This is a genomic window from Serratia proteamaculans, assembly GCF_946227095.1.
In the GTDB taxonomy this organism is placed as follows: domain Bacteria; phylum Pseudomonadota; class Gammaproteobacteria; order Enterobacterales; family Enterobacteriaceae; genus Serratia; species Serratia proteamaculans_E.
Map to the genome: position 1 here is coordinate 1 of NZ_CAMISV010000015.1, position 57,516 is coordinate 57,516.

Annotated in this window: 53 protein-coding genes; 32 read left to right on the forward strand and 21 right to left on the reverse strand. The window is 56.9% G+C overall.

The features are described 5' to 3' along the window. Positions 1 to 110: 110 nt before the first annotated feature. Positions 111 to 2,246 carry a thioester reductase domain-containing protein gene (locus tag OC597_RS22690; RefSeq protein ID WP_262210576.1) on the forward strand — a complete coding sequence of 712 codons (2,136 nt, stop codon included), beginning with the start codon at positions 111 to 113 and terminating at the stop codon, positions 2,244 to 2,246. 77 nt (positions 2,247 to 2,323) lie between these two features. Here OC597_RS22690 and OC597_RS22695 read toward each other — a convergent pair whose 3' ends face one another. Next, entirely contained in the window at positions 2,324 to 2,590 is a 267-nt protein-coding gene (locus tag OC597_RS22695) for a hypothetical protein (RefSeq protein WP_099065066.1), read from the reverse strand. A 40-nt stretch (positions 2,591 to 2,630) separates the two neighbouring features. Then, positions 2,631 to 2,909, reverse strand: coding sequence for a hypothetical protein (locus OC597_RS22700; RefSeq protein ID WP_262210578.1), 279 nt, complete (start codon positions 2,907 to 2,909; stop codon positions 2,631 to 2,633). Positions 2,910 to 3,191: 282 nt separating this feature from the next. Here OC597_RS22700 and OC597_RS22705 point away from each other — a divergent pair, with 282 nt between their 5' ends. From OC597_RS22705 to OC597_RS22720, 4 genes are all read left to right on the forward strand, one after another. Beyond that, a complete protein-coding gene (locus tag OC597_RS22705) occupies positions 3,192 to 4,628 on the forward strand; it encodes a circularly permuted type 2 ATP-grasp protein (RefSeq protein WP_261257533.1) in 1,437 nt (478 codons plus the stop codon). Further along, a complete protein-coding gene (locus tag OC597_RS22710) occupies positions 4,622 to 5,551 on the forward strand; it encodes an alpha-E domain-containing protein (protein WP_099065067.1) in 930 nt (309 codons plus the stop codon). Before OC597_RS22705 ends, OC597_RS22710 begins: the two co-directional genes overlap by 7 nt. Then, entirely contained in the window at positions 5,548 to 6,342 is a 795-nt protein-coding gene (locus OC597_RS22715; RefSeq protein WP_262210581.1) for a transglutaminase family protein, read from the forward strand. The genes OC597_RS22710 and OC597_RS22715 overlap by 4 nt, the downstream gene beginning before the upstream one ends. A 75-nt stretch (positions 6,343 to 6,417) precedes the next feature. Further along, complete coding sequence (locus OC597_RS22720; protein WP_261463174.1) at positions 6,418 to 7,146, forward strand: proteasome-type protease; 729 nt, start codon at positions 6,418 to 6,420, stop codon at positions 7,144 to 7,146. Positions 7,147 to 7,203: 57 nt separating this feature from the next. Here the strand turns inward: OC597_RS22720 and OC597_RS22725 are convergent, their stop codons facing one another. Then, positions 7,204 to 9,597 (reverse strand): beta-N-acetylhexosaminidase, encoded by a 2,394-nt coding sequence (locus OC597_RS22725; RefSeq protein ID WP_262210582.1) that lies wholly within the window; start codon positions 9,595 to 9,597, stop codon positions 7,204 to 7,206. Between the two features lie 155 nt (positions 9,598 to 9,752). After that, complete coding sequence (mgtA, locus tag OC597_RS22730) at positions 9,753 to 12,461, reverse strand: magnesium-translocating P-type ATPase (RefSeq protein ID WP_262210585.1); 2,709 nt, start codon at positions 12,459 to 12,461, stop codon at positions 9,753 to 9,755. Positions 12,462 to 12,881: 420 nt separating this feature from the next. Between mgtA and treR the strand changes: the two genes are divergently transcribed. The 4 genes from treR to OC597_RS22750 all read left to right on the forward strand — a co-directional run bounded on the left by treR (position 12,882) and on the right by OC597_RS22750 (position 17,662). Continuing rightward, entirely contained in the window at positions 12,882 to 13,829 is a 948-nt protein-coding gene (gene treR / locus OC597_RS22735) for a trehalose operon repressor TreR (protein ID WP_261256971.1), read from the forward strand. Between the two features lie 296 nt (positions 13,830 to 14,125). Continuing rightward, the gene (locus OC597_RS22740; RefSeq protein ID WP_262210587.1) at positions 14,126 to 15,265 is read left to right on the forward strand and encodes a tail fiber domain-containing protein; all 1,140 of its coding nucleotides are present in this window, start codon (positions 14,126 to 14,128) and stop codon (positions 15,263 to 15,265) included. Positions 15,266 to 15,323: 58 nt separating this feature from the next. Then, positions 15,324 to 17,393 carry an S-type pyocin domain-containing protein gene (locus OC597_RS22745; protein WP_262210589.1) on the forward strand — a complete coding sequence of 690 codons (2,070 nt, stop codon included), beginning with the start codon at positions 15,324 to 15,326 and terminating at the stop codon, positions 17,391 to 17,393. Next, a complete protein-coding gene (locus tag OC597_RS22750; RefSeq protein ID WP_261256962.1) occupies positions 17,390 to 17,662 on the forward strand; it encodes a hypothetical protein in 273 nt (90 codons plus the stop codon). The genes OC597_RS22745 and OC597_RS22750 overlap by 4 nt, the downstream gene beginning before the upstream one ends. A gap of 94 nt (positions 17,663 to 17,756) precedes the next feature. Here OC597_RS22750 and OC597_RS22755 read toward each other — a convergent pair whose 3' ends face one another. Beyond that, complete coding sequence (locus OC597_RS22755; protein WP_262210591.1) at positions 17,757 to 18,170, reverse strand: Exc2 family lipoprotein; 414 nt, start codon at positions 18,168 to 18,170, stop codon at positions 17,757 to 17,759. Between the two features lie 321 nt (positions 18,171 to 18,491). Between OC597_RS22755 and treB the strand changes: the two genes are divergently transcribed. Together treB and treC are read left to right on the forward strand one after the other, a co-directional pair. Beyond that, entirely contained in the window at positions 18,492 to 19,907 is a 1,416-nt protein-coding gene (gene treB / locus OC597_RS22760; RefSeq protein WP_176979884.1) for a PTS trehalose transporter subunit IIBC, read from the forward strand. Between the two features lie 56 nt (positions 19,908 to 19,963). Then, the gene (gene treC, locus OC597_RS22765) at positions 19,964 to 21,628 is read left to right on the forward strand and encodes an alpha,alpha-phosphotrehalase (RefSeq protein ID WP_262210594.1); all 1,665 of its coding nucleotides are present in this window, start codon (positions 19,964 to 19,966) and stop codon (positions 21,626 to 21,628) included. A 27-nt stretch (positions 21,629 to 21,655) separates the two neighbouring features. On the opposite strand, the gene OC597_RS22770 is transcribed toward treC, so the two are convergent. Beyond that, the gene (locus tag OC597_RS22770; RefSeq protein WP_261285478.1) at positions 21,656 to 22,180 is read right to left on the reverse strand and encodes an NAD(P)H-dependent oxidoreductase; all 525 of its coding nucleotides are present in this window, start codon (positions 22,178 to 22,180) and stop codon (positions 21,656 to 21,658) included. A gap of 104 nt (positions 22,181 to 22,284) precedes the next feature. Here OC597_RS22770 and OC597_RS22775 point away from each other — a divergent pair, with 104 nt between their 5' ends. The 3 genes from OC597_RS22775 (at position 22,285) to nrdG (ending at position 26,129) form a co-directional block, all read left to right on the forward strand. After that, a complete protein-coding gene (locus OC597_RS22775) occupies positions 22,285 to 23,193 on the forward strand; it encodes a LysR family transcriptional regulator (protein ID WP_262210663.1) in 909 nt (302 codons plus the stop codon). A 272-nt stretch (positions 23,194 to 23,465) separates the two neighbouring features. After that, entirely contained in the window at positions 23,466 to 25,604 is a 2,139-nt protein-coding gene (gene nrdD / locus OC597_RS22780; protein WP_262210596.1) for an anaerobic ribonucleoside-triphosphate reductase, read from the forward strand. 60 nt (positions 25,605 to 25,664) lie between these two features. Beyond that, positions 25,665 to 26,129: an anaerobic ribonucleoside-triphosphate reductase-activating protein gene (gene nrdG, locus OC597_RS22785; RefSeq protein ID WP_262210598.1), complete on the forward strand. Its 465-nt coding sequence runs from the start codon at positions 25,665 to 25,667 to the stop codon at positions 26,127 to 26,129. A 53-nt stretch (positions 26,130 to 26,182) separates the two neighbouring features. Here nrdG and OC597_RS22790 read toward each other — a convergent pair whose 3' ends face one another. Then, a complete protein-coding gene (locus OC597_RS22790) occupies positions 26,183 to 27,241 on the reverse strand; it encodes a permease (protein ID WP_261285472.1) in 1,059 nt (352 codons plus the stop codon). A 236-nt stretch (positions 27,242 to 27,477) separates the two neighbouring features. On the opposite strand from OC597_RS22790, the gene phnF reads away from it, so the two are divergent. Genes phnF through phnP form a run of 11 tightly spaced genes read left to right on the forward strand, consistent with a single transcriptional unit; the run spans position 27,478 to position 35,780 of the window. After that, on the forward strand, positions 27,478 to 28,203 hold the full coding sequence (phnF, locus tag OC597_RS22795; protein ID WP_261285652.1) for a phosphonate metabolism transcriptional regulator PhnF: 726 nt from the start codon (positions 27,478 to 27,480) through the stop codon (positions 28,201 to 28,203). Beyond that, a complete protein-coding gene (gene phnG, locus OC597_RS22800) occupies positions 28,204 to 28,647 on the forward strand; it encodes a phosphonate C-P lyase system protein PhnG (RefSeq protein ID WP_262210600.1) in 444 nt (147 codons plus the stop codon). It begins immediately after the preceding gene. A gap of 3 nt (positions 28,648 to 28,650) precedes the next feature. Beyond that, entirely contained in the window at positions 28,651 to 29,232 is a 582-nt protein-coding gene (gene phnH / locus OC597_RS22805) for a phosphonate C-P lyase system protein PhnH (RefSeq protein ID WP_262210602.1), read from the forward strand. Further along, positions 29,232 to 30,317: a carbon-phosphorus lyase complex subunit gene (locus OC597_RS22810; protein ID WP_262210603.1), complete on the forward strand. Its 1,086-nt coding sequence runs from the start codon at positions 29,232 to 29,234 to the stop codon at positions 30,315 to 30,317. The genes phnH and OC597_RS22810 overlap by 1 nt, the downstream gene beginning before the upstream one ends. Continuing rightward, positions 30,310 to 31,170, forward strand: coding sequence for an alpha-D-ribose 1-methylphosphonate 5-phosphate C-P-lyase PhnJ (locus tag OC597_RS22815; RefSeq protein WP_017891399.1), 861 nt, complete (start codon positions 30,310 to 30,312; stop codon positions 31,168 to 31,170). Before OC597_RS22810 ends, OC597_RS22815 begins: the two co-directional genes overlap by 8 nt. Further along, the gene (phnK, locus tag OC597_RS22820; protein WP_261256941.1) at positions 31,170 to 31,958 is read left to right on the forward strand and encodes a phosphonate C-P lyase system protein PhnK; all 789 of its coding nucleotides are present in this window, start codon (positions 31,170 to 31,172) and stop codon (positions 31,956 to 31,958) included. Before OC597_RS22815 ends, phnK begins: the two co-directional genes overlap by 1 nt. A gap of 16 nt (positions 31,959 to 31,974) precedes the next feature. Next, positions 31,975 to 32,679 (forward strand): phosphonate C-P lyase system protein PhnL, encoded by a 705-nt coding sequence (gene phnL, locus OC597_RS22825; RefSeq protein WP_037426035.1) that lies wholly within the window; start codon positions 31,975 to 31,977, stop codon positions 32,677 to 32,679. Next, entirely contained in the window at positions 32,679 to 33,815 is a 1,137-nt protein-coding gene (gene phnM / locus OC597_RS22830; RefSeq protein WP_262210607.1) for an alpha-D-ribose 1-methylphosphonate 5-triphosphate diphosphatase, read from the forward strand. The genes phnL and phnM overlap by 1 nt, the downstream gene beginning before the upstream one ends. Then, positions 33,815 to 34,384, forward strand: a complete 570-nt coding sequence (gene phnN, locus OC597_RS22835) for a ribose 1,5-bisphosphokinase (RefSeq protein WP_261424967.1) — start codon at positions 33,815 to 33,817, stop codon at positions 34,382 to 34,384. The genes phnM and phnN overlap by 1 nt, the downstream gene beginning before the upstream one ends. Next, positions 34,381 to 34,983, forward strand: coding sequence for a DapH/DapD/GlmU-related protein (locus OC597_RS22840; RefSeq protein ID WP_012004971.1), 603 nt, complete (start codon positions 34,381 to 34,383; stop codon positions 34,981 to 34,983). Before phnN ends, OC597_RS22840 begins: the two co-directional genes overlap by 4 nt. Positions 34,984 to 34,997: 14 nt before the next feature. Continuing rightward, on the forward strand, positions 34,998 to 35,780 hold the full coding sequence (phnP, locus tag OC597_RS22845; RefSeq protein ID WP_262210609.1) for a phosphonate metabolism protein PhnP: 783 nt from the start codon (positions 34,998 to 35,000) through the stop codon (positions 35,778 to 35,780). Here the strand turns inward: phnP and OC597_RS22850 are convergent. Next, positions 35,731 to 36,369, reverse strand: a complete 639-nt coding sequence (locus tag OC597_RS22850) for an NAD(P)H-binding protein (RefSeq protein ID WP_261285467.1) — start codon at positions 36,367 to 36,369, stop codon at positions 35,731 to 35,733. The two genes, phnP and OC597_RS22850, sit on opposite strands and share 50 nt — an antisense overlap. Before the next feature lie 46 nt (positions 36,370 to 36,415). Further along, a complete protein-coding gene (locus OC597_RS22855; protein WP_207978088.1) occupies positions 36,416 to 36,850 on the reverse strand; it encodes a YhbP family protein in 435 nt (144 codons plus the stop codon). A 434-nt stretch (positions 36,851 to 37,284) separates the two neighbouring features. Here OC597_RS22855 and speFL point away from each other — a divergent pair, with 434 nt between their 5' ends. From speFL to OC597_RS22875, 4 genes are all read left to right on the forward strand, one after another. Beyond that, positions 37,285 to 37,389 (forward strand): leader peptide SpeFL, encoded by a 105-nt coding sequence (gene speFL / locus OC597_RS22860; protein WP_112347931.1) that lies wholly within the window; start codon positions 37,285 to 37,287, stop codon positions 37,387 to 37,389. A gap of 277 nt (positions 37,390 to 37,666) precedes the next feature. After that, positions 37,667 to 39,829, forward strand: a complete 2,163-nt coding sequence (gene speF / locus OC597_RS22865) for an ornithine decarboxylase SpeF (RefSeq protein WP_262210611.1) — start codon at positions 37,667 to 37,669, stop codon at positions 39,827 to 39,829. Positions 39,830 to 39,892: 63 nt separating this feature from the next. Beyond that, positions 39,893 to 41,218 (forward strand): putrescine-ornithine antiporter, encoded by a 1,326-nt coding sequence (potE, locus tag OC597_RS22870; protein WP_099064511.1) that lies wholly within the window; start codon positions 39,893 to 39,895, stop codon positions 41,216 to 41,218. 82 nt (positions 41,219 to 41,300) lie between these two features. Further along, entirely contained in the window at positions 41,301 to 41,609 is a 309-nt protein-coding gene (locus OC597_RS22875; RefSeq protein WP_261463162.1) for a GIY-YIG nuclease family protein, read from the forward strand. Here the strand turns inward: OC597_RS22875 and OC597_RS22880 are convergent. Both OC597_RS22880 and ubiT read right to left on the reverse strand, forming a co-directional pair. Further along, entirely contained in the window at positions 41,596 to 42,099 is a 504-nt protein-coding gene (locus OC597_RS22880; protein WP_207978090.1) for a GNAT family N-acetyltransferase, read from the reverse strand. The two genes, OC597_RS22875 and OC597_RS22880, sit on opposite strands and share 14 nt — an antisense overlap. After that, complete coding sequence (gene ubiT / locus OC597_RS22885; protein WP_085119498.1) at positions 42,093 to 42,614, reverse strand: ubiquinone anaerobic biosynthesis accessory factor UbiT; 522 nt, start codon at positions 42,612 to 42,614, stop codon at positions 42,093 to 42,095. Before ubiT ends, OC597_RS22880 begins: the two co-directional genes overlap by 7 nt. A gap of 255 nt (positions 42,615 to 42,869) precedes the next feature. Between ubiT and ubiU the strand changes: the two genes are divergently transcribed. Together ubiU and OC597_RS22895 are read left to right on the forward strand one after the other, a co-directional pair. Further along, entirely contained in the window at positions 42,870 to 43,865 is a 996-nt protein-coding gene (gene ubiU / locus OC597_RS22890; RefSeq protein WP_262210615.1) for a ubiquinone anaerobic biosynthesis protein UbiU, read from the forward strand. An 11-nt stretch (positions 43,866 to 43,876) separates the two neighbouring features. Then, positions 43,877 to 44,755 carry a U32 family peptidase gene (locus tag OC597_RS22895; protein ID WP_262210617.1) on the forward strand — a complete coding sequence of 293 codons (879 nt, stop codon included), beginning with the start codon at positions 43,877 to 43,879 and terminating at the stop codon, positions 44,753 to 44,755. 90 nt (positions 44,756 to 44,845) lie between these two features. Here the strand turns inward: OC597_RS22895 and OC597_RS22900 are convergent, their stop codons facing one another. The 4 genes from OC597_RS22900 to OC597_RS22915 form a co-directional block, all read right to left on the reverse strand. After that, positions 44,846 to 45,967: a ribosomal protein uL16 3-hydroxylase gene (locus tag OC597_RS22900; RefSeq protein ID WP_262210619.1), complete on the reverse strand. Its 1,122-nt coding sequence runs from the start codon at positions 45,965 to 45,967 to the stop codon at positions 44,846 to 44,848. Positions 45,968 to 46,055: 88 nt separating this feature from the next. Continuing rightward, positions 46,056 to 47,219, reverse strand: coding sequence for an ABC transporter permease (locus OC597_RS22905; protein WP_261256924.1), 1,164 nt, complete (start codon positions 47,217 to 47,219; stop codon positions 46,056 to 46,058). Beyond that, a complete protein-coding gene (locus OC597_RS22910) occupies positions 47,216 to 48,370 on the reverse strand; it encodes an ABC transporter permease (protein WP_085119493.1) in 1,155 nt (384 codons plus the stop codon). The genes OC597_RS22905 and OC597_RS22910 overlap by 4 nt, the downstream gene beginning before the upstream one ends. Further along, a complete protein-coding gene (locus OC597_RS22915) occupies positions 48,352 to 49,323 on the reverse strand; it encodes an HlyD family secretion protein (protein WP_085119492.1) in 972 nt (323 codons plus the stop codon). Before OC597_RS22915 ends, OC597_RS22910 begins: the two co-directional genes overlap by 19 nt. A gap of 224 nt (positions 49,324 to 49,547) precedes the next feature. On the opposite strand from OC597_RS22915, the gene OC597_RS22920 reads away from it, so the two are divergent. Then, positions 49,548 to 50,561: a luciferase-like monooxygenase gene (locus OC597_RS22920; RefSeq protein WP_261285462.1), complete on the forward strand. Its 1,014-nt coding sequence runs from the start codon at positions 49,548 to 49,550 to the stop codon at positions 50,559 to 50,561. 67 nt (positions 50,562 to 50,628) lie between these two features. Here OC597_RS22920 and yedF read toward each other — a convergent pair whose 3' ends face one another. From yedF to pnp, 6 genes are all read right to left on the reverse strand, one after another. Then, positions 50,629 to 50,868 (reverse strand): sulfurtransferase-like selenium metabolism protein YedF, encoded by a 240-nt coding sequence (yedF, locus tag OC597_RS22925; protein ID WP_004952879.1) that lies wholly within the window; start codon positions 50,866 to 50,868, stop codon positions 50,629 to 50,631. Next, positions 50,865 to 52,079 carry a selenium metabolism membrane protein YedE/FdhT gene (gene yedE, locus OC597_RS22930; protein ID WP_261256921.1) on the reverse strand — a complete coding sequence of 405 codons (1,215 nt, stop codon included), beginning with the start codon at positions 52,077 to 52,079 and terminating at the stop codon, positions 50,865 to 50,867. The genes yedF and yedE overlap by 4 nt, the downstream gene beginning before the upstream one ends. A 144-nt stretch (positions 52,080 to 52,223) precedes the next feature. After that, a complete protein-coding gene (locus tag OC597_RS22935; protein WP_261256919.1) occupies positions 52,224 to 54,185 on the reverse strand; it encodes a DEAD/DEAH family ATP-dependent RNA helicase in 1,962 nt (653 codons plus the stop codon). After that, a complete protein-coding gene (gene yrbN / locus OC597_RS26670; RefSeq protein WP_096335046.1) occupies positions 54,175 to 54,255 on the reverse strand; it encodes a protein YrbN in 81 nt (26 codons plus the stop codon). The genes OC597_RS22935 and yrbN overlap by 11 nt, the downstream gene beginning before the upstream one ends. 116 nt (positions 54,256 to 54,371) lie before the next feature. Beyond that, positions 54,372 to 55,256, reverse strand: coding sequence for a lipoprotein NlpI (gene nlpI / locus OC597_RS22940; protein WP_012004952.1), 885 nt, complete (start codon positions 55,254 to 55,256; stop codon positions 54,372 to 54,374). Positions 55,257 to 55,384: 128 nt separating this feature from the next. Further along, positions 55,385 to 57,502 carry a polyribonucleotide nucleotidyltransferase gene (gene pnp / locus OC597_RS22945; protein ID WP_085119483.1) on the reverse strand — a complete coding sequence of 706 codons (2,118 nt, stop codon included), beginning with the start codon at positions 57,500 to 57,502 and terminating at the stop codon, positions 55,385 to 55,387. Between the last annotated feature and the right edge of the window lie 14 nt (positions 57,503 to 57,516).

Consider the following 57,516-nt stretch of genomic DNA (forward strand, 5'->3'; position numbering starts at 1 on the left):
GACCTCATCAATATAATGGTGGTTTGACGCCGAATGAATCAGAACGATTGTTCTGGAAAAACTCTAAAGCCGTGGCCAGTTTTGCTTGACCACTACAGAATTACCCGTTGGTGGATTACTACGGTCCGACGGAAGCGACCATCTTCGCCAGCTGGAATCCGGTCAGCTGTGCGACACAAGGCGCGCCCTCCACCATCGGCCGACCGGTGGCGGATACCGAGATCTTCATTCTCGACGATGAGCTGCAACCGGTCAGTGACCAGCAACCCGGCGAGCTTTACATCAGCGGCAGTTGCCTGGCGCGTGGCTACCTGAATAACCTGCAGCTCACTGCTGAAAAATTTATTACACCGCCACATTTCGCCGGTAAACGTCTCTATCGCAGTGGCGATCGGGCACGCTGGCTGCCGGACCAGCGTATCCAGTTTCTCGGCCGCATCGACGACCAGATCAAAATACGCGGCAATCGGGTGGAGTTGGGGGAAATAGAAAGCATTATGGCGCAGGTTGCAGGCGTGAAGGCGGCCGTCGCCATTGTCACCCAGCCGCAGGATCCGGCCAACAAACAGATTGTGGCCTTTCTGGTGGCCGACAAAAATGCCCCTGAGTTGCTTGAACGCGTGAAGCAACGGCTGAAAGAAACATTGCCATCTTACTTCCTGCCCGCCGATTACCTGCTGCTGGAACGTCTGCCGATCAATGCCAACGGCAAAACCGATAAGGCCGCCCTGCTGGCCCTCTCCCGCCCGGCTCAATCGACGGTAACAGAAACGCTAACCGGCCGTCGGCAAGCCATTGCCACCCTTTGGCGCAACCTGTTGGGGATAGCCTCTATCCATGCCGATGACAACTTTTTCGACGTCGGCGGCCATTCACTGCTGGCGGCAAAGCTGGTCACCGCCATCGACCAGCAGCTTGGGATTAAAGTCTATGTACGCGATATTTATGAGTACCCAACGATCAACCGTCTGGCACAAGCGCTGGATGAACGCAGCGGCCATGCTCTGCCAACGGTAGACAGCGAACCGGTGCGTGCTCTGCAGGACGATGTCTGGCTACCCGAGGGTGTCACCTTCAACCCGGATTATGATCTGCGGCAGATAAACTCACCCAAAGCCATTTTACTCACCGGTGCCACCGGATTTGTCGGCGCGCATTTGCTGGCGGAGCTACTGACCACCACCCGTGCCGAACTGCATTGTCTGGTACGGGATCGCCACCAGCAATCCCCTCAGCGCCGACTCGACGAGATACTCGCCCGTTATCAGATTGCTTTATCCGCCGAACAGCGCGCACGGATCCATCTGATCCCCGGTGACGTGGCGGAGCAGGATTTCGCCCTGCCACCCGAGCGCTATGCTGCGCTAAGCCAGCAGGTCGATATCATTTATCACTCGGCGAGCGCGGTGAACTTTATCCAACCCTATTCTTATATGAAACGCGACAACGTGCAGGGCCTGCGTGAAATTATTCGCTTTGCCGCCCACCAGCGCACCAAGCCGCTGATGTTGTTGTCGACGATTTCGGTTTACAGCTGGGGACATCTGCACACCGGCAAACGGGTGATGCGAGAAAGCGACGATATCGATCAGAACCTGCCGGCGGTGATCACCGACATCGGCTACGTACGCAGCAAATGGGTGATGGAGAAAATAGCCGACCTGGCGGCATCGCAAGGTTTGCCGCTGATGACCTTCCGTCTGGGGTACGCCACCTGCCACAGCCGAACCGGCGTCAGCGCCAGTTATCAATGGTGGGGACGGCTGGTGAAAACCTGCATTGCCAGCGGTACGCTACCGGCATTACAGGATCTGCGCGAAGGCCTGACGACGGTGGACTATATGACCCAGGCCATTGCCCATGTCAGCCGCAATCCGCAGGCGCTGGGGAAGAAATTCAACCTGATCCACCAGCACCAGAATAACCTGACGTTGCAGGGCTTCTTCAACCTGCTGGAGCGCGAATTCGGCTACCGTTTCCGGCCGCTGCCCTTCGAACAGTGGCGGGCGCAGTGGGAACATAACGGCGATGCGCCGCTCTATCCGTTGCTCAGCCTGTTCAGGGACAATATGGTGAATGGTCAATCGACGGTGCAGCTCTACCAAAATACCTACCAATGGGATTGCAGCAACCTGAAGTATTTTCTGCAGCACAGCGGGATCGAAGAACCGCGCTTTACCCGACAAATGCTGCTGAATTATCTGCGGCAGTCTATCGGCACTTCACAGCAATCATTGCAGGTATAAAGACCAGGGCGCCCGGAAATGTGAAAGGTGATTATTGAACTGAATAATCTAATGGCCGCTATTGCGGCCATTGCTGATTACTTATGGGTTCGGTTTCGACGGATACCACCGGCAGCTTCGATAATCGGATCATTTTGAGGTTTAATGTGCTTGGCTGCTTGTTTCAAAACCGCTATCACATCCTCAGGTGAGGCGGTAATTGCCCTCCCACGTGGCGTCAGGCTGTTAATCTCCTCAGAGCTATAGGTTTTGACCATTGTCAGCCCTTCCCCTTCGGCTTTATACACTTCCAGCTCATAGAAAGCAGTTTCCGCTACAATCCGACCTGTAGTTTTAATGACCATATCACCCCCTATAATCCCGTCAGCAGGTCATCATTGTCGCTCAAATATTGTGCAGCATCAACCGAGGCCGATGAATCTGGACGGATTGAGTCTTCGATAAACCATTGGAATAAAGCCTGTGCATCACGATAGAGAATGCCATTATCACCCAAGGGATACGCTGATTTTCAGGCTGTTGGCGCGTCTGCACAATGCACCATTCCAAATCCTCGGCGGTTAACATTTGCACCCGAATGTTATGTTCACCGGCAGCAAAGATTTCATTGGTTGTTGCTAATACCCTTTGTCCCAGCTCCTGAACATTAAAATCATGCGGCATTATCAGTCCCTTGAATGCTTTTATAAATTAAGGCGTTAGAAATACGGCTTCAATTTTATAACGCACTTTTCATTCTGTCTTCGAGGCATCCACTGCTGGGTTTAGAGTCTGAGGCACGCGCCGCAGTTTTGCCCCGTTTTAAGGCGGTGGACGGGTCGACTGCACCGAAAGCGGGCTGTTTCCCACCGCAACCCGGCGTTTTCGCGCCATTTACGCCCCTTTATCACCTTGGCACATTTTATGCTGGATCGGTTTACAGCCTGCAATGTCGACGAGGTGACGATGCTGAATATCGATCTGTCCGCTTCACCGTTTTTTGATGAGATGCTTCTGGCTGAGGGTAAACACCGGGGCCACTACGAAGCTTACTGGCATTGGCTGCAACAGGCCGATCAAAAGGCCATTCAGCGCAAAAGGGAAGAGGCTGCACTGCTGTTTCACCGGGTGGGGATTACCTTTAACGTTTATGGTGAGGATGATGGCGCAGAACGGCTGATCCCGTTCGACAGCGTGCCGCGCATCATTCCTGCCGACGAATGGGCGATGCTCGATCGCGGTATCCGCCAACGCGTTCAGGCGCTCAACGCCTTTCTGCACGATATTTACCATCAACAACATATTCTGAAAGCCGGGATCATTCCGGCAGAACAGGTGCTGGCCAACGATCAGTACCAGCCCTGCATGCAAGGGGTCGACCTGCACCGCAATATTTACGCGCACATCGTTGGCGTAGATATGGTGCGCAGCGGCGACGGCCAGTATTACGTGCTGGAAGACAACCTGCGCACCCCGTCCGGCGTGTCCTACATGCTGGAAAACCGCAAGATGATGATGCGTCTGTACCCGGAACTGTTTGCCCAGCAGCGCATCGCACCGGTAGAACGCTACCCGTCGCACTTGCTGCAAACCCTGCGTGAAAGCTCGCCGATTAACGATCCCACCGTGGTGGTGCTGACGCCGGGCCGCTTTAACAGCGCCTATTTCGAACACAGCTTCCTGGCGCAGCAGATGGGGGTTGAACTGGTGGAAAGCGCCGATCTGTTCGTCAAGGACGGCGCGGTCTTTATGCGCACCACCGCCGGGCCCTGCAAGGTGGACGTGATCTACCGTCGGGTCGATGACGCCTTCCTCGATCCGCTGGCATTCCGCCCGGACTCGATGCTCGGCGTACCGGGGCTGCTGTCGGTATACCGCACCGGCAACGTGGTGCTGGCCAATGCCATAGGTACCGGCGTGGCCGACGACAAGTCGATCTATCCGTACGTGCCGGACATGGTGCGTTTCTATCTGCAGGAAGAGCCGATCCTCAATAACGTGCCGACCTGGCAATGCCGTCACAAAAATGAGCTGTCCTACGTGCTGGCGAATCTGGAACAGATGGTGGTGAAAGAGGTCCACGGTGCCGGTGGTTACGGCATGCTGATCGGCCCGGCGGCGACCAAAGACGAAATCGCCCACTTCCGCACCCTGCTGCTGGCCAAGCCACACAACTACATTGCGCAAAACACGCTGGCGCTGTCGACCTGTCCGACCTTCGTCAACGACGGCCTGGCACCACGGCATATCGATTTGCGGCCGTTTGCTCTCAGTGGCGCGGAAATTCGTCTGGTGCCCGGTGGCCTGACGCGCGTGGCGCTGGCGCAAGGCTCACTGGTGGTCAACTCGTCGCAAGGCGGGGGAACCAAGGATACCTGGGTGTTGGAGGACGACGCATGCTGAGCCGAACTGCCAGTGAACTCTATTGGATGGCCCGCTATCTGGAGCGGGCAGAAAGCATCGCCCGGGTGCTCGACGTCACCAACAAGCTGTCGATGATGCCGATCCGCGACAGCGAAGATCAGGATCTGCAGGTACCGCTCAACCTGACCAGCACCGGCCAGTTGTACGCCGCCGCCTATCCTGACCTGACCATGGCCAATCTGGTGAGCTTTTTTGCGCTCGACAGCCGCAACCACAGCAGTATTTACAGCTGTCTGCAGATGGGCTGGAACAATGCCCATGCGGTGCGTGGCAGCCTGTCTTCCGAGGTTTGGGAGTGCATTAACGCCACCTGGATCGAGATGAAGCTGATCCGCCGTCAGGGCATCGGCTCGGTGGGGGCAGATGCCTTCTTCGACTGGGTGAAGGAGCGTTCGCACCTGTTTCGCGGCGCGATGTTCGGCACCCTGTTACGCAGCGATGCGATGTGCTTTATCCGCCTCGGCACCCTGCTGGAGCGGGCCGACAGCACCGCCCGCCTGCTGGGGGTGAAGAACGCGTTGATGGACAGCGACGGCGATCCGGTGCGCGAGTATTACCGCATGGACACGCTGCTGCGGGCAGTCAGCGCGCGCGAGGCCTATCACAGCATCTACAAGCAGCAGCTCAGCCGCGACACCATTGCCGAACTGATGATCCTGCGTAATGAAATCCCGCGCTCCCTGCTGGCCTGCGTCGGCGATATGGTGCAGCAACTGGAACAGATTGGCGGCAACCGTTCGAATCAGCCACGCCGACTGGCACACACGCTGCACGCCGAACTGCGCTTCAGCAGCATGAAGGATCTGAACCAGGTCGGTCTGAACGACTGGCTGGACGCGTTTCTCGGGCAGATTGGCGGCATTGCGGAGAGCATCCATCACACTTATCTGGAGGCACAATGAAACTCAACATTGAGCACAATACCCATTATACCTACGCCCAGCAGGTGCAGCGCAGCACCCAGTATCTGCGCCTGACGCCACAAAATTCACAGCACCAGCGCATTATCTCCTGGCAACTGACGCTGCCGGAAGACGCGGTATGTACCACCGACGCCTTCGGCAACGTGCTGCACGTGCTGACGCTGGATCATCCGCATCAGGCGATCACCATTCGGGCCAACGGCGTGGTGGAAATAGAAGACGGCGCGGAAGATCAGGTGATGGGGCATCTGTCACCGCTGGTGTTCCTGCGCCACAGCCCGCTGACCCAGCCCGACAGTGCGATCCAGGCGTTCGCCCTGCGCTACTACCAGCCGCAGGCGGTGCTGGAAGGGTTGGAAAATCTGATGGGCGAACTGCTGCTGAAAATGCCTTACACCCCGGGCTCTACCAGCGTCACCGACAGCGCGGCCCAGGCGTTCGCGACCGGTACCGGCGTTTGTCAGGATCATACTCACGTGTTCCTGGCCTGCTGCCGTAGCCTGAATATTCCGGCGCGCTATGTCAGCGGTTACCTCTACAGCGAGGACTCAACGCACGTCGCCACCCACGCCTGGGCAGAAGCCTGGGTGGACGAACGCTGGCACAGTTTTGACGTCACCAATAACACTCGCCTGCCGAATCAACACCTTAAGCTGGCGGTGGGCATCGACTATCTGGACGCCTGCCCGGTGCGCGGCATGCGACTCGGCGGCGGCTGCGAGAATATGCAGACCATGGCCGAAGTGCAGATGATGCCCAGCGGACAATAGCCTCTTGCCGAAGTTGAAGGTTTACGGCACGCTGGCATTTGGCGGCGTGCCAGTCTTGTTTTGAGGGATTGTGGAATGACCTATTGTGTGGCCATGCGCTTGGCATCCGGGCTGGTCTTTGCTTCCGATTCACGCACCAATGCCGGAGTGGACCATATCTCCACCTTCCGCAAACTGCACGTGTTCCAGCAGGATGGCGAACGCATGCTGGTGCTGCAAAGCGCCGGTAATCTGGCGACTACCCAAAGCATCATCAGCCTGCTGCAGCGCCGCTGCAAGGACGCCGAGCGCCCCAACCTGCTGAATGCCCCCAGTATGTACGAAGCCGCCACGCTGGTGGGCGAAACGGTGCGAGAAGTGATCCAACGCGACAGCGAAGCCCAGCAAAGCGGCAGCACCACTGACTTCAGTTGCAGCCTGCTGCTCGGCGGTCAGATCCAAGGCGAAGAGATGCAGTTATTCCATATCTACCCGCAGGGCAACTTTATCGAAGCCACCCGCGATACGCCCTATTTCCAGATTGGCGAAAGCAAATACGGCAAACCGATTATCGATCGGGTGCTGAATTACCACACCCCGCTGGAACAGGCGATGCAGTGCGCGCTGATCTCTCTCGACTCCACGCTGCGCAGTAACCTGTCAGTCGGCCTGCCGCTCGACGTGATGATTTACCCACGCGACAGCTTCAGCAGTGCACAACAGTACCGCATCACCGAAGATCATCCGCATTTCAGCGCCATCCGCAAAGGCTGGGGCGAAGGACTAGTCAGCATTTTCAAACAGTTGCCACCGTTGCAACTGTAGCTTTTTAGGGCTCAGCATGCGGAGCCCCTACGCATGCTGAGCCCAACGATACCGACCTCATTGGATTGCGCTGGCGCGTAGCAGTGCCTCCAGCGGGTAAACCGCCGCAATCACCACTTCGTCGCGTATTTGCGCCGCCGCGTCCAGTTGCTGCTGTATCTGCCCGGCTTCGGCCTGGCTCAACGGCTTGCCCTGCTGATAACGTTCCAACAGCATCAGCCCCAGTGCGGACAACGAACCGACATCCTGCGCCACCGGTGCCAGATCCTGCATCACCCGGTTACCGGCAATCACCGTTTTCACCGGCGCGGTATTCAACTGCCAGCGTTGCAAACGCTCGCGCAGCGCCTGTGCCGCCGCCCGGTCATTGCGATCTTTCACCAACGCCGCAACCTGCTGTCCCATCTCTCGCACCGCATTACTCTCCGGTGGCAACGCGTCGGCAAAGCGATTCAGCGGTTCGAACTGGTGGTAATTGCCGGCCCTGAATTTCAGGTGCTGGCGGGTGTAGTACTGGCCCGGCTCCACCGCCTCGGCCAGGGTTTGCAACGGCGCGATCGCCACGCTGTTCGCCAACCGGGTAAACTCGCGGGCAGTCTCTGCATGCTGCTGCAGGCCCACCGACACCACCGACCAGGCGTCAACCGCCGCCAGCCGCCGGTACATATTGTTTTCATCGGTCACATCCTGTGCCGACCACAAACGCTCCGCCACCGCAAAACCACGCGGCCACAGCTTGAGATCGAGGATCGGTGCCCTGATGTTTTCCGCCCACAGTGCCGCCTCACCACCGAGAATATTGGCCTGCTGCTTCGCATCCGGCACCACCGGCATCTTGCCCGCCGGGATCGCCGCAAGCCGGCTGCCGTTGGTCGGGTAACGCACATTGCCCACCAGCGTATACCCATTGAGCTGGTCCTGCGCCAGCGTGAACACCGGACGCATCTCCCCCATCCAGGTATCGACGCGGAAGCTCACCTGCTGCGGTGAACGCCAGACAATATCCTGCAAGGCGCGGCGAGATTTACCTTTGAAATCGATAAAGCCGCGCCAACCCTGCTTCCCTTCAATCAGGGTAAAACTGCCTTCCACTGCGCTGCCCTTCAACCGTGGCATGCTGAACTGCCAGCTCTGCGCTTTTTCACCGGGCTGCACCTGGGTGTCTACTCCCAGCGGCTGCGGCAGGATCTCATTGCGATAGTGGTAGGCCGTGTTCTGCGGTTGATCGAGGTAGAAGCCGGTGGACAGAATGCCCTGATAGCCGTCCTGTGCACTGGCCCCGAGTGAGTCCTGCCCCTGCCAGGACTGAATGACAATGCTGCGCGGCAGCGACGGATGATAAATCTCATCCCAGCCGACCATCTGCCGTTGATGCTGCTCGAGGATTTTTTCCAGCTTCTGGTTGAAGTAGGCCTGCAGCGCGTGGGTATCCGTCAACTGATGCTGCTGCATAAAGGCCTGAATGGTTTTTGATTGCTTCCACTGGCTGGCGTCGACCTCATCACCGCCGATATGCAGGTAAGGATCGGGGAAGATCGCCGCCAGTTCGCCAATGATGGCGTCTACAAATTGATAAACTTCCTCACGGGTGGGATCGAGCGTCGGTTGGTGCACGCCCCACTTGCGCTCCATGGCGTACGGCCCCGGCGCGCTCATCAACTCCGGGTAAGCCACGGCGATGCTGGAAGCATGGCCCGGCAGATCGATTTCCGGCACCACCCGGATGCCGCGCGCCGTGGCGTAGGCCACCACCTGCTGCATCTGTTCACGGGTGTAGAACTGGCCATCGCTGGCCTGCTGTTGCAGTTTGGGGTAATGCTCAGAGGCAAAGCGCCAGCCCTGATCGTCGGTCAGGTGCCAGTGAAACACGTTGAGCTTGGCTGCCGCCATGCCGTCGAGCTGACGCAGGATGTCCGCCAGCGGCAGGAAATGACGCGCTGAATCCAGCAGTACACCGCGCCACGGGAAGCGCGGCACGTCGGTGATGCTCACCAGTGGCAGGAAGGTGTTCTGCCCGTCGGTCTGCACCAGCTGCAGCAAGGTTTCCATGCCACGTAGTGCACCAAAACGGGTATTGGCGGTCAGCGTAACACCCTGTGGCGTCACCGTTAATTTATAGCTTTCATCGCTGCCCGGCAGCGGCTGCGCCGCCACCTTGTCTTTAATATTCACGCTGATCACCACACCTGCAGCTTTTGCTGCCTGTGGTGCCAGCGTCCAGCCGGTTTGCAGCTCAATACGTTGCCGCCAGCGCTGCAGCGCATCGGCCAGATCGTCGCCCTGCAGGTTAATCGACAGGCGGTGATCCAGCACCAGCTTGCCCGCCGGCTGGGTCATTTCAACCTGCTGCGGCCAGGGCATCAGCGGTAAATCACCGGCCGGCTGCGCCAGCGCGCCCAGGGAAAGCAATAACGATGAAGCCAGTAGCGTATAACGCAGGGATCTGTGCATCAGAAATTCCTCAGAGGAAAAAAATCAATAAAAACAGCAAACGATAATGAAGCTGTAAATAAAGACTGAGCACAGTGCAGATGTCCAACGGCGAGGATGAAAAGCCGGGTTGGATCACAAATGCCCCTCCTGCGGACGCAAGAGGGGCGTGGGAATTACTGCCAGCCGTAGCGGCGCACAAACCAGCCTTTCACACACTGGGTCAGCACCATATAACCGCACAGGATCAGCACCAGCCACGGGAAGTAACCGAGCGGCAGCGCCTGCAACTGCAGGAAACCGGCCAGCGGCGAGAAGGTCAGGCCGATACCGGTGGCAATCACCACCAGGGTCATGATGCACAGCGGCCACGAAGGACGGCTCTGGATAAACGGAATTTTGCGCGTGCGGATCATATGCACAATCAGCGTTTGCGACAGCAGCCCTTCAACGAACCAGCCGGACTGGAACAGCGTCTGCATTTCCGGCGTATTAGCTTTAAACACCCACCACATCAGGCTAAAGGTCAACACGTCAAAGATCGAACTGATCGGCCCAAAGAACACCATAAAGCGCCCAATATCGCCGGAATTCCAGCGCTGTGGCTGGGTGATCTGATCGTCATCAACGTTATCGAACGGAATGGCGATCTGCGAAATGTCATACATCAGGTTCTGGATCAGCAGGTGCAATGGCAACATCGGCAGGAACGGCAAAAAGGCGCTGGCAATCAGCACGCTGAAGACGTTACCGAAGTTGGAGCTGGCGGTCATCTTGATGTACTTGAGCATGTTGGCGAAAGTGCGACGGCCTTCGATCACCCCCTGCTCCAGCACCATCAGGCTTTTTTCCAGCAGGATAATGTCCGCCGCTTCCTTGGCGATATCCACCGCGGAATCAACAGAAATGCCGATATCCGCCGCGCGCAGCGCCGGAGCATCGTTGATGCCGTCGCCCATAAAGCCCACCACGTGGCCCTGCTGACGCAGCAGCTTGACGATCCGTTCCTTATGCAGCGGTGTCAGCTTGGCGAACACCGTGGTACGCGCCGCCGCCTGCGCCAGCTGCTCATCGTTCATCTGTTCGATTTCACTGCCGCGCAGCACGTGATCCGCCGCCAGCCCGACGTCTTTGCACACCTTGGCCGCCACCAGCTCATTGTCGCCAGTGAGGATCTTCACGGTTACGCCGCTGTTTTTCAGCGCCGCCAACGCCGGCGCCGTACTCTCTTTTGGCGGATCGAGGAAGGCCACATAGCCTTCGAGGATCAGATCGGATTCGTCGGCCACACCATATTCATAAGCCTGCGCCGGCAAGATCTTGTTGGCCACCGCCACCACCCGCAGCCCCTGCTGGTTAAGATCGTCGGTAACGCGCCGGATGCGTGCCAGCAACGCCTCGGTCAACGGGATCACTTCATCTTCCTGCCGCACGTGGCTGCAAATCGCCAGCATCTCTTCCAGCGCACCCTTGCAGATCAGCTCGTGGTATTGCGCGTCTTTGGCCACCACTACCGACATCCGACGGCGTTCGAAATCAAACGGGATCTCATCCACCTTGTGGTAATGCTGCAGCGCATCCGGCTGCTGGCTTTGTTCCGCGCAGCTCAGCACCGCCACATCGAGCAGGTTTTTCAACCCGGTTTGGTAGAAGCTGTTCAGCCAGGCGTAATGCAACACCCGGTCGCTGGCGACGCCAAACACGTCGGTGTGGCGCTCCAGCACGATTTTGTCCTGAGTCAGGGTACCGGTTTTGTCAGTGCACAAAATGTCCATGGCGCCAAAGTTCTGAATGGCGTCCAGACGCTTGACGATCACTTTCTGTTTGGACAGTTTCACTGCCCCTTTGGCCAGAGTAGAAGTGACAATCATCGGCAGCATTTCCGGGGTCAGCCCCACCGCCACCGACAGCGCGAACAGCGCCGCTTCCCACCAGTCGCCCTTGGTGTAGCCGTTGATCAACAGCACAATTGGCGTCATCACCAGCATGAAACGTATCAACAACCAACTGACTTTACTGATCCCGCTCTGGAAGGCATTGGGTTGCTGATCCTGACTGATAACGCGCTGCGCCAACTGGCCGAAGTAGGTGTCGCCGCCGGTGCCAATCACCATCGCCAGCGCGGTACCACTCACTACGTTGGTGCCCATAAAGCACAGGTTTTGGCATTCCAGCGGATCCTCCACCTGCCCGCGCAGCTCGGCGACTTTCTCGACCGGCAGCGACTCGCCGGTCAGCGCCGCCTGGCTGATAAACAGATCCTTGGCCGACAACACGCGCAGATCCGCCGGGATCATGTCGCCTGCCGACAACTTGATGATGTCGCCCGGCACCAGTTGCGAGATCGGCAGTTCCAGGTGTTCGCTTTTACCGGTCAATGCGTCGCTGCGGATCACCGTCGCGGTATTGCTGACCATCGCCTTCAGCGCGTCTGCCGCCTTGTTGGATCGCGCTTCCTGAATGAAGTTCAGCAGCGTGGAGATCACCACCATCAGGGCGATCACCAGTGCACCGGTCAGATCCTCAGTAGCATAAGAGATCATGCCAAGCGCGGTCAGCAGCAGGTTGAACGGGTTGCGATAGCAGTGCCACAGGTGCTGCCACCAGGCCTCTTGCTGTTGATCATCAATAACGTTCTCACCGCAGCGTTCACGCACCCGTTCCGCCTCATGGGCAGTAATACCCTCTGGGTGGCTGTGGAAACGCAGGTAAAGCTCGGTGGTATTGGCCGCAGCACATTCCAGCCGCTGCTGTGCCAGACCGGCAGGCAACCCCTGCGCTTTGCCGCCCAGGCTATCCAACAGGCTGTCACGGTGCACCAAACGGCGCGGTAAATTGCGGCTGAGCAGGCCCAGCAGCTGACGGGGGATGTTTTTTAGTTTCATTTTTTTGCACCTCGTCGCCCATTGCCTCACGGCAGCGGGTGAACGCGGGATCGCCCCAAGCCAGGCTTTCGGACACGCCAAAAAGCCTCTGCCTGGGCAGATCCTTGTCTTTTTTATAGCAGCAGGAGCGAACGACGGGCGCGCGCTACCGGTTACCGTTATTACTTCACCGGTAAAACAGCAGCGCAAAGCGGGCAGGTTTTACCGGATCACCGAATCGGTGTCTGACGGGGTCGGATCGGGATCCATATGGGTGATAACCTCCGGTAAATGAAAAGATCAAACGACAAGAGCGGCCGTTCAGCGCAGTACGCAAATCCCTGCACAGCGCCAAGATCCGTTGCGGAAAATAGGCTATGCTGACGGGCATTCAGCGTAGGCCGCCAGTTTACGCCTTTTAACCTCAACGAAAAGTAAACCATGCAAAACCGGCTGACCATCAAGGACATCGCACGCCTGAGCGGCGTAGGTAAATCCACCGTATCACGCGTGTTGAACAACGAAGGCAGCGTGAGCCCGCAGACCCGCGAACGGGTGGAAGCGGTGATCCGTCAGCAGGGGTTTACCCCGTCCAAATCGGCACGTGCCATGCGCGGCCAGAGCGACAAAGTGGTGGGCATTATCGTTTCTCGCCTCGATTCGCCGTCCGAAAATCAGGCCGTACGCACCATGTTGCCGCTGCTGTATCAGCACGGTTTCGACCCGATCGTGATGGAAAGCCAGTTCGAAACCCGGCTGGTGGAAGAGCATTTGCACGTCTTACAGCAGCGTAACGTCGACGGGGTGATCCTGTTCGGCTTCACCGGCCTGACGGCGGCCATGCTCAGCCCATGGCAGGATAAAATGGTGGTGCTGGCGCGCGAATATGAGGGGTTTTCTTCGGTTTGCTACGACGACGACGGCGCGGTACGGCTGCTGATGGATCGCCTGCAACAGCAGGGCCACCGACATATCAGCTACCTGGGGGTGCAACTGTCGGACGCCACCACCGGTATGCGCCGCCACCAGGCCTACCTCGACGCCTGTCGCCAGCAGCAGATTACCCCAAGCGTGGCCTTGGGCGAACTGAGCTATCAGAGTGGCTTCCAGTTGGCCGCCTCGGCCATCGATGCCCAGACCACCGCGCTGGTGTGTGCCTCCGATACCATCGCCCTCGGCGCGATTAAATACCTGCAACAGCAACAGATTGCCCCGCTGCAGGTGTGCGGTATCGGTAACACTCCGCTGCTTAACTTCCTGTTCCCCGAGACGTTTTCAGTTGATCTGGGCTACGGCACTGCCGGGCTGCAGGCCGCCCAACAGTTGCTGGGCCAGCTCAGCGGCGAACAGGGCATCCGCCAGATCATCGTGCCAAGCCAACTCGCCTGATAACGGGTAGTTGTTTACCTCTCTATATCCTTCAGCCTGAAATCCTCTGTTGATGCTCACACCCAGTGAGCGTCACTTCATCGCTATTTTGTACCAGCCACCACACAACAACCGCCAATCGACCTTCTTCACCCAGCCAAGTAAATTACTGTTTATACACACAGTGCTATCTGTGTGTTTTAGCGGTTTTTCAGCACACGGAATGTGTACCTCCCCAGACCTGCCATTCAGGAGCAACGGAGGGTACCGGACGCTGTTAACCATCAGGAAACAGAGAGTCGAAAAGGAAAATAATCATGGCTGAAGAAAAGAAAAATGCTCAGGTGACTAACGGCGTTAATGACGATGTGACTGAGCTGAAATCCCTGACCACCCTACGTAAACGCATCATCAGTGACGATGAAATTGTGACCAAGGCAGCAAACGGTTTCCGCCTGGCAAACGGCAATACCGGCGTGATGCTGCGTAACGACGGTAAGGATTTTTACGCCCTGACCACGCCAAGCGGCCAGGCACAGGACGGACTGTGGAACACCCTGCGCCCCTTCTCTTTTAACCTCTCAAGTGGCCGGGTAGCACTTCGTAACGGCGTCGATATCTCCGGCGGCGCTATGGTGTCACACAATGCAGGCATCGGCGCCGAGACCACCGGCCCTGATCCCCTCATCCTCGGGCAGACTTATAACGCAGCCAGTATCCAAACCAATTTCACCAGTGGCAATGTGACCACCTCCATGATGATTGGCACACGCCTGACGCCCGGAAAAGAAGAGGTAGGGTTAATTTCCTACCGTGACTGGCAGGGAAACTGGAATGAAATTCAGGTTAAAGGCAGCAGCGAGGTTTCGGTAGGGCAATTGGTTAAACGTAATACCAATGGATGGATTTTGGCTGAAGGGAACAAGAACGTTAATAACAATGCAGACCGAACCACCTACGGATTACGCCTTCAGGGTCAGGGCGACCTGTTTGCAGAGCTTTGCCATTATGAACGTATTGGCAAGCACCATTTAATGGCACTTCGCGTTGCCAATGGCGGCGGCGATGGCTGGTATGAATTCCGGGACAAAGGCAATGCCTACACCAACGGGAGTTGGAACAGCAGCTCCGATGCCCGTATGAAAACTGATATCGAGAAAATTGGCGGTGCGCTGGATAAGCTGGGGAAAATTGGCGGTTATACCTACCTGAAACAGGGCGTTCCGGAAGCCGGGGTAATAGCCCAAGAAGTGGAGAGCGTATTACCTCAATCCGTCACCACCACCGAACTGAAATTAAATGACGGCAGCGTTTTGAAAGACGCCCGCGGAATTAATATCAATGGCGTGGTCGCCCTTCTGGTCGAGGCGTTAAAGGAAGAGAAGGAAGCCAGGCAGGCACTTGAAGTCCGGTTGACCAATTTAGTTAACGATATTTCCACATCACGAAATCCTTGAGTTTTTAAAGCTTAACCAAGTGTATTAAAAATAATTATTTAATCTAAGGGGATGATGTATGAGTGGTGGAGACGGAAAAGACAGTCGTGGCCCAACTGGCGGCGTGAATGGCGGGCCAACCGGTATTGGTGGTGGCGGACACAGTGGTTCAAACAATGATCCGTATATTCGCGATGGCAATGGCACGGCGGTGGGAATTAAGCCAGGTTATCATGCTGAACCGAGTAAGGAGAAGCCAGGGTCAGATGGATCGCATGGCGATCATATTGAGATTAATGGTGGTGTGAATGCTGTACCTGATAATCCTTCGCCTAATGATAAAGGAAATGGGGGAAAAGGAAATGGCGGCAGCGGTCCTAATGGTGGGAAAGGGTTTAATGGGATCCCAGGTCATCCCAACGTTGCGGATGGAGGACAATTAGAAGGCGATAACCGTGACAAGCACCAATATTATTCTCGGGTAGGGAATAATACTTATGCCGTTGTTGTCGATAATAACGGTGAAGTGAAAGGGACGTTCTTTAAATCCGGGAAAGAGAGTGGTAATACCTCCGCACGGAATGCTGATAAAAATAAAGCCGGGCAGCAAGTCTGGGTGTATCTGAATGATAAAAAAAAGGCTGAAGAGGCGCGCAAGGCCGAGGAAGCCCGCAAGGCCGAAGAAGCCCGCAAGGCCGAAGAAGCCCGCAAGGCCGAAGAAGCCCGCAAGGCCGAGGAAGCCCGCAAGGCCGAGGAAGCCCGCAAGGCCGAAGAAGCCCGCAGGGCCGAAGAAGCCCGCAAGGCCGAAGAAGCCCGCAAGGCCGAAGAAGCCCGTAAGGCCGAGGAAGCCCGTAAGGCCGAAGAAACCCGAAAAGTTGAAGAGGCGAGGAAAGCGCTGTTTGCCAAAGCGGGTATTTTGGACGCGCCGGCTTACCCACCCGAAAAGCTGAAAGCAGCCAATGCCGCGCTAGCTACCGCAGGCGCAATGGTACTCAACCGTGCGCCCGCCATGCTGCAGATGTCGACGGTGGCACAAGGTGTTATAACCACCTCCAGCGAACTGGCCGGTTCCGTAGCGGGCGCGCTGTGGCGTGGGGCAACGGAAGTCGGCAGCATACGTGCCGGTACCGCTGTCGCCGCAGGATCGGTACTGGGGGCTCTTGCCCTCGGGTTTATTCCGACAGCAGCCGGAACGGGCAGTGACCAGGTTCCCGGTCGTGACATCAATATGTTTGCCTTCCAGGCAAGTCTGGCGGCCGTTGGAACAACGACGATCCAGCCGGGGATGACCTCGATCGATTTGCCGGTGCGCGGTTTTATATCGAGGGACAGGGACGGAAGGCAGAGTGTAAACTTTGTCAGAACGGGTGTCGGCGGTGTATCTGCCAGCGTACCGGTGTTCAGACCGGTCCGTGATGAGGCAACCGGGCTGGATAAAATCACATTGCCTGCAATGGGAGGCGTGCCTGCCCGGACCATACTGATCAACCCGGTTCCCTCGGGGCCAGCAGCACCGTCACATACAGGCAATGGTTCACCGGCACCCAAATCACCAGTACATACCGGCACCAATGTCAGGCAGGCGGACAGCATAGTCGTCACGACCTTCCCTGCAGATGTCGTCCAGGATTTGCAAGATTTCATCCTGTGGCAGCCGGATGCGACGGAAGTCGGCGTTGAAGCTATCTATGTGATGGTCAGTAAGCCTTATGGGGAAACTAACGCCAGAGGCGAACACAGCGGCCGTGATTACAATACCGAGAAAGCCGGCGGGCCTATCCAGAATCTGGACTGGAAAACCGCTAGGATTGACCGTGCCGGTGTAGACAAGGTAAAACTGCATATAGGGCGGTTTACAGAGTCGGATGCCAATAAAGTAATGATCGGTCGCCTGGATAAAATTCTGAGAGGTGAACTCGTAGCTACCGATACTGACAAGCGGTTTTATACCCATGAGATTAGAGAACTGGAAAGGTATCGTAATCTTGATGTTAAAGATGGTGCACTCCCTAATAACCCCGGAGAAACATGGAATAATACCCACACCGCAACATTAGAGGATTATAGATTAGGTAATGCCGAGTCGCTTTTATATACGCCTGAGGCTATAAAAGCTGAGGAAGAACAAGAATTGAGGATGTTAAAATGATTGATTTTGATCGGTTGGCAAAGGAAGAAAAAGTCGCTGATGTGATTGCCTTTCTAGCGGGGAGAGGAACAGGATTTGGCTATCCTCAGATGGATAGATTATTTAGCCGTTACAAATTTTCAGTAATTGAGAGCGGTGAGTTCATGCGAGTATTTGAGGAGTTACGCCAAAGTGGCATCGTAGAATGGGGGGATAAAATGCTTGTTAAAAAAGGCCCTAACTGGAAAACTCCAAAATTCGTGCTAGAGAAAAAATACGGTATCGAATAACTATCTAAGTTTCACAAACAATTTATTTTAAACAAAGCCCAACAAACACTAGTTTGCTGGGCTTTTAATTAACGCCATCGTTTTACTCTATCCCTCAAGGCCGTCCGTCATAGCCATCCCAGTAGGTAGCCACGGCGGAATCCAGCAGGATCTGCCGTTGTTTTTGCGGGTTATCCACTGAATATTCCTGATTGATAAATTTCCCTTTCTTCCCCACGTCGCTGAGGAATTCGGGGCTGCGGAAATAGGCTTCCCGCTGCTGTGCCTGCTGGCGCGTTAATCCCTTGGCCCGATCGGCCTTCCCCATTTGATAGAACTGGTCAAAGAACGGAATAGAGGCTTTTATCGAGTCCGGAATTTGGGTTCGTATTTCTGGGGAAAAATCCTCTCGCGCCATTTGATAAATCGCCTGCTTGGCATGGCGTTCCGGGCTGCTTTTTTGGCTGGTACAGGCGCTCAGCAACAGCGCGGTGAAGACAATAAGCAGTCGAGGCAGTGTCAAAGTCATCATTCTTCCTTGAAAAAAGTGCGTGGTAGCGGCACTCGCTTAACGCCTTGAAGTAATAGGTGCCACTAATTTCAATCAACTTATTGATTGTTAAGGGTGACAGTATAGCCAGCATTGCCGCTGTTCAAGAGAATATTGCTGAATGTTTCGGCTGGCTCTCAAATTCCCCCGCCGCATAAATGGTCATTTTTTTATCGTTTTGTGATCCTCGCCCCAAACCGGGAACGTTCCCATTTCATAAAAAAAGCGGAGTGACTAAGCTTTGATCATTACTCCGACAACACCTCTGCGGCAGTCCCATACCAAGAAAGGTATCTAATAATGAGCAAAGTAAAACAGCAGGATATCGATCGCCTGATTGTGCTGGTGGGCGGGCGCGAAAACATCGCGACCGTCAGCCACTGCATTACCAGGCTGCGTTTTGTTCTCAATGACCCAGCTCTGGCCAAACCGAAAGAAATCGAAGAATTGCCGATGGTCAAAGGCTGCTTCACCAACGCCGGGCAATTCCAGGTGGTGATCGGCCCCGAGGTTGGGGATTACTACCAGGCCCTGATCGCCACCACCGGCGTCAACGAAGCCGATAAAGAACAGGCCAAGGTGGCGGCGCGCCAGAACATGACCTGGAGCGAACGCGCTATCTCGCACTTCGCCGAAATCTTCTTCCCGCTGCTGCCGGCGCTGATCAGCGGCGGTTTGATCCTCGGTTTCCGCAACGTGATCGGCGACATCCCGATGTCCGGCGGTCAAACGTTGGCGCAGATGCACCCGGCGTGGAAAACCATCTACGACTTCCTGTGGCTGCTCGGTGAAGCCATCTTCATGTTCCTGCCGGTCGCCATCTGCTGGTCGACGGTGAAAAAAATGGGCGGCACGCCGGTGCTGGGTATCGTGCTGGGCATCACGCTGGTGTCCCCGCAGTTGATGAACTCCTATCAGCTTGGTCAGCAGATCCCGGAAGTGTGGAACTTCGGCTGGTTCACCATTCAGAAAGTCGGCTATCAGGCGCAGGTGATCCCTTCCATGCTAGCCGGTATGGCGCTGGGCTGGATTGAAACCCGGCTGAAAAAGATCGTGCCGGATTACCTGTACCTGGTAGTGGTACCGGTGGTTTCACTGCTGCTGGCAGTGTTCCTGGCGCACGCATTTATCGGGCCATTCGGCCGCATGATTGGCGATGGCGTAGCCTGGGCGGTAAAAGCCGTAATGACCGGCAGCTTCGCACCAATTGGCGCCGCGCTGTTTGGCTTCCTGTACGCACCGCTGGTGATCACCGGCGTGCATCAGACCACGCTGGCCATCGATATGCAGATGATCCAAAGCATGGGCGGTACCCCGGTCTGGCCGCTGATTGCACTGTCCAACATTGCGCAGGCTTCGGCGGTGCTGGGCATTATCATTGTCAGCCGCAAGGCCAACGAACGTGAAATCTCGGTGCCGGCGGCAATTTCGGCCTACCTCGGCGTTACCGAACCGGCGATGTACGGGATCAACCTGAAGTACCGCTTCCCTATGCTGTGCGCAATGATCGGTTCCGCCTTTGCCGGGCTGATCTGCGGCCTGGATGGCGTGATGGCTAACGGCATCGGTGTCGGTGGTTTGCCGGGTATCCTGTCGATCAAACCGCAGTTCTGGATGATTTACACGGTGGCGATCGTGGTTGCTGTGGTGATCCCGCTGGTGCTGACCATCATGGTCTACAAACGCAAAGCCAGCCGCGGTGAGCTGCCGGTCTGATTGAAATGTAGGGGCCCGCTAAGCCGGGCCCGTTGTCACAAGTCAAAGGTATTACTATGAGCAATCCAATCCCCTGGTGGCAAAACGGTGTCATCTACCAAATCTACCCGAAGAGTTTTCAGGACAGCACCGGTAACGGCTACGGCGATTTGGCCGGTGTGACGGAGCGGCTGGACTATCTGCAGGAGCTGGGTATCGATGCCATCTGGCTGACGCCGGTGTATGTCTCCCCGCAGGTAGACAACGGTTATGACGTGGCGGACTACTGCGCCATCGACCCGGCCTACGGCACCATGGAGGATTTCGATCGTCTGATTGCCGCCGCCCACCAGCGCAGCATCCGCATCGTGATGGACATGGTGTTCAACCACACCTCGACCGAGCACCCATGGTTCCAAGCCTCGCAGGATCCTGACAGCCCATTCCGTCAGTTTTATGTCTGGCGCGACGGCGAAGGCGACGCCCTGCCGAACAACTGGCGCTCCAAGTTTGGCGGTAATGCCTGGCAGTGGCACGCCGACAGCGGCCAGTATTATCTGCATCTGTTCGCCACCGAACAGGCGGATCTCAACTGGGAGCACCCACCGGTGCGCGAAGAACTGAAGAAAGTGTGTCAGTTCTGGGCCGACAAAGGCGTCGACGGCCTGCGTCTCGACGTGATCAACCTGGTCTCCAAGCAGCAGGATTTCCCGTCCGATAGTCAGGGTGATGGCCGCCGTTTCTACACCGACGGGCCACGTATTCATGAGTTTTTGCAGGAAATGAGCCGCGATGTGTTCCAGCCGCGTGGCCTGATGACCGTAGGGGAAATGTCTTCCACCACCCTGGAGCATTGCCGACAATACGCGGCACAGAGCGGTGAAGAGCTGTCGATGACCTTCAACTTCCACCACCTGAAGGTGGACTATGCCGGTGGCGAAAAATGGACCCTGGCGGCACCGGATTACGTCGAACTCAAGCAGATTTTCCGCCACTGGCAGCAGGGCATGCACAATCAGGCCTGGAACGCGCTGTTTTGGTGTAACCACGATCAGCCGCGCATCGTTTCACGCTTCGGCGATGAAGGCGAACTGCGGGTACCGGCCGCCAAAATGCTGGCGATGGTGCTGCATGGCATGCAGGGCACGCCTTATATCTATCAGGGTGAAGAGATCGGCATGACCAACCCGGGCTTTGGCCGCATCGGGCAGTATCGCGATGTGGAAAGCCTGAACATGTACGCCGAACTCAGCGCACAGGGTAAAAGTGACGCCGAGCTGCTGGCGATCCTGGCCAGCAAATCACGCGATAACGGCCGTACGCCGATGCAGTGGAGCGCCGCACCGAACGCCGGTTTCACCCAGGGTACGCCGTGGATTGGCTGTGCGGAAAACTACCCGCAGATCAACGCCGAAGCGGCGCTGGCCGATCTGGATTCGGTGTTTTACGCCTATCGCCAGTTAATCACCCTGCGCAAGCAGTATCCGCTGCTGACCCACGGCGACTATCACGATCTGGCCCCTTCGCACCCGGCGTTGTGGTGCTATCAACGGAGCTGGAATGGCCAACGCCTGCTGGTGGTGGCCAACCTCAGCCGCGAGCCGCTGGCCTGGCAGGCAGAAGGCGTGGAACCGTCCGATTTGTGGCGTCCGCTGATGAGCAACTACGCCGACGCTCCTGCCCAGCCGCAGGCTACCACCCTGCGACCGTTCGAAGCGGTATGGTGGTTGCTGGAAGACTGATGCTGTCGGGGCGTGGCTTGCCTCGCCCTACAGTTTTTTCAGCAGTTCCACCACGCCGGCAGCCTCTTGCGCCAGGCGTTCATCGCTCATATCAAACACCCCCTGCACCAGATGCGGCGGCAGGTAATCCATGCCGGTCAGGTTGGCCATCGCATGGAACGGGCGCAGCAGATCTGTCACCGGATAGCGGTTATAGCCTTCTGGCGTATAGGCCTGTTGATTGCCGCCGGTAGTGACAACCAGTTGCAAAGGTTTCCCCTGCAGTTGGGTGCCTTCGCTGCCGTAAGCGAAACCGTGGGTTAATACCGCGTCCTGCCATTCGCTGAGGATCGCCGGTGAACTGTACCAGTAGAACGGGAACAACATCACCACCACCTCATGGCCCTGTAGCAACTCCTGCTCACGCGCCACGTCAATTTGATAGTCCGGGTAAGCGCGCATCAGTTCGTGAACTGTCACATTCGGCAGAGAACGTAGCGCGTCGATCAGGGCTTTGTTGATCCGTGAGTCATCGGGAAAACGGTGGGCGGTTAACACTAAAATGCGCGACATAGGAGATCCTTGATTAAAATTTGATATCGCATTTTTCCATTTCCTGCGCGTCGGGTGTAGGCTGTGGGTTGTCACTTCAATTTCAACTGAAAGTATCAACCATTATGTCACTGCCCTTTGACGTGCATCGCCTGCTGCCAGCATTCCTCGCCGCCGCCCAGGCACAGAACTTTTCCGCTGCCGCACGCCAACTGGGCGTCACGCCAGCGGCCATCAGCAAAAATATCCGCGTGCTGGAAGAAAAGCTGGCGCTGCGGCTGTTCCAACGCAACACCCACAACGTGGTGCTGACCGACGAAGGCAAGGCGCTGTTGCAGCAAGTGGCCCCCTTGTGGCAGGCACTGTCCGCCACGCTGGAAACCGCCGGCAGCGCACAGCAGGCGCCGTCCGGCACGGTACGCGTCAGCATGATCCCGGGCTTCGGCCGCCAGATGCTGATGCCGTTGATCCCGCAGTTCCTCGAGCGTTACCCGCAGATCGACCTCGATCTTTCATTGGATGCGCGAGTGGTCAACCTGGTGGGGGAAGGCTTTGATGTGGGGATCGGCAGCCGGGTCGATCCCGACAGCCGGTTGGTGGCGCGGCCGCTGTATCCGATGCAGATGGTGCTGGCAGCCTCGCCCGGCTATCTGGCGCAACACGGTATGCCGCAAGATCCGCAGGATCTGTTGCGGCATAACTGTCTGCTGCACCGTAATCCGGCCACCGGCCGCAGCGTAAAATGGCCGTTGCAACAACATGGCGAAGCCAAAACGCTGGAGCTGCATGGCCGCCTGGTCGCCAGCCGACCAGAGATGCTGCTGGATGCGGCGTTAGCCGGGCTGGGGATCGTCTGTCTGGCGCGCTGGTATGCGGAACCTCATTTTGCACAAGGCACGCTACAGACCGTGCTGGCGGACTGCTGGCCGCAGCCAACCCAGCTGTGGTTGTACTATGCCTCCGCCGATTTGCCGCCACGGGTACGCGTCTGGGTTGAGTTCCTGCTCGAGCATTTTCGTCACCGCCCGGCCTGAGTTTTCAGGCCAAAAATAATCGGTTGTACAGCTAACGCCCGCTCTTTCCATTTCCTTGTCCTATGTCAAAAGAATTCCGCCAATATCTATATATAGTGCGTTAAGAAACACCAGTACCTATATGTAGTAGTTATCAACAAAACTATCCACACGTCGCCTCAGCCCTTGTGCGCTGCGGCATTGCCCTGTGGATAAGCCGAAATCATACCGATACCCAACAGCTTTTAGCCTGCCGGGCATCAGCGCTCCCTCGGGGAACAAGGAGTAACAACGTGAAACCAGTAGTGATTAAACGGGACGGTTGTCAGGTACCTTTTGACGAGGCACGTATTGGGCAAGCTATCGAGCGCGCCGCGCTGGCCGCCGGTATTGTCGATGCCGACTACTGCGCAACCGTCGCCCGCGTAGTCGCTCAGCGGATGTCACAGCAACAGCGCGTTGATATCCATGAAATCCAGCAGGCGGTAGAAAATCAGCTGATGGCCGGCGAATACAAACAGCTGGCGCGCGCCTATATTGAATATCGCCACGATCGCGACGTCGCACGTGAGCTGCGCGGCCGGCTGAACCAGGAGATCCGCGGCCTGGTGGAGCAAAGCAACATGGCGCTGCTGAACGAGAACGCCAATAAGGACAGCAAGGTGATCCCCACCCAGCGCGATCTGCTGGCCGGGATCGTTGCCAAACATTATGCCAAGCAACACATCCTGCCACGTGACGTAGTGCTAGCCCACGAGCGTGGCGAGATCCACTACCACGATCTCGATTACTCGCCTTTCTTCCCCATGTTCAACTGCATGCTGATCGATCTGAAAGGCATGCTGACCAACGGCTTCAAGATGGGTAACGCCGAGATCGAACCCCCGAAGTCGATCTCCACCGCCACCGCGGTCACCGCGCAGATCATCGCGCAGGTCGCCAGCCATATTTATGGCGGCACCACCATTAACCGCATCGATGAGATCCTGGCGCCGTTCGTCAGCGAAAGCTTCCAAAAGCATCAGCAGGTCGCCGAACAGTGGCAAATCCCGGACGCGCAGAGCTATGCCATGGCGCGCACCGAAAAAGAGTGTTACGACGCCTTCCAGTCGCTGGAATATGAGGTCAACACCCTGCACACCGCCAACGGCCAGACGCCGTTCGTCACCTTTGGTTTCGGCCTGGGTACCTGTTGGGAATCCCGCTTGATCCAACGTTCGATCCTGAAAAATCGCATCGCCGGGCTGGGCAAGAACCGCAAGACGGCAGTCTTCCCTAAACTGGTGTTCGCCATCCGTGACGGTCTCAATCACCAGTACGGTGACCCTAACTACGACATCAAACAGTTAGCACTGGAATGCGCCAGCAAGCGCATGTATCCGGACATCCTCAATTACGATCAGGTGGTGAAAGTCACCGGTTCGTTCAAAACCCCAATGGGCTGCCGCAGCTTCCTCGGGACCTATGAAGAGGATGGCGAACTGGTGCACGACGGCCGCAACAATATCGGCGTGATCAGCCTGAACCTGCCGCGTATCGCGCTGGAGGCGATGGGCGATGAAAGCCGCTTCTGGCGTCTGCTGGACCAACGTTTGCTGCTGGCGAAGAAGGCGCTGATGACGCGTATCGCCCGGCTGGAAGGCATCAAGGCCCGGGTTGCACCGATCCTGTATATGGAAGGCGCCTGCGGTGTGCGCTTGAAGGCGGACGACAATATCGCCGAGATCTTCAAGAATGGCCGTGCGTCGATCTCTCTGGGCTATATCGGCCTGCATGAGACCATCAACGCACTGTTCGGCAACCAGCAACACGTTTACGACGATGAAACGCTGCGCGCCAAGGCCGTTGCCATTGTCGCCCACCTGCGGGCCGCCACCGAGAGCTGGAAAGATGAGACCGGTTACGGCTTCAGCCTGTACAGCACGCCGAGCGAGAACCTGTGCGACCGCTTCTGTCGACTCGATACCGCCGATTTCGGCGTGGTGTCGGGCGTCACTGACAAAGGCTATTACACCAACAGTTTCCACCTCGACGTAGAGAAAAAGGTCAATCCTTACGACAAGCTGGATTTTGAAGCGCCCTATCCCCCGTTGGCCAACGGCGGTTTCATCTGTTACGGCGAATACCCGAACCTGCAGCACAACCTGAAAGCGTTGGAAGACGTGTGGGATTACAGCTACAGCCGCGTGCCTTATTACGGCACCAATACGCCGATCGATGAGTGTTACGAGTGCGGCTTTACCGGCGAATTTTCCTGTACCAGCAAGGGCTTCACCTGCCCGAAATGCGGCAACCACGAACCGTCCAAGGTGTCGGTGACCCGCCGGGTGTGTGGTTACCTCGGCAGTCCGGACGCCAGACCGTTCAACGCCGGTAAGCAGGAAGAAGTGAAACGCCGGGTGAAACACCTGGGGAACGGACAGATCGGCTAACGCCGGGCGGCTATAAATCAGGGCTCAGCATGCTGAGCCCCTACTTTCAGAAAGCGAAATATGAATTACCACCAGTACTATCCCATCGACGTGGTCAACGGCCCCGGCACCCGCTGCACGCTGTTTGTTGCCGGTTGCGTGCACCAGTGCCCCGGTTGCTACAACAAAAGCACCTGGCGGCTCAATTCCGGCCAGCCGTTTAGCCAGACGATGGAAGACCAGTTGATTGCCGATCTGAACGACACGCGTATTCCGCGTCAGGGCCTGTCGCTGTCCGGTGGAGATCCGTTGCATCCGGCCAATGTCTCGGCGGTGCTGCAACTGGTGAAACGGGTGCTTGCCGAATGCCCCGGCAAGGATATCTGGCTGTGGACCGGCTACCGGTTGGCAGAGCTGGATGCCCAGCAGATGCAAATCGCGGATCGGATTAACGTGCTGATTGACGGTAAATTCGTGCCGGATTTAAAAGACCCGGCGCTGATCTGGCGCGGCAGCGCTAATCAGGTAGTGCATAAGCTGCGTTGATCATCCCCTCACCCCGGCCCTCTCCCCCAGGAGAGGGAGATGGCCACGTCCACCTATACCAACCCCATTCCCACTACGCCCGTGACGATCCCGCATAGTGCCACCAGCGCGGCGGTCAGGCACAGGGCCTTGGCGGAAAAGGCTTTGTTCAGCATCAGCAGCGAAGGCAGGCTGACCGCCGGCAGGGTCATCAACAGCGCCAACGCCGGGCCAGTGCCCATTCCCGCCAACATCATGGTCTGCACAATCGGGATTTCCGCCGCCGTGGGGATCACGAACAGGCAACCGGCGATCGCCAGCCCAATAATCCACAGCAAACTGTTGTCTATCGCGCCGTCAGCATGCGGGAACAACCAGACACGCGCCGCCCCCAGCGCCAGCACCGCCAGAATGTAGATCGGGATAGTGGACCAAAACAGCGACCACAATGCCTTAAGCCAACGGCCAAGAAAGGGCTGAGCCTCGGTTTTCTCCAGTGGTATCACCGGCATTTGCAGTGCCGCAGGCTGCGGATCCTTGGCGGTGGCACGTTGCACCAGCCAGGCAATGCCCAACACCATTATCACCCCGGCCACCAGCCGGATAGCGGCAAACTGCCAACCCAGCACAAAACCCATAAAAATCAGCGTCGCCGGGTTCAGTACCGGGTTACTCAGCCAGAACGCCATCGCCGCCCCGCTGGACACCGACTGACGGCGCAGCCCGGCAGCAACCGGTGCGGCACAGCAGGTACACATCATGCCCGGCAGCGCGATCACCGCGCCCAACAGGGTGCCGGAGAAGCGCGGGTGGCCCAACGTACGCATCAGCCAATCACGCGGGATGAGCACCTGCACCAGCGAGCCCAACACCACGCCGAGCACCGCCGCCTTCCACACCGCCGTGAAATAAACCAGCGCATAGTGCCAGGCCGCCAGCCACGGGCTGCTGTCGCCGTTAGCCAGTATCGATTTGCCAATCGAGTGGGTATCCGCCGCCAGAAATGCCTTGCCGTAATAAGGCTGCCATTTGACGTAGTAGAGGCCTACGGCCACCACCAGCAGAAACAGGATCGGTTTCCACAGCGGCCAGGGGCGGCTGCGGTGTTCAGTTGCGGTCAGGGGATGTGGCATCGGGTTGGCTCGGTTCAGTGAACAATGACGTCAGCTTAGCGCGCCACGGCCACGGGCGCATCATCAGCCTGTCCAAAATAGTTCATCTGTTCGCCACTGACGCGTAACGAGATTGTCATCTGGGCCCGGCAAGATAACGCCAGCTTGAAAGTCATAGGGTAAGCACCAGCACGGTAAGAAAGGCTGACAACCCCTGGATTTTAATGAGTATTCGGCACGCCGAGGTTTTTATTATGATGGACTTATCTAGACATCCGACCAGTTTCCCTACCCGTTACCAGCAGATCGCCGCACAGCTTGAGCAAGAGCTGCGTACTCAATACCGCTGTGGCGACTACCTGCCTTCCGAGCAACAGCTGGCAGAGCGCTATCAGGTCAATCGCCATACCCTGCGCCGCGCGGTCGACCAATTGGTGGATCGCGGCTGGCTGCAACGTCGGCACGGCATCGGTATTTTGGTGCTGATGCGCCCGTATGACTACCCGCTGCATGCCAATACCCGGTTCAGCCAGAACCTGTTCGAGCAGGGCAGTCACCCCACCAGTGAGCGCTTACTAGCAGTATTGCGCCCGTGCAATGGGCATGTAGCCAGCGCACTGTCGCGTGAAGAAGGCGAAACGGTGATCCACCTGCGCACCCTGCGCCGGGTCAACGGCGTGCCAATGAGCCTGATCGACCATTATCTGCCCGATTTGGACTGGTGGCCGGCGCTGCAGCAGTTCCACAGCGGCTCATTGCACGAATTTATCGAACTCAACATCCACCAGCCGCTGACCCGCAAGCAGACGCGCATCAGCGCACGCCGCGCACAGGCTAAAGAGAGTCAGTTGTTGGAAATAGCCACCCACGCGCCGCTGCTGTGCGTGCGCACCCTGAACGTCTGCACCGGCAGTGACAGCGTGGCGGAATACTCCGTCAGCCTGGCGCGCGCCGACATGATTGAACTGACCATGGAGCACTGAATGCAAGCCTTACAGCCAAGACAACGTTGGATGTCGGTATTGGCGCACAGCCAACCGGCCCAGTTGCGCAGCCACTGGCAGGCGCTGAACCTCAGCCCGCGCTACCAAACCATTCGCGCGCCGGAGATTGGCCTGGCGCAGTTACAAGGCCGCATGGGGGCCACCGGCCGTCGCTTTGTGTTGGGCGACATGACCGTCACCCGTGCGGTGGTGCAACTGGAAAACGGCGGCTACGGCTACAGCTATATCGCCGGACGTGACAAGGCGCATGCCGAACTCTGCGCACTGGTGGATGCCCTGCTGCAACTGCCGGAGCAGGCCGAATTACTGCAACAACAGCTGATTGAGCCGCTGGCCGCACTGCAGCACGAGCAACGCCAACTCCGCGCCCGGGCCGTCGCCTCCAGCCGGGTCGACTTCTTTACGCTGGTGCGAGGAGATTAACCGATGAGCCTACTGACAGGTTTTGCACAACCGATTGAACAATCGCAACAGGCTTTCCGCTTGATCCTTAAGGCGTTGAGCGAACCAGGACATATTGTCACCCTGCCTGAAAGTCCGGCCTGGGGCTCGCTGAACGCCGCCAGTACCGCTGCGTTATTGACGCTGGCCGATCAGGAAACCCCGATCCAACTCTGTCTGGCGCTGGAGAGTGAGCAAGTGCTAACAAATATTCGCTTCCACAGCGGTGCGCCGCTGGCCAATAACCCCGAAGAAGTGTGTTTTGCCCTGTTCGATACACAATTGCAGGCTGCTGATTTACAGGCGTTGCCGCACGGCAGTGAGATTTCCCCCGAGTTCAGCACCACGGTAGTGGTACAGCTCGACAGCCTGGAACAGGGCACTGCACTGCGCCTGACCGGCCCCGGCATTGAACAGCAACGGGTGATCTCGCCCTCGTTGCCGCCAGTGCTGCTGGACTACCTGATTAACCGCCCGCAGCGCTTCCCGCTGGGGCTGGATTTCCTGCTGACCTGCGGTGAGCGCCTGCTGGCGTTGCCGCGGACCACCCATGTGGAGGTGTGCTGATGTACGTTGCCGTTAAAGGGGGCGAAAAAGCCATTGAGGCCGCCCATCAGTTACAGGAACAGCTGCGGCGCGGTGACGACAGCGTACCGGCGCTCGGCACCCAACAGATTGAACAACAACTGGGCCTGGCGGTGGATCGGGTGATGACCGAAGGCGGCATCTACGATCCTGAGCTGGCGGCGTTGGCCATCAAGCAGGCGAGTGGCGATTTGGTCGAGGCTATTTTCCTGCTGCGCGCCTATCGCACTACCCTGCCACGGCTGGCGGTCAGCGAGCCATTGGCGACCGAAAATATGCGGCTGGAACGCCGTATCTCGGCGGTTTACAAGGACTTGCCCGGCGGCCAGGTACTGGGGCCGACCTACGATTACACCCACCGCCTGCTGGATTTTGCCCTGCTGGCCGAAGGCGAAGCGCCGCGTGCGCCGCAGGCCGACGAACCGCTGCCGGAGAACTGCGCCCACGTGTTCGACTTACTCAGTCAGCAGCAACTGGCACTGGCGGAGCAGGACGACGGCACCGCGCCGGATGATATCACCCGCAATCCGCCGGTTTACCCCTGTTCACGCTCGGCGCGTCTGCAACAGCTGGTGCGCGGTGACGAAGGTTTTCTGCTGGCGCTGAGCTACTCCACCCAACGCGGTTACGGCCGCACCCACCCGTTCGCCGGTGAGATCCGTACCGGTTATGTTTCGGCGGAGATCGTGCCTGAAGAGCTGGGTTTCGCGGTAGGTATCGGCGAGATCCTGCTGACCGAGTGTGAAATGGTCAACGGCTTTATCGACCCGGCCGACCAGCCGCCGCATTTCACCCGTGGCTATGGCCTGGTGTTTGGCCGCGCCGAACGCAAGGCAATGGCGATGGCGCTGGTCGACCGCGCACTGCAAAGCCCCGACTACGACGAAGGCATCGCCAGCCCGGCGCAGGACGAAGAGTTCGTGCTGGCCCATGCCGACAACGTCGAAGCCGCCGGCTTTGTTTCCCACCTCAAATTGCCCCACTACGTCGATTTTCAGGCCGAGCTGGAATTGCTCAAACGCCTGCGACAGGAGTTCAGCGAGCGTCAGGAGGCCCGCGATGAGTGAAGTATTAACCGGTTATAACCTGGGTTATCTGGACGAACAGACCAAACGCATGATCCGCCGCGCCATTCTGAAGGCGGTGGCGATCCCCGGTTATCAGGTGCCGTTCGGCGGCCGTGAGATGCCAATGCCTTACGGCTGGGGCACCGGCGGCATTCAGTTGACCGCCAGCGTGATTGGCCGCGCCGACGTGTTGAAGGTGATCGACCAGGGTGCCGATGACACCACCAACGCGGTCTCCATCCGTCGCTTCTTCCAACGCGTCGCCGGGGTGGCAACTACCGAACGCACGCCAGAAGCCACGCTGATCCAGACCCGACACCGCATCCCGGAAACTGCGCTGCGCGAAGATCAGATCCTGATTTATCAGGTGCCGATCCCAGAGCCGCTGCGCTTTATCGAACCGCGTGAAACCGAGACCCGCAAAATGCACGCACTGGAAGAGTACGGCGTAATGCAGGTGAAACTTTACGAGGACATCGCACGCTACGGCCATATCGCCACCACCTATGCCTACCCGGTGAAGGTCAATGACCGCTACGTGATGGACCCGTCGCCGATCCCGAAATTCGATAACCCGAAAATGCACATGATGCCGGCACTGCAGCTGTTTGGTGCCGGGCGCGAGAAGCGTATCTACGCCCTGCCACCGTTCACCAAGGTGGAAAGCCTGGACTTCGACGATCATCCTTTCACCGTGCAGCAATGGGACGAACCCTGCGCCCTGTGCGGCTCACGCCACAGCTACCTGGATGAGGTGGTGCTCGACGATCAGGGCAGCCGCATGTTCGTTTGTTCCGACACCGATTACTGCCAGCAGCAGCTGGCGCAACCTTCGCAAGAGGCGCAGCACTGATGACTTCTACCCCTCTGAGCACCACGCCACTGCTGTCGGTGAATAACCTCACCCATCTGTACGCGCCGGGCAAAGGCTTTAGCGATGTGTCTTTCGATATCTACCCCGGCGAAGTGCTGGGCATCGTTGGCGAGTCCGGCTCCGGCAAGACCACGCTGCTGAAATCTATCTCCGCACGGCTGGCACCGCAGCACGGACAAATCCTTTATCGTCCGCAGGCCGGGCAACAGCATGACCTGTACGCGATGGCGGAAAGCGATCGCCGCCGCCTGTTGCGCACCGACTGGGGTGTGGTGCATCAGCATCCGCTCGACGGGCTGCGGCCCAAGGTTTCTGCCGGTGGCAACATTGGCGAACGGCTGATGGCTATCGGCCAGCGTCACTACGGCGACATCCGCCGTCAGGCCGGACAGTGGCTGGAGGACGTCGAGATCCCGGTGTCACGCCTTGACGATCTGCCGACCACCTTCTCCGGCGGTATGCAGCAACGGTTGCAAATTGCCCGCAATCTGGTGACTCACCCCAAGCTGGTGTTTATGGACGAACCCACCGGCGGGCTGGACGTTTCAGTACAGGCGCGACTGCTCGATCTGCTGCGCACGCTGGTGGTAGAGATGCAGTTGGCGGCGGTGATCGTCACCCACGATCTCGGCGTGGCGCGCCTGCTGGCACACCGGCTGCTGGTGATGAAACAGGGAGAAGTGGTGGAAAGCGGCCTGACTGACCGGGTGCTGGACGATCCGCACCATCCTTATACCCAACTGCTGGTTTCTTCGGTGCTGTCGTAACGCAAGGTAATGATAAATGACTATTCAAATCCGGGTTGAACACCTCAGCAAAACCTTTGTGCTCCACCAGCAACACGGCACGCAACTGCCGGTACTGCACGACGCCAACATGACGGTCAGCAGCGGCGAATGCGTGGTACTGCACGGCCATTCCGGCAGCGGTAAATCCACGCTGCTACGCTCACTGTACGCCAACTATCTGCCCGACAGCGGCCATATCTGGGTCAATCACCAGGGGGAATGGCTGGACATGGTGCAGGCCGAAGCGCGCCAGATCCTGGCGGTACGCCGTCACACCCTCGGCTGGGTCAGCCAGTTTCTGCGGGTGATCCCACGTATCAGCGCGCTGGATGTAGTAATGCAGCCGTTGCTGGAACAGGGCGTCAACCGCGCCGAATGCCGTGAACGCGCCGAGACGCTGCTCAACCAGCTCAACGTCCCGCAACGCCTGTGGCAGCTGGCGCCGTCTACCTTTTCCGGCGGTGAACAACAGCGGGTGAACATCGCTCGCGGCTTTATTGTCGACTACCCAATCCTGTTGCTGGACGAACCGACCGCCTCACTCGACAGCCGTAACAGCGCGGCAGTGGTCGGGCTGATCGAGCAGGCTAAACAACGTGGTGCAGCCATCGTCGGCATTTTTCATGATGAAGGCGTCCGTCAGCAGGTCGCCGACCGGTTATATGACATGCAGGCGCCACAGGCGCTGGAGATCCTCTGATGATCATCAATAACGTGAAACTGGTGCTGGAAGATCAGATCGTCGAAGGATCGCTGGAGATCAACGACGGTGTGATCCGCAGCTTTGCCGATACGCCAAGCCAGTTGCCGCAGGCGTTGAACGGTGAAGGTGGCTGGCTGTTGCCCGGGCTGATTGAGCTGCATACCGACAATCTGGACAAGTTTTTCACCCCGCGGCCAAACGTCGACTGGCCGGCGCATTCGGCCATGAGCAGCCATGATGCGCTGATGGTAGCCAACGGTATCACCACCGTGCTGGACGCGGTGGCGATCGGTGACGTCCGCGACGGCGGCCACCGACTGGAAAACCTGCAAAAAATGATCGACGCGGTGATCCACAGCCAGCGTGCCGGGGTCAACCGCGCCGAGCACCGGCTGCACCTGCGCTGCGAGCTGCCGAACGAGAGCACCCTGTCGCTGTTCGAGCAGTTGATGGACAAGCCAGGCGTGTCGCTGGTGTCGCTGATGGACCATTCGCCGGGCCAGCGCCAGTTCGCCTCGCGTGAAAAATACCGGGAGTATTATCAGGGCAAATACCATCTTAATGACCAGCAGATGAGCGAGTATGAAGAGCGTCAGGTCGAGCTTTCCGCCCGCTGGGCCACGCCGAACCGCGAGGCGATCGCCGCCCATTGTCGGGCGCGTAAAATTTCGCTCGCCAGCCACGACGACGCCACCGCCGACCACGTCAGCGAGTCCTGTGCGCTGGGCAGCGTGATTGCCGAATTCCCCACCACCGAAGATGCCGCGCTCGCTTCGCACCAGCAGGGATTACAAGTGCTGATGGGCGCGCCGAACATCGTGCGCGGTGGTTCGCATTCCGGCAACGTGGCAGCCCATCACCTGGCGGCGTTGGGCGTGTTGGATATCCTGTCCTCCGACTATTATCCGGCCAGCCTGCTGGATGCAGCGTTTCGCATTGCGGCCGATGAACGCAACGGCTACAGCTTGCCGCAGGCGGTGCAGATGATCACCCGCAACCCGGCCAAGGCGCTGGATCTGCAGGATCGCGGTACTATCGCCGAAGGTTTGCGGGCGGATCTGGTGTTGGCACGACCACACGGCGAGCACATTTACGTGCAGAACGTGTGGCGTCAGGGCAAGCAGGTGTTCTGATGGCGCAGCTTATCTATCTGATGGGCCCTTCCGGCTCGGGCAAAGACAGCCTGTTGGCCGCACTGCGCGCCGATGCCGAAAGTGCGCCGCTGGTGGCGCACCGCTATATCACCCGGCCGGCAGACGCCGGCTGCGAGAACCATATTGCGCTCAGCGAAGCGGAGTTCCTGCGCCGCCGTGCCAAAGGGTTATTTGCCCTCGACTGGCAGGCGCACCAGCACCATTACGCCTTTGGGATCGAAGTGGATCTCTGGCTGTTGCAGGGGATCGACGTGGTGGTCAATGGCTCGCGTGCCCATCTGTCGCAGGCGCAGCAGCGCTATGGCGCACAGCTGCTGCCGGTATGCCTGCAGGTCAGCAGCGATGTTCTGCGCCAGCGCCTGCAAAATCGCGGGCGTGAAAATGCCGATCAAATCGAACAACGGCTGGCGCGGGCGGCGGAGTATCAGCAAAAACTTCCCGCCCTTTGCAGCCGGTTGGATAACGACGGCAACCTTGATGATACCCTGGCAGCGCTACTGGCGCTGCTGCCCGCTTCCGCCAAACAACCACAGGATGCCATGCCATGAACGATTTGGCGCAGCCGAAAATCGGCGACAACGTGACGCTTAACCGCAGCCGTCTCGGCCAGTATGTCCATCTGGCCGACGATGCGATCCTCGAAGAAGTGGAAATGGGCGACTACTCCTACACCGCCGGACATAACCAGATTTTTTACGCCACCATCGGTAAATTCGTGTCGATTGCCTCTTACGCGCGCATCAATCCCGGCAACCACCCCACCTACCAACGCATCGCCCAGCACCATTTCACCTATCGCGCGTCGGAGTACGATCTGGGGGAAGATGACGAGGCGTTTTTCGACTGGCGGCGTGAGCACCACGTGACCATCGGCCACGACGTGTGGATCGGCCATAACGCCATCGTGATGCCCGGTGTCAGCATTGGCAACGGCGCAGTGATTGGCAGTGCGGCGGTAGTGACCAAAGATGTGGCCCCCTATGAAATTGTCGCCGGGGTGGCAGCTAAAAAGATCGGGATGCGTTTTGATGACGCACTGATTGAACGTATTGAACGCAGCCAGTGGTGGCACTGGGACCATCAGACGCTGCAACAACGGCTGGCGGATTTCCGTGATATCCATGCCTTCGCGGAGAAGTATTTATAATCGGGAGTAGCGACATGCAACTGACGTTTCTCGGTACCGGCGGTGCTCAGCAGATCCCGGTGTTCGGCTGTGATTGTCTGGTGTGTCAGCGGGCGCGGCGCGAGCCGGCATTTCGGCGCCGACCTTGCAGTGCAATGCTTAAATTTCAAGGGGAAACGACCTTGCTGGATGCGGGATTGCCGTCGCTGGAACGGCGCTTTTCGGCGGGGGAAATTAAACGTTTTTTACTGACACATTACCACATGGATCACGTACAGGGGCTATTTCCTTTGCGCTGGGGCTGCGGAAATTTTATTCCGGTGTATGGCCCGGCCGATGAACAGGGCTGTGACGATCTGTTCAAACATCCGGGTATTCTGGCGTTTCAGCCACCGTTCAAACCTTTCGAAACGGTAGAGCTGGGCGGCCTGCAGATCACTCCGCTGCCGCTGCAGCATTCGAAACTCACTCTGGGCTACCTGATCCAGGCCGCAGGGAAATCGCTGGCCTATTTGACCGATACCCTCGGCCTACCGCCAGCGACCGAAGCCTACCTGCGTGGGGTACCCATCGATTTAATGGTGCTCGACTGCAGCCTGCCGCCCCAGCCGCAGGCACCGCACAATCACAACGATCTGACCCGCGCGCTGGAAACCCAGCAACGCTTACAACCCGGCCGCACCCTGCTGACGCACATCAGCCACCATCTCGATTTATGGCTGATGGACAACGAGCTGCCGCCGGGCCTGGAGCTGGCGTTCGATAATCTCAGCGTGCACTGCGGTAGCAATGCAGCCGATCAGATTCCAGCACCTTAACGCCGCTGCCGGGGCTGAACGCCTGCTCCAGCAGGGTCTGCGCCACGTCTTTAGCGGCAACTCCGCGCCATTTGCCGGGCAACAATTTGAATAAGGGTGCACTCAGGCGTTCCAACCAACGCGGCGACGAGCGCTCGCCCAACAGCATGGATGGCCGCACCAGCGTCAGGCGCGGCCAGTTCTGCTCACGTAGCGCCTGTTCCATTTCACCCTTGGTGCGGTTGTAAAGGAAGGTTGAGCGCGGACTGGCGCCCAGTGCACTGACCACCAGACAGTGCTGCGCACCTAACCGCCGACCGGTCAGCGCGCTTTCGATCACCAGCGTGTAATCGACGTAGTGAAAATTGGCATCACTGCCTGCCTCGCGCCGTGTGGTACCCAGACAGCAGAACACAATGTCGACCGGCTGCTCCTGCTCAGTCAGCAGGGCGAACAAATCATCACCCACAGAATTATCCAGTTTTGGGTGCACCGGCAGTGGCTTACGCGAGGGCGCCACAATCGCCGTGACCTGCGGATCGGCCTGCAGCAGGCGCAACAGTTCGCCGCCTACCAACCCTGTGGCCCCTACAATGAATACCCGTGCCATATCCCCTCCGCCAAATTAATCGCTCTGAAAAGTATAGTGTGTTGTGTCAGGCCCGCGTCCAATGCAGCTTTTTACCGAAGCCGAGGGTATTGTCGGTCATCTTCACTTCTTGCAGACTCAGTTGCCAAACTGGCGCTTTCATCACTTTGGCAATCGGAAAACGCTTGCAGTAGCGCGCACGTGCATGCTGTTCTTCATCCCCGCTCAGCATCACCGCTTCGGCGCGATACTGCACGCCACGGATCAACGCGATGGTCTTCGGCTTCGGCGCAATGGTGCCGACCACCCGGCTATTTTGCAGCATCAACTCGCCATGACGGGTATGAGTTTCAGTCATTAGCCACAGCGTCATGCGCTCGGCATCAAACACGTAAAAACAGTTGGCGCACCACATGTCCAGGCCATTGCCGGCGCACAGCGTCAGCACATGCTGTTTGCTGAGGAAATGTGCAATCTGTTGCTGCTCTTCAGTCGTGTTCAAGGTCAATTCTCCCTTCTTTATCTGGCTTTATCTTACCCTGTGTTGTTGAAGTTGGTCACAAATAACGATAATTCCATCACCACACAAAATGGAATATATAAACACATTCACTGCATTTATATTCAAAATGTGAATAAATACCCTTCTAACATATATAAAACAAAGTAGATTTATTTTGGCATCATAGACCCGGTTTAAATCCATTTTTTTCTGCTCATTCTACGGCGCCGTAAAAATTACCGCTCTGACCACTTCATTTTTTATCAAAATATTTACATATAAAAAAATGCTCAAAATCATTTTTTATTCAAACCACTGCATAACAAGTGAATAGTTATTTATCAAACAGGCTATTTACGTGACACCCATCACATATTTTAGTCTGAAGCACGTTAAAATAGCGCCATCTTTTCACTCCATAAGGTGGATTAGAAATGGAAAACAATAACCGTAAAATGGCACACATAAGACGGACCACTCATATTATGATGATGGCCCATCGTAGCTGCTTTAGCTTCGCCTTCTTTAACTGCAGATAACCCCCACCTCTCTCGTTGTTACTCTTAACAGCCTGTCACCATTACGCCTAAATTATTTATCCTGAAAAATCAGGATCGGTATCAATTTAATTTATCCGGTAAATAGTGTAGCTAAATGACTGTTTAGGGTACGCACGAAATAAAATAAAAAACAGAATGAACTCAGGTTATGCCTTTAAGCATTACCTCGTTCTCCTCATGCCTTTATTTAGTGAAGGTATTAACGACAAGATTATTAACTTGTCGATGGGATGCCTTTGCCTGAAGAATGATAAAAATGAATAAATTAAAAATTGCCGCTAATACCAAAACATTAAGCTGCTTTGAAACAGCACGCGAAGTTGTCGATGTACATCAGAGTGATTTTAACGATATTGCTGCCATTGTGCTGTCGGTGGAAGACGTCACGCAAGGCATGGTGGCGCACCTCGAAGAGATTGGCCTAAATATTCCCCTGTTCGTCGCGGTGTGTTGTGAAGAAGAATTGGATAATGACATCCTGCCGGCCCTGCATGGCGTATTTGAACTCTGTGGCAAGAACACCCAGTTCTACGGCAAGCAACTGGAGGCCGCAGCGGTAAAATATGAAAGTGAACTGCTGCCACCTTTCTTTAATACGCTGACCCAGTATGTCGAAATGGGTAACGCCACCTTTGCTTGCCCTGGGCATCAGGGCGGTGAGTTCTTCCGTAAGCATCCGGCAGGACGTCAGTTCTTTGACTTCTTCGGCGAAACGCTTTTCCGTTCGGATATGTGTAACGCGGACGTCAAACTGGGCGATTTATTGATCCATGAAGGCGCGCCCTGCGAGGCAGAGCAGCATGCCGCCAAAGTCTTTAACGCCGATAAAACCTATTTCGTTCTCAACGGCACCTCCGCCTCAAACAAGGTCGCGACCAACGCCCTGCTGACGCGCGGTGATTTGGTGCTGTTCGACCGCAATAACCATAAGTCCAATCACCATGGCGCGCTGATCCAGGCTGGGGCAACACCGGTGTATCTGGAGACCGCTCGCAACCCGTTTGGCTTTATCGGTGGCATTGACGCGCACTGCTTTGAAGAACGTTACTTACGCCAGCAGATCCACGAAGTTGCGCCGGAACGTGCTAACGAAGCCAGGCCTTTCCGTTTGGCCATCATTCAGTTAGGTACTTATGACGGTACCATTTATAACGCCCGTCAGGTGGTCGATAAAATTGGTCATCTGTGCGATTACATTCTGTTCGATTCGGCCTGGGTGGGCTACGAGCAATTCATCCCAATGATGAAAGACTGCTCGCCATTGCTGCTCGAGCTCAACGAAAACGACCCGGGCATCATCGTTACCCAGTCCGTACACAAGCAGCAGGCCGGGTTCTCGCAAACCTCGCAGATCCACAAGAAAGACAAACATATCAAGGGACAAGACCGTTATTGCAACCATAAACGCTTTAACAATGCCTTTATGTTGCATGCTTCCACCAGCCCGTTCTACCCGCTGTTTGCCGCACTGGACGTCAACGCCAAGATGCACGAGGGTAAAAGCGGCCGACGCCTGTGGAAAGAATGTGTTCGCGTAGGCATTGAAGCACGCAAAATGCTGCTGGATACCTGCAGCTTAATCAAACCTTTTGTGCCGGACCAAATCGATGGCAAAGCCTGGCAGTCTTATGACACCGAGACAATGTCCAACGATTTACGCTTCTTCAACTTCATTCCCGGTGAGAAATGGCACGCCTTTGAAGGCTATGAGGAATCGCAATATTTTGTCGACCCGTGCAAATTGCTGCTCACTACGCCAGGCATCGATACGGCGAGCGGTAACTACAGCGATTTCGGTATTCCGGCGACCATTCTGGCCAACTATCTGCGCGAAAACGGCATAGTACCGGAGAAATGCGATCTCAACTCCATTCTGTTCCTGCTGACCCCGGCCGAAGACATCGCCAAAATGCAGCATTTGGTGGCGCTGATTGCCCGCTTTGAAAAACATATCGAGCAAGACTCTTTACTTAGCGAAGTCCTGCCTACGGTTTATAAAAATAATCAGCAGCGCTATGAAAACTATACCCTGCGCCAACTCTGCCAGGAAATGCACGACCTCTACGTGAGTTACGACGTTAAAGAACTGCAGAAAGAAATGTTCCGGAAAAGTTATTTCCCACGAGTGGCAATGAACCCGCAAGACGCTAATACCGAATTCGTCCGCGGGAATGTTGAATTGGTTTCACTGGCAAAAGCCGAGGGTCGAATTGCCGCAGAAGGGGCTTTACCTTATCCCCCAGGTGTTTTGTGCGTAGTCCCTGGTGAAGTTTGGGGTGGGGCCGCTCAACGTTATTTCCTGGCATTGGAAGAAAGCATCAATTTATTACCCGGCTTCGCACCAGAGTTACAGGGCGTGTATATCCAACAGGATGAAGATGGCTGGAACCGTGCTTACGGCTATGTAATGAAAAATTAATCACCTTACAAGGCGGTGAATTTTATTCACCGCCCAGATCGCATTATAAAAGAGAGAATGATCATGAGTAAGACCAATAATAAAATGGGGGTCGTGCAACTAACGATCCTGACGGCGGTAAACATGATGGGCTCTGGCATAATTATGCTGCCCACCAAGCTGGCGGAAGTCGGCACTATTTCTATCGTTTCCTGGCTGGTCACCGCCGTGGGCTCGATGGCATTGGCCTACGCCTTCGCCAAATGCGGTATGTTCAGCCGCAAATCCGGTGGTATGGGTGGTTATGCTGAATACGCCTTCGGTAAATCCGGCAATTTCATGGCCAACTACACCTACGGTGTGTCGCTGCTGATCGCCAATATCGCCATCGCCATTTCCGCCGTCGGCTATGGCACCGAGCTATTTGGCGCCAACCTGTCGCCGCTGGGGATTTGTATCGCCACCATCGGCGTGTTATGGCTGGCTACCGTCGCCAACTTCGGCGGGGCGCGCCTCACCGGGAAAATCAGCGGCGTCACCGTCTGGGGCGTGATTATCCCGGTGGTGGGGATCTCAATCGTCGGCTGGCACTGGTTTAGCGGCAGCGCTTATATCGCCGCGTGGAACCCCCACTCGGTGCCGACCTTTGAAGCCGTTGGCGCCTCTATCTCCATGACGTTATGGGCGTTCCTGGGGCTTGAGTCCGCCTGCGCCAATACCGATGTGGTGGAAAACCCAGAACGTAACGTGCCGATCGCCGTACTGGGCGGTACCCTCAGCGCCGCGGTCATTTATATCGTTTCGACCAACGTGATCGCCGGCATCGTACCGAACATGGAGCTGGCCAACTCGACCGCGCCATTTGGTCTGGCGTTTTCCCACATGTTCAACCCAACGGTCGGTAAGATCATCATGGCCTTGATGATCATGTCCTGCGTCGGCTCACTGCTGGGCTGGCAGTTCACCATCGCCCAGGTGTTCAAATCCTCTGCCGACAGCGGCTTCTTCCCGAAAATTTTCTCCAAACTCAGCAAGGCCGATGCACCGGTCAAAGGCATGCTGACCATAGTAGTGATCCAGAGCGTGCTGTCGCTGATGACCATCAGCCCGTCGCTGAATAAACAGTTCAACGTGCTGGTGAATCTGGCGGTGGTGACCAATATCATCCCTTATATTCTGTCGATGGCGGCGCTGATCATCATTCAGAAAGTGGCGAAAGTACCGGAGAAGAAAGCGCGGATTGCCAACATCATTGCCGGCATTGGCGCACTGTACAGTTTCTATGCCCTGTACAGCTCCGGTGAGGAAGCTATGATGTGGGGCGCTATCGCCACCTTCCTCGGTTGGACGCTGTACGGCATGGTTTCACCGCGTTTCGAAATGGTAGGGAAAAAAGGCTCACAGCAGTAACACATTGACCGTCGGGGATGGGATTGCACGGGAGAACATGCCATCATATTCCGTCCCTGGCCATCAAAGTTGCTGCATATTCATGACCGAAATACTCCCAACCTGGCACCTCTATATGCTGCGCATGCCCAGCGGCATGCTGTATACCGGGATTACCACCGACGTGGCTCGGCGGCTGGCGCAACATCAGGCAGGTAAGGGTGCGAAGGCACTGCGAGGTAAAGGGGAGCTGGTGCTGGCGTTTCATTGCCTGGCAGGGGATCGTTCAAGGGCACTGAGGCTGGAGTATCGAGTCAAGCAACTGAGCAAAACGCAAAAAGAGAGGCTGGTGAGTCACCCGCCTCTTTCGTTGGATTATTTACTGCCGGACGTTGAGGTTAAAGCCGGTTAAACGGCTCGGAGTATTCCACCGCCCCACTAACGTCAAGCAAGGCGTCTTCCGCCAGGGGATAAACCTGGAACGCGGCCTCGGTGTCTGGCCAGCGGCATTGCAGCCCATAGGCAGCAGCCGGTTTGAAGCCAAAGCGACCGTAGTAAGTAGGTTCGCCCAGCACCACTACTGCGGCATAGCTGAACTCGTTCAGTGCGTCCAGCCCTTCGTAAATCAGCTTTTCGCCCAACCCCTGTCGACGCAGACTTTCGTCCACCGCCAGCGGTGCCAGACCGACCCATTGACGATCCTCACCGGCTACGTCCACCGGGCTGAACGCGGCATAGCCCACCACGCCACCTTCGTCGTCGGTAGCAACGATGCCCAGCGTCAGCAGGCCGTCTTCGCGCAGTTGCTGCACCAGGTCAGCCTCATCATCTCGCCCAAAGGCGCGACGCAGCAGAGCATCGATACCCGCCGCATCTACCGGAATTTCTACGCGGATTAACATGTCAGTGGTACACGGGAAGTTTGCACCGTGCCCTCCTGCAGCCCTGCTTCCACAAACTCGGCCAGTTGCAGCAGGCCAATGCGCAATGGCGCAGGCATGGCTTCCAGCTCGATGGCATCCATCAGATTTTTTACATACAGGCCCAATTCGGTATCCCCTTCAATCTGCAGCCGACGCTGAAAGAACAGCGTATCAGGATCTTGCTTACGCGCCGCGATCAGTATCAGATCGTTGGCGTCGCCGCTGAAGCTGACATCAGCTTCGGCGTGTTGGCTGACAACCAGTTTGTCGTTTTCTACCGTCATAAACCAGTGTAGCGCCAGATCGCGAACTTCGATCTTCAACCAGCGCGATTCGAGAAATTCCAGATCGCCATCTGCCAGCGCCTGACGGAACTGCCAGCCCAGCACCTGTTCCAGAAGCTGGCGCTGCAAAGCAAACGGCGTGAATTTTAGCGGTACGCGCAGCAGCGACGGCCCTTGGCGCACAATGCGCGCTCGTAATTGTTCCAACACTGTCGTTCACTCCTTTCAACACAGATGCACTATTTTGCCACAGTGGCGCACGGCTGAAGCGCTCTATATCAACAAATAGTGCATTTCGCCGCCAGCTTTATCAATACGCCAGAAGCTGCCTCAAATCAAAACCTGTTCACCGCGCTTTCACTAAAATTGCCTCCCGATTAGCGTTTGCCGGTTGATGACCCTCACCGGCAACCATTGTGACAGTCTATGCCCGCCATGGGTGTACGGCTGAGTCAGGATAAATCTATGGAGCTGCTTTGTCCCGCCGGTAACCTGCCGGCCCTGAAGGCTGCGGTGGATAACGGCGCCGATGCCGTGTATATCGGCCTGAAAGATGATACCAACGCCCGCCACTTTGCCGGCCTCAACTTTACCGAGAAAAAGCTGCAGGAGGCGGTCGAGTACGTGCATCGCCACAAGCGTAAACTGCACATCGCCATCAATACCTTCGCTCACCCGGACGGCTATGCCCGCTGGCAGCGTGCGGTGGATATGGCGGCACAGCTGGGTGCCGACGTGCTGATCCTGGCTGACCTGGCGATGCTGGAATACGCCGCCGAACGTTATCCGCAGTTGGAACGCCACGTGTCGGTGCAGGCTTCCGCCACCAACGAAGAGGCGATCCGCTTCTACCAACGCCATTTTGATGTCAGCCGGGTGGTACTGCCGCGCGTGTTGTCGATGCATCAGGTCAAACAACTGGCGCGTACCAGCCCGGTGCCGCTGGAAGTCTTCGCCTTCGGTAGCCTGTGCATCATGGCCGAAGGCCGTTGCTACCTCTCTTCTTACCTGACCGGCGAGTCTCCCAATACCGTCGGAGCCTGTTCTCCGGCGCGCTACGTACGTTGGCAGCAAACGGCACAGGGCATGGAGTCACGTCTGAATGGCGTGCTGATCGACTGTTACCGGGATGATGAAAATGCCGGTTACCCCACGCTGTGCAAGGGCCGCTATCTGGTGGACGACGTGCGCTACCACGCGCTGGAAGAGCCCACCAGCCTCAATACGCTGGAACTGCTGCCGGAGTTGCTGGCCGCCAATATCGCTTCGGTGAAAATCGAAGGGCGCCAACGCAGCCCGGCCTACGTTAGCCAGGTGGCCCGCGTCTGGCGTCAGGCTATCGATCGCTGCCAGGCCGACCCCGCCGCTTATCAGGCCGACGCAGGCTGGATGGAAGCCCTGGGTGCCGTGTCTGAAGGCACTCAAACCACGCTCGGTGCCTATCACCGTAAATGGCAGTAGCAGGAGGAAGCATGAAATACGCATTAGGCCCGGTGCAGTATTACTGGCCGAAAACCGAGGTCGAAGATTTTTACCGGCAGGCGGTGAACAGCAGCGCAGAGATTATTTACCTCGGCGAGAGCGTCTGCACCAAGCGACGCGAGATGAAGGTCGGCGACTGGCTGGCGCTGGCGCAAGAGATTGCCCGCAGCGGCAAACAGGTGGTGATCTCCACCCTGGCCCTGCTGCAGGCACCGTCCGAACTGAACGAACTGAAGCGCTATGTGGAAAACGGGGAATTCCTGATTGAAGCCAACGATCTGGGTACCGTGAACATGGCGGCGGAACGCAGCCTGCCGTTTGTCGCCGGCCACGCGCTGAACTGCTACAACGCCTACACCCTGCGCCTGCTGCACCGCCAGGGCATGACGCGCTGGTGCATGCCGGTCGAGCTGTCCCGCGACTGGCTGGCCAAGCTGCTGGAACAGTGCGATGAACTGGGTTTCCGCCAGCAGTTTGAGGTGGAAGTACTGAGCTATGGTCATCTGCCGCTGGCCTATTCCGCGCGCTGCTTTACCGCACGTTCGGAAGATCGCGCCAAGGATGAATGCGAAACCTGTTGTATTAAATACCCGCAGGGGCGAGTGATGCGTTCACAGGAACAACAGCAGGTGTTTGTGCTCAACGGCATTCAGACCATGAGCGGCTACTGCTACAACCTGGGCAACGAGTTGACCAGTATGCAGGGACTGGTGGACATTGTGCGCCTGTCGCCGCAGGGGGCAGAGACACTGGCGCTGGTCGAGCGCTTCCGCGCCAATGAGCAAGGCACACAGCCGTTAACCCTCACCGATCAGGCCGACTGCAACGGCTACTGGCGACGGGTCGCCGGGCTGGAATTGGTGTCGTAATCGCAGGCACGCCACAGAATGCCGGGCCTACAGGATGGGAGTTTGGTTTTGTAGGCCGGGTAAGCATAGCGTCACCCGGCACAGCGGCAACTACTCTTTGAAGAACCAGTAGCCCTGATTTATCAGCTCTGTCAGCTCAGCCACAAACGCCGGGTTTTGCAACGCATCGCCCAGTTCTGGCTGGCCCAGCTCGGTATAACGACACAGCGCATCGGCCGCTCGTGCATCCACGGTGTCCAGAGGTTCGCTGTTGACGAAGAAGCTGTCGCCAATGTGCAGCACACGCAAGCCACTCAAACGGGTCAGAGTTTCACCGTCCATCAGTGCATTCAGCACCTCGTGCGCTTCATACGGCGGCTCCGCCATAGCGATATCCAGCTCATGACGCGGCGTGGTGGCAAAGCGGCCAAACCACTGCTTAAAGTCTTCCGGCTGGCTGATCATTTCGACCATCATTGAGCGCAGGCGCTCAAGTTCGTGTTCTTCTACCTGGCCCGGATGCTCACGCAGGGTTAGATCAGGATCGCTGTAGTGCGCCCCCCCCAGATCGTTTTCCAGTGCGTAGTCAGCAAAGCTGCTGATCAGGTCGCGGCCGTTGGGCCCACGGAAACCCACTGAATAGTTAAACGCCGTTTCGTGGGTGAAGCCGTCATGGGGGAAGCCTGGCGGGATGTAAAGGATGTCGCCCGGCTCCAAATCTTCATCAATGATCGGTTCGAACGGATCAACATGCAGCAGCGCCGGATGTGGGCAGAACTGACGCATCGGCAAGGCATCGCCAACGCGCCAGCGGCGACGGCCCATCCCCTGAATGATGAACACATCGTAGTTGTCGATGTGTGGCCCCACGCCACCGCCCGGCACCGAGAAGGAGATCATCAGATCATCCAGACGCCAGTCCGGCAAAACGCGAAACGGGCGCACCAGCTCGGCTGAGGGTGCATGCCAGTGGTTCACGGCCTGCGCCAGCAAGGACCAGCCTGTTTCGCCGAGGCCATCGAAATGTTCAAACGGACCGTTGCTGGCCTGCCATTCGCCATGGGTCTGGCTGACCAGACGGCTGTCCACTTCCGACTCCATCGTCAATCCCGCCAGTTCGTCTGGCGTGATTGGGTCGACAAAGTTCGGGAAGGCATTTTTCAAAACAACGGGTTTTTTCTGCCAGTATTTCTCTAAAAACTCGGGCCAGTTCAGGTTCAGTTGGTAAGCCATATAATCACACCAGTAAGAGGATCCACGGGCGTGATTATGCGAGAGCCTTCGCCGGTCCACCTTGTTAAGGGTCAAGGAAAGGGTGGCTTCAGCCCTCCTTGCTGGAACTCGGGTTAACTTGCCGTCTGCGCAACAAGCTGCGCAACGCCACGCTGTTGTGCACAAAACCCACGCCGACACCCAGCAGGGTGTAAATAATCCCCAGCACCAGCAACATCATCACATCGCCCCAGACCTCGTTCAGCGACAGTCCCATCTGGTTTACCCCGGCAACCGCCTTGGTGGCCCAGGTGGAGGGAATACAATAGGAAATCGCCCGCACCCAGCCCGGCATCGCCTGTAACGGCCAGATGGTACCGGAGAGGTAAAATATCGGCGTGGTGATAAACGCCAGAGTCAGGTAGATCATTTCAACGCTGCGCAGGCACTCGGTCACCAGTTTGCCCAGCCCCAGTACCGCCAACAGGAACGGGAAGGTCAGCAGCAAAATTTCTGGAATGCCCGCCGTTTGGCGATAACCCAGCACCCACGGCCACAGCACGAACAGCACGATCGACAGGAATAACCAGATCGGCAACAGCGCCGTCAGCCCGCCCAAATGGGCCGCCAGTGGTGGCTTACCACCGGGCATGCTCTTCATGGCAATGCTGACGCGTACGCAGGCAATCAATAATGAGTGCTGCAACAGCATCACCAGCAAGCCTGGGAAGATAATCGCCGCAAAACTGATGCCGGGGTTGAACACATCCAGCGTCTGCCCCTGTATGGGCGTCAGGATCACCTGCGCCTGGCGTTCACTGAAACCACTGCGCAGCAATAACCCATTGTTGTATTCGGAAAGGAGCTGTTGATAGGCCGCCACCACGTCTTGCTGGATCTGCCCATTGGCCAGTCGGTTGGTGGCATCGCCGTAAACCGGCACCACGATATTTTGGCCGCTCAGGATCTTTTTCTCCAGATCCACCGGCATGATGATCACCGCGAACAATTTACGCCAGCCGAGGTCACTTTTTGCCTGCTCGAGGCTGTCGTAAGTCACGATGGCGATCTTCGAGGTGGCGTCCAGTTGGCGGATCAATTCACGGCTGGCCGTGCTGTGGTCCTGATCGATAACGCCGACCGGCAGATCCCACACCGTTCGGTTGGCATAGACCATGCTCATAACGCACAGCGACAGGATCAACATCAGCCACATCGGCCGTTCCAGCATGCCCAACAGCACCCGGACGAAGGTTTGCCAGTAGATTTTCATCCCGCGTTCCCTTCCTTCAGCAACCGCGGCAGCAGCCGGTTACGCACCAGCAGCGCGGCCACCAGCGGATAGACAAACAACAAAGCGCAAACGCTGAAGATGGCACTGGCCGGTACCTGCCGCAGGAACACGTCGAACATCGCATACAGCGCATGGGTCAAGGGCTCAATATTGGAGATGATGCGTGCCGGTAACGGCATCGACAGCTCCGGTACCGCCATCCCCGAGAAGGTCAGCGCGATACTCACCAGGATGGCGATCAGGCTGTAGGCGGTGATGGTGGTGCTGGTAAAGGTATACAACAGCAGGCCAATGCTCTGCGCCGCCATCACGTAGAAGAAGGCTATCATCAGCATGAACAGCGGATTACCGCTGACGCGGGCATCAAAAATACCCACCAGCGCGGCAATCTCAACCATCAACAGACTGGTGAAGCACAGGGTGTAGGGTGCCAGTTTACCCAACAGCGCCAGGCTGAACGGCCGGGCCGTCAGCAGCGATTTACTGCGCGCCAGCACGTAGATCATACAGGTCACCACGAACAGCTGTAGCAGGTGAATGGTGGCAGCAAACTGCTGGTAATAGATGTAGCTGCCGCTGGCATTGAACAAACTGCCGTACGACAGCGTCACGTCCGCCAGCGGTGGCAAGGTTTTCCCCATCTCGGCGGCGATAATACTGCGGTAGTTGGCGTTAATCTCGGTCATCAGACCGCTGAAATCCTGGGTGGAATACAACCCGGCCCCATAGAACAACGCATTGTAATACATCACCACGCTCGGCTGCTTGCCTGCCAGCGCATTGGCTTCGAAATCTGGCGGCACGTATAACAACGCGTAATCCTGTGCGCTACGCAGGCGGTGCAGCGACTCGGCCAACCCGCCGTCATAGAGTTCGACATGGGCATGAGAGCCGGCATCCAGTCTGCGGGTCAGCGACTTGGACAGCGAACTGTGATCGTTATCCACCACCGACACCGGCAGATCGAGCAAGGTGCCTTCGGAAAAGTTGCTGCTGATCAGGCCAAACAGGATCAGCGGAAAAATCCAGCTCAGCCAGTGCACCACCGGGCTGCGGAAGGCAACGCGGCACTCGTTGTCAAACGCGTGGCTGAAGCAGCGCCAACCGGCCCTTACTCTTTCCATAGCCATAAGCTGCTCATCCCTGGACGCAGGCCGTCAACCGGCTGTGACGGATACAGACGCACTTCAAAGGTTTTCAGGTCGAAGTCACCGGTAGCGCGGGTGGCGCGTTTAGTGGCGTAGTCACCCAGCGGCGCAATATAACGTACCTCTGCTTCGATCATTTTGTCCTTCAGCGCCGGTACCCGCATCTGGATCTTATCGCCCTTGCGCACATGAGCCAAAATGTCTTCACGCAGGTTAAACACGAAGTAGGCATCCGGAACGCGGATCAGCGTCAGCAACGGGCTGCCGGCATTCAGCAGTTCTCCTACCTCCGCCGGGATCGGCCCCACTTCACCGGCCACCGGGGCGACAACCCGCAGGTCATCCGTCTGGGCTTTCACTTGCAGCAGGTTTTCTTCCGCCGCCCGCAGCGCTGCAGCATATTGCTGACGCAGTTCGATACGGTCGCCGTTAGTGCCTTCGTCCAGATTGGCCTTGGCCGCCTGCACCTGTTGGAATGCGGTATCACGTGCACGGCGCGAGCTGTCCAACTCGGACTTCGAAATATAGCCTTTGCCGGATACGCTCAGGTTGCGGTTGTAGTCATTCTGCGCATTACGGTATTGCGCCTCAGCCTGCGCCAGGTTGGCACGCAGATTACGGATGCTTTCTTCACGCGTGCCGTGCAGAGATTGGTCGAGCTGCGCCTTGGCTTCATCGCGTGATGCCTGTGCAGAACGCAGTTGCGCCATCAACTCCGGGCTATCAAGCTGGATCATGACCTGTGCGGCTTTCACGTCGTCACCCCGCTCCACCAGTCGTTCAATCACTCGCCCCTTGGCTTTGGAGGCCACGATCACCTCCGGCGCGTCCACTTCCCCTTGCAATAACAAATCCTGATTATGCGCACGGAACAAGATCGCCATGGCGACCGCCACCACCATCAACAGTAAGGTAAACAATGTCTTTTTTTTCATTCTCTCAGCTCCCTGAGCGATAAGCGGCGGGTGGAATCATCACGTCCATATTTCAATCGGCTCCCAAAAAACCATTTTACTCATAAGGATATCACAAGCACATATATCCTCTTTTATAACCATAAATTGGATTATGCTTTTAACACTAAAAGCACATTTGGCTTTGTAGTTTGCAGACTTCTGCAATCGCCCTTTAAGCGATCAACTCTTTGATGGACGATGTCATGACTGAAAAAACGGCGATACCTGTCTCAGTATTGGATTTATCCCCTATCCCGCAAGGGGCCAAACCGCGCGATGCATTTCACGCCTCTTTAGATCTAGCACAACATGCCGAAAAATGGGGCTACCAGCGCTATTGGCTGGCAGAACACCACAATATGACCGGCATCGGCAGCGCGGCCACCTCGGTGCTGCTGGGCTATCTGGCCGCCGGTACCCAGAGCATCCGCCTCGGATCCGGTGGCGTGATGCTGCCCAACCATGCACCGCTAGTGATCGCCGAGCAGTTCGGCACGCTGGAATCGCTTTATCCCGGGCGTATCGATCTGGGTCTGGGCCGCGCCCCCGGTACCGACCAACGCACCATGATGGCACTGCGTCGTCATCTGTCCGGTGAGGTGGATAATTTCCCACGCGACGTGCAGGAACTGCAGCATTACTTCTGTGATGTCCAACCGGGTCAGCCGGTGCAGGCGGTACCCGGCCAGGGGCTGCACGTCCCGATCTGGCTGTTGGGCTCCAGCCTGTACAGCGCACAGCTGGCGGCACAGCTCGGCCTGCCGTTTGCCTTCGCTTCCCATTTTGCGCCGGAGATGTTGTTCCAGGCATTTAATCTGTATCGCGACAACTTCAAGCCTTCCGAGCAATGCCAGCAACCGCACGCCATGGTGTGTGTCAACGTGGTGGCTGCCGACAGTGACGCTGAAGCGCGTTTCCTGTTTACCTCGATGCAGCAGCAGTTTATCAATCTGCGCCGCGGCTCGCCGGGTCCGTTGCCGGCGCCAGTCGACAATATCCACGCCTTGTGGACCGCCGGGGAACAATACGGGGTCGATCAGGCGCTGCGCATGTCGGTTATCGGCAATGAAGCTACCGTACGCAGCGGGTTGCAGACGCTACTCAACGAAACCGGTGCGGATGAAATCATGGTCAACGGCCAGATCTTTGACCATCAGGCGCGGCTGCATTCGTTTGAAATTGTCGCCGCCGTGAAGGGCGATTTGGTGAAAGCCTAAGTGAAAACTGGGGGAGATGATCCCCCAGTTTATTGCCTCCCTGCTTTTCCTTTTCCCCGACTACTGACTAGCGCTGGATCAGATAGCGGATGGTCGGCCCGTCCTGCTGGATATCCAGCACCTTATAGCCGTGGTTGCGTGCATCAAGGGGAATGTTGTTGATCGACTGCGGGCAGTCGCTGATCACCTCGAGGATTTCCCCGGGCTTCAACTGCGGCATCGCCTCCAGCGTCGCCACGGCCGGATAAGGGCAAGGCTCACCCAGCATATCCAACCGGTAATCCGGCACTATCGCCGCTTGTTTCATGACACACTCCTTAAATTAACTACCTGCGCGTCGGGTTTGGCGCGGAAAAAACGTTTCTCCCACCACAGCATGGCGCCAAACGCCACTGCCAGCAGCAGGTAGGTCACCAACAGGCCGCCGATGGGGCCGAAGGTCTCCAGCAGGTTGACCTTGTCGTAGTCGGTGGCCAGCGTTGGGGCCAAATCATCCCAGTAATAGGCCAACAGCGTAGCGCCAATGATATTCCCCAACCCTACCCACCAGTAGTGCACCTGACCTTCAACCGCACGGTACATCCAGCCAGTTTCGCAACCGCCCGCCAGAACGATGCCGAAACCAAACAACAATCCGCCCAACACCGCATTGGGGCCAGCCCACATGATTTTTGGTGCCACACCCAGTTGTACGTAGCTGAAAATACCGATGGCACTGGCAGCCATACCGAGAATAATCGCTTTAGCCATATGAGTGCGGCCGCTGATCCACAGATCGCGGAACGCCGAGGTGAAGCAAATTTGCGCCCTTTCAATCAGCAGGCCAAAACCGATGCCAAACAACATGGCGATACCCAACTTCGGTGCATCAAACAGCGTCCACAATGACCAAGCGATCGCCAGACAGAAAACTACCATGCCCAGACGGAAACGGCGGCGCGCCTGTTCCGGTTTTTGAGTCAGCGGCGCGGCGGCCTTCACCTTCTGCAATTTGATCGGAATGCGAAACATCGGCAGCAGGGTAAATTTGGCACCAAAGTAAGAACCGGCGGCGGTCGCCAGCGCAAAGAACCAGGCATGCAGCGAGAACTGCGGAATGCCGGTAAAGAAGGCCGCCAGGTTGCAGCCCATCGCCAGGCGCGCCCCAAAACCGGCGATAATCCCCCCCAGCAGCGCCTGCACAATGCGGATGCGGTTTTGCGGCTGGCGCAGCTTGATGTTGTTAGCCCACAGCGCAGCGGCGATACAGCCGGCGAACATGCCGATGATCATTCTGCCGTCGATGCGCTGCAGCGGCGTACCCTCAAGGCCGATGACCTTGAAGTAACCCCATTGCTCGGGGTGCAGACCAAACAGCTGCAAGACGTGGCCGCCCCAGCGGGTAAACTCGCCGGTCACCGCCCAGAAGGCCCCGGTCAAACCAAAGTAATAGGTAGAAAGGATCCCGGCGGCAATCACCGCAGGTAAAGGTGCCCAAAAGCGCACCAGGTATTGAGACTTAAACTGCTGCCAACTCATGGCATCTCCCGTGCGTAGTATCCATAAAAAAACCTTATAAATGATACGCCATTTTCTTCCCCTTAACGGCGAATTTCAGGCATAAAAAAACCAGCCCGAAGGCTGGTTTTTAGTCCGATTAACCGCGAACGGCTAAATCAGGCGTTATGCATCACCGAAGCGACGACGTGGTGCAGCCGGAGCGGCGTCATCACGACGTGGGGCGCGCTGGCCGTCACGGTTGAAGTTACCGCCACGACGCTCGCCACCGTTGCCGGCAGGTGCAGCAGCACCGCCTTCACGACGATCACCGAAAGAACGGCGGCCTGGGTTTGCCCCTTCACGACGTTCGCCGGTGGAAGGACGAGCCCCGCCACGACGCTCACCGTTACCGGCAGGTGCAGGACGCTCACGACGTTCATGCGGCTGTGCATCGCCCAGCAGTTGCATGTTCATCGGCTTGTTCAGGATGCGGGTACGGGTGAAATGAGACAGGATCTCGCCCGGCATACCTTTTGGCAGCTCGATAGTGGAGTGGCCGGCAAACAGCTTGATGTTACCAATGTAACGGCTGCTGATGTCGCCTTCGTTAGCGATCGCGCCAACGATATGACGAACTTCAACGCCATCATCACGGCCCACTTCAATGCGGTACAGCTGCATTTCGCCAACGTCACGACGTTCACGACGTGGACGCTCAGCGCCACCGTCACGGCTGTCTGGACGCGCGTCACGACGACGGTCGGTACCGCGATCGTCACGGTCGTTGAATTCACGACGCTGACGCGGTTTGAACACAGGATCAGCTGGCAGGATCAGAGGACGTTCGCCCTGTGCCATTTTCAGCAGTGCTGCGGCCAGAGTTTCCATTTCCAGCTCTTCTTCACCCGGCTGCAGTTTAGCCAGCAGGCCGCGGTACATGTCCAGATCGCTGCTTTCCAGCTGTTGCTGTACTTTAGCGGCAAACTTGGCCAGACGACGCTCACCCAGCAGTTCTACATTCGGCAGTTCAACTTCTGGAATGGTCAGCTTCATGGTGCGTTCGATGTTGCGCAGCAGGCGGCGTTCGCGGTTTTCAACGAACAGCAGCGCACGGCCGGCACGACCAGCACGGCCGGTACGGCCGATACGGTGAACGTAAGACTCGGAATCCATAGGGATGTCGTAGTTCACAACCAGGCTGATACGTTCAACGTCCAGGCCACGGGCAGCAACGTCGGTCGCGATCAGGATGTCCAGACGACCATCTTTCAGACGCTCCAGGGTCTGCTCACGCAGGGCCTGGTTCATGTCACCGTTCAGTGCGGCGCTGCTGTAACCACTGCGCTCCAGCGCTTCGGCCACTTCCAGTGTCGCATTTTTGGTACGCACGAAGATAATCGCCGCATCAAAGTCTTCGGCTTCCAGGAAACGTACCAACGCTTCGTTTTTACGCATGCCCTGCACAGTCCAGTAGCTCTGGCTGATGTCCGGACGGGTAGTGACGCTGGATTGAATGCGTACTTCCTGCGGATCTTTCATAAAGCGACGGGTAATGCGACGGATAGCTTCCGGCATGGTTGCAGAGAACAGCGCGGTCTGATGTTCAGCCGGGATCTCCGCCATGATGGTTTCTACGTCTTCGATAAAGCCCATGCGCAGCATTTCGTCGGCTTCATCCAGCACCAGACCACTCAGGTTAGAGAGGTTCAGGGTGCCACGCTTCAGGTGGTCCAGCAGACGGCCTGGGGTACCTACTACAACTTGCGGGCCCTGACGCAGAGCGCGCAGCTGAACGTCATAACGCTGGCCGCCGTACAGGGCCACAACGTTAACGCCATTCATGTGTTTTGCGAAATCGGTCATTGCTTCAGCAACCTGAACCGCCAGTTCGCGGGTCGGTGCCAGCACCAGAATCTGAGGTGATTTCAACTCAGCTTTCAGGTTGTGCAACAGTGGCAGCGAGAATGCTGCAGTTTTACCGCTACCGGTCTGTGCCATGCCCAGCACATCGCGGCCGTTCAACAGGTGAGGAATACACTCAGCCTGGATCGGTGACGGTTTTTCGTAGCCCAGATCGGTCAGGGCAGAAATGATCGGAGCAGACAGCCCCAGGTCAGCAAAAGAGGTTTCAAGCTCAGTAGTCATGTACACGTGCCTCATTAATAATGGCAGCCAGTCTACATAACTCGTCGAGAAAATTTTCAGTCATTTTCATTGAAAAGTGTGAACCGGCTCAAATTAGATTATAAAACGAACAAAAAAGCCCTCGCCCGTTAAGGCGATAACTTTGGCAAAAAACCAATGTATATCAGGCTGATAGTTGTTCGTCAGCTATTGCTGGTCCGATTCCGATAGGTCGTCTTGTTCTTGGCCCAACAGCGCCAATTCCAACAATGCATAGCGGTGCTCAACGAAGTTATGAACGTTGTTAGCAACCGTCAGTTTGAACAGCGCCGAAGCGGTGTCCTTGTCCCCCAGACTCAGGTAGTGTTTACCCAAATAGAAGTCAGTTTCACTGAGATGCTCAGCGAGCGAAGTGTTATCCGTTGCATCTGCCTTGAGCCTTTCCATCAGCGTTTTTTCACTGATGTTGCCCAGGTAGAATTCGACAATATTCCATCCCCATTGCCCTCGGTTCGCTTTGTCATAACGCTGCTGGAGCGCTACGTCAGCCTTCTTGGGATCGATTTCTCTTTCCACAAGATACAGCCACAACGAACGGAAGGGATCGTTTGGGTCGTCTTGATAAAACGCCTGCAGATCATCCTGCGCCAACGGGAAGCGGCCGCCATAATAAAGAGCGATGCCCCGGTTTAAACGCGCGTAATTGTAAGTTGGATCAAGCTCTAGTACAGAATCAAACGCTTCATAGGCAGCATCAAAATTGCCTGCCTGCGTTAAGTAAATGCCCAGGTAGTTGAAAACTTCTGGCATATCAGGACGTATCGCCAGCGCTTGCGAGAAATCATTGCGCGCCAGTGCACGTAGCCCGAGGCTATCATACAGTACACCGCGTTCATATAAAAGCTGCGCACGCTCATCGTCCGTCAGTGCCCGGCTGGCAAGTATTTGTTCCATGCGCGCCAGGATCACTTCCTGCTGCAGTGTTGGCTGCAACGGGATCGCCAAAACTTCGTCTTTACGCCAATCATGGTTGCTGCATCCTGCCAGCATGAGTGCTGTCGCAACGTAACACCAGCGCAAGAAAGGCTTCATTTCCCACTCCCGAAGACAAACATTGGATGAACATCCTTTCATCCGTTTGCTAATACGCAGGCATCCTACCCGCGCGATACGAACAGCTCCCAACCCCATGGCGGGGAGCTGTAAATCTATCTATACAGTTATTCTGCTTCAGGCGCAGGTGAACCTGCTTCTGGTGCTGTCGCTTCTTTGATGCTCAGACGCACACGGCCCTGACGGTCAACTTCCAGTACCTTAACCGGTACTTCCTGACCCATCTGCAGATAGTCGGTCACTTTCTCAACGCGCTTGTCAGCGATTTGAGAGATGTGCACCAGACCTTCTTTACCGCCGCCGATCGCCACGAATGCGCCGAAATCAACGATACGGGTAACTTTACCCTGGTAAATACGGCCCACTTCGATCTCGGCAGTGATCTCTTCGATGCGGCGGATAGCGAATTTCGCTTTCTCACCGTCGGTAGCAGCAATTTTAACTGTACCATCATCTTCGATTTCGATAGTAGTGCCGGTCTCTTCAGTCAGCGCACGGATGACAGAACCGCCTTTACCAATCACGTCTTTGATCTTGTCCGGGTTGATTCGGATAGTGTGAATACGTGGTGCAAACTGAGAGATATCGCCACGCGGGGTGCTGATAGCCTGTTCCATCACGCCCAGGATATGCAAACGCGCGCCCTTGGCCTGGTTCAGTGCAACCTGCATGATCTCGCGGGTGATGCCTTCAATTTTAATGTCCATCTGCAGCGCGGTAATACCGTCACGGCTACCGGCCACTTTGAAGTCCATGTCGCCCAGGTGATCTTCGTCACCCAGAATGTCAGACAGAACAACAAAGTTATCTTGTTCTTTCACCAGGCCCATTGCGATACCGGCAACGGCAGCTTTGATTGGCACACCTGCATCCATCAGCGCCAGAGAAGCACCACAGACGGAAGCCATGGAAGAAGAACCGTTGGATTCGGTGATTTCAGAAACCACACGCACCGTGTACGGGAAATCTTCTGGTTTAGGCATCATAGCCAATACGCCACGTTTTGCCAGGCGACCGTGACCAATTTCACGACGTTTTGGTGAACCTACCATCCCAGTCTCACCAACGGAGTACGGAGGGAAGTTGTAGTGGAACAGGAAGCTGTCGGTTTTTTCGCCCATCAGCTCATCCAGGTTCTGCGCGTCACGGGCGGTGCCCAGTGTTGCGGTAACCAGTGCCTGAGTTTCACCACGGGTGAACAGTGCGGAACCGTGGGTACGCGGCAGCACGCCGGTGCGCACGTCCAGACCACGGATCATGTCTTTCTCACGGCCGTCGATACGCGGCTCGCCACGCAGTACGCGGCTACGAACGACGTTTTTCTCAACGCTACCCAGGATGTCCTGAATTTCAGACGCGTCCAGAGTTTCGTCCTGTGCCAGCAAGGTTTCAACAACGCTGCTCTTGATCGCATTTACCTGAGCATAACGCTCTTGTTTTTCGGTGATGTGATAAGCGTCGCCCAGGCGGCCTTCTGCCAGTTCTGCAACGCGCGCGTGCAGCGCTTCGTTGACTGCAGGTGCCTGCCAGTCCCACTTGGCTTTGCCAGCTTCGGCAACCAGGGAGTTAATGTTCTCGATAACGATTTGCTGTTGCTCGTGGCCAAAGACCACCGCGCCCAGCATCTGATCTTCGCTCAGAACGTCAGCTTCGGATTCAACCATCAGTACTGCGCCAGCGGTACCGGCAACCACCAGATCCAGGCTGCTTTCTTTCAGCTCGTCGCTGGTTGGGTTCAACACGTATTGATTGTTGATGTAACCCACGCGCGCAGAACCGATTGGGCCATTGAACGGAATACCGGACAGGCTCAGGGCTGCAGAGGCGCCGATCATCGCAACGATGTCCGGGTTAACCTGCGGGTTAAGGGAAACTACGGTCGCGATCACCTGAACTTCGTTCAGGAAGCTGTCCGGGAACAGTGGACGGATCGGACGGTCAATCAGACGAGAGGTCAGGGTTTCACCTTCGCTCGGACGGCCTTCACGACGGAAGAAGCTACCCGGGATACGACCAGCAGCGTAGGTACGCTCCTGATAGTTAACCGTCAGTGGGAAGAAGCTCTGGCCTGGTTTGGCTTTTTTCTGGCCAACTACGGTAACGAATACGGCGGTGTCATCCATGCTCACCATAACGGCGGCAGTGGCCTGACGAGCCATCATACCGGTCTCAATAGTGAGTGTATGCTGGCCATACTGGAATTTGCGAATGATCGGTGTCAGCAAAATTATATCCTTAG

What these genes read in the sequence shown, in the direction of transcription:
- OC597_RS22900 (WP_262210619.1), bottom strand. Translation starts at nt 45,967, where the DNA reads ATGGCTTACCAACTGAACCTGAACTGGCCCGAGTTTTTAGAGAAATAC.
- treB (WP_176979884.1), top strand. Translation starts at nt 18,492, where the DNA reads ATGAGCAAAGTAAAACAGCAGGATATCGATCGCCTGATTGTGCTGGTG.
- OC597_RS22715 (WP_262210581.1), top strand. Translation starts at nt 5,548, where the DNA reads ATGAAACTCAACATTGAGCACAATACCCATTATACCTACGCCCAGCAG.
- OC597_RS22775 (WP_262210663.1), top strand. Translation starts at nt 22,285, where the DNA reads ATGTCACTGCCCTTTGACGTGCATCGCCTGCTGCCAGCATTCCTCGCC.
- OC597_RS22700 (WP_262210578.1), bottom strand. Translation starts at nt 2,909, where the DNA reads ATGCCGCATGATTTTAATGTTCAGGAGCTGGGACAAAGGGTATTAGCA.
- OC597_RS22875 (WP_261463162.1), top strand. Translation starts at nt 41,301, where the DNA reads ATGACCGAAATACTCCCAACCTGGCACCTCTATATGCTGCGCATGCCC.
- OC597_RS22720 (WP_261463174.1), top strand. Translation starts at nt 6,418, where the DNA reads ATGACCTATTGTGTGGCCATGCGCTTGGCATCCGGGCTGGTCTTTGCT.
- OC597_RS22910 (WP_085119493.1), bottom strand. Translation starts at nt 48,370, where the DNA reads ATGGCTATGGAAAGAGTAAGGGCCGGTTGGCGCTGCTTCAGCCACGCG.
- OC597_RS22840 (WP_012004971.1), top strand. Translation starts at nt 34,381, where the DNA reads ATGAACGATTTGGCGCAGCCGAAAATCGGCGACAACGTGACGCTTAAC.
- OC597_RS22750 (WP_261256962.1), top strand. Translation starts at nt 17,390, where the DNA reads ATGATTGATTTTGATCGGTTGGCAAAGGAAGAAAAAGTCGCTGATGTG.
- phnL (WP_037426035.1), top strand. Translation starts at nt 31,975, where the DNA reads ATGACTATTCAAATCCGGGTTGAACACCTCAGCAAAACCTTTGTGCTC.
- mgtA (WP_262210585.1), bottom strand. Translation starts at nt 12,461, where the DNA reads ATGAAACTAAAAAACATCCCCCGTCAGCTGCTGGGCCTGCTCAGCCGC.
- phnP (WP_262210609.1), top strand. Translation starts at nt 34,998, where the DNA reads ATGCAACTGACGTTTCTCGGTACCGGCGGTGCTCAGCAGATCCCGGTG.
- OC597_RS22905 (WP_261256924.1), bottom strand. Translation starts at nt 47,219, where the DNA reads ATGAAAATCTACTGGCAAACCTTCGTCCGGGTGCTGTTGGGCATGCTG.
- OC597_RS22725 (WP_262210582.1), bottom strand. Translation starts at nt 9,597, where the DNA reads ATGCACAGATCCCTGCGTTATACGCTACTGGCTTCATCGTTATTGCTT.
- OC597_RS22935 (WP_261256919.1), bottom strand. Translation starts at nt 54,185, where the DNA reads ATGACTACTGAGCTTGAAACCTCTTTTGCTGACCTGGGGCTGTCTGCT.
- OC597_RS22920 (WP_261285462.1), top strand. Translation starts at nt 49,548, where the DNA reads ATGACTGAAAAAACGGCGATACCTGTCTCAGTATTGGATTTATCCCCT.
- OC597_RS22710 (WP_099065067.1), top strand. Translation starts at nt 4,622, where the DNA reads ATGCTGAGCCGAACTGCCAGTGAACTCTATTGGATGGCCCGCTATCTG.
- OC597_RS22895 (WP_262210617.1), top strand. Translation starts at nt 43,877, where the DNA reads ATGAAATACGCATTAGGCCCGGTGCAGTATTACTGGCCGAAAACCGAG.
- OC597_RS22705 (WP_261257533.1), top strand. Translation starts at nt 3,192, where the DNA reads ATGCTGAATATCGATCTGTCCGCTTCACCGTTTTTTGATGAGATGCTT.
- ubiU (WP_262210615.1), top strand. Translation starts at nt 42,870, where the DNA reads ATGGAGCTGCTTTGTCCCGCCGGTAACCTGCCGGCCCTGAAGGCTGCG.
- yedE (WP_261256921.1), bottom strand. Translation starts at nt 52,079, where the DNA reads ATGAGTTGGCAGCAGTTTAAGTCTCAATACCTGGTGCGCTTTTGGGCA.
- phnG (WP_262210600.1), top strand. Translation starts at nt 28,204, where the DNA reads ATGCAAGCCTTACAGCCAAGACAACGTTGGATGTCGGTATTGGCGCAC.
- speF (WP_262210611.1), top strand. Translation starts at nt 37,667, where the DNA reads ATGAATAAATTAAAAATTGCCGCTAATACCAAAACATTAAGCTGCTTT.
- OC597_RS22770 (WP_261285478.1), bottom strand. Translation starts at nt 22,180, where the DNA reads ATGTCGCGCATTTTAGTGTTAACCGCCCACCGTTTTCCCGATGACTCA.
- treC (WP_262210594.1), top strand. Translation starts at nt 19,964, where the DNA reads ATGAGCAATCCAATCCCCTGGTGGCAAAACGGTGTCATCTACCAAATC.
- phnK (WP_261256941.1), top strand. Translation starts at nt 31,170, where the DNA reads ATGACTTCTACCCCTCTGAGCACCACGCCACTGCTGTCGGTGAATAAC.
- OC597_RS22915 (WP_085119492.1), bottom strand. Translation starts at nt 49,323, where the DNA reads ATGAAAAAAAAGACATTGTTTACCTTACTGTTGATGGTGGTGGCGGTC.
- OC597_RS22810 (WP_262210603.1), top strand. Translation starts at nt 29,232, where the DNA reads ATGTACGTTGCCGTTAAAGGGGGCGAAAAAGCCATTGAGGCCGCCCAT.
- OC597_RS22740 (WP_262210587.1), top strand. Translation starts at nt 14,126, where the DNA reads ATGGCTGAAGAAAAGAAAAATGCTCAGGTGACTAACGGCGTTAATGAC.
- nlpI (WP_012004952.1), bottom strand. Translation starts at nt 55,256, where the DNA reads ATGAAGCCTTTCTTGCGCTGGTGTTACGTTGCGACAGCACTCATGCTG.
- OC597_RS22815 (WP_017891399.1), top strand. Translation starts at nt 30,310, where the DNA reads ATGAGTGAAGTATTAACCGGTTATAACCTGGGTTATCTGGACGAACAG.
- phnH (WP_262210602.1), top strand. Translation starts at nt 28,651, where the DNA reads ATGAGCCTACTGACAGGTTTTGCACAACCGATTGAACAATCGCAACAG.
- OC597_RS22790 (WP_261285472.1), bottom strand. Translation starts at nt 27,241, where the DNA reads ATGCCACATCCCCTGACCGCAACTGAACACCGCAGCCGCCCCTGGCCG.
- phnM (WP_262210607.1), top strand. Translation starts at nt 32,679, where the DNA reads ATGATCATCAATAACGTGAAACTGGTGCTGGAAGATCAGATCGTCGAA.
- potE (WP_099064511.1), top strand. Translation starts at nt 39,893, where the DNA reads ATGAGTAAGACCAATAATAAAATGGGGGTCGTGCAACTAACGATCCTG.
- speFL (WP_112347931.1), top strand. Translation starts at nt 37,285, where the DNA reads ATGGAAAACAATAACCGTAAAATGGCACACATAAGACGGACCACTCAT.
- OC597_RS22880 (WP_207978090.1), bottom strand. Translation starts at nt 42,099, where the DNA reads ATGTTAATCCGCGTAGAAATTCCGGTAGATGCGGCGGGTATCGATGCT.
- treR (WP_261256971.1), top strand. Translation starts at nt 12,882, where the DNA reads ATGCAAAACCGGCTGACCATCAAGGACATCGCACGCCTGAGCGGCGTA.
- yrbN (WP_096335046.1), bottom strand. Translation starts at nt 54,255, where the DNA reads ATGAAAATGACTGAAAATTTTCTCGACGAGTTATGTAGACTGGCTGCC.
- nrdG (WP_262210598.1), top strand. Translation starts at nt 25,665, where the DNA reads ATGAATTACCACCAGTACTATCCCATCGACGTGGTCAACGGCCCCGGC.
- OC597_RS22755 (WP_262210591.1), bottom strand. Translation starts at nt 18,170, where the DNA reads ATGACTTTGACACTGCCTCGACTGCTTATTGTCTTCACCGCGCTGTTG.
- OC597_RS22850 (WP_261285467.1), bottom strand. Translation starts at nt 36,369, where the DNA reads ATGGCACGGGTATTCATTGTAGGGGCCACAGGGTTGGTAGGCGGCGAA.
- OC597_RS22745 (WP_262210589.1), top strand. Translation starts at nt 15,324, where the DNA reads ATGAGTGGTGGAGACGGAAAAGACAGTCGTGGCCCAACTGGCGGCGTG.
- OC597_RS22695 (WP_099065066.1), bottom strand. Translation starts at nt 2,590, where the DNA reads ATGGTCATTAAAACTACAGGTCGGATTGTAGCGGAAACTGCTTTCTAT.
- phnN (WP_261424967.1), top strand. Translation starts at nt 33,815, where the DNA reads ATGGCGCAGCTTATCTATCTGATGGGCCCTTCCGGCTCGGGCAAAGAC.
- phnF (WP_261285652.1), top strand. Translation starts at nt 27,478, where the DNA reads ATGGACTTATCTAGACATCCGACCAGTTTCCCTACCCGTTACCAGCAG.
- yedF (WP_004952879.1), bottom strand. Translation starts at nt 50,868, where the DNA reads ATGAAACAAGCGGCGATAGTGCCGGATTACCGGTTGGATATGCTGGGT.